Here is a 41,804-nt window from a genome sequence, read left to right as displayed (position 1 = left end):
ATTCCCTACCCCCTCCAAAGCGCGAATCAGCGCCGAGCCGATAATGGCGCCCTCGGCGTGCTGGCAGGCATTTTGGAAAGAGGCTTTGTCGGCGATGCCGAAGCCGATGAGGCGCGGGTTGCGCAGCTGCATGGCCTCAATGCGCTGAAAATAGGCTTCTTGCTCGCCGGCCGCCTGGGTATTGGCGCCGCCCGTGGTGCCGGGACCCGAGACGAGGTAAAGGAACGAATCCGTCAGCTCGTCGATGCGGCGGATGCGCTCGGGAGCGGTCTGGGGCGTGATGAGGAAGACGGGGCGCAGATTGTAGCGCTGAAAAATTTCCTGGTACTGCTCCAGGTAGTCGTCCAGGGGCAGGTCAGGCAGGATGAGCCCATCGACGCCCACGGCCGCGGCTTCGCGGCAGAAGTTCTCCATGCCGAACTGCATCACCGGGTTGAGGTAGCCCATGAGCAGGATGGGCGTGTCGGGCACAGTTTGGCGGATGTCTTTAAGCTGGCCGAACAGCACGGGCAGGCTCATGCCGTTTTTGAGGGCGGCGGTGCTGCTGAGCTGAATCACGGGTCCGTCGGCGAGCGGGTCGGAGAAGGGCATTCCGACTTCGATAAGGTCGGCACCGGCCTCTGCTAAGGCGGTTATGAGCGGTACGGTGTCGTGCAGGGTGGGGTAGCCGGCGGTGAAGTAAATGTTGAGCAGGTTTTTCTTGCTCTGAAAGGCGTGTTGGATTCGATTATTCATAGTTCTGACGTTTTTAGCCCGCAGAGGATGCAGAAGATTGCGCAGAAGGCGCTGAACGTTCAGCGCCTTCTGCGTAAACTTCTGCATCCTCTGCGGGCTAAAATGCTATTGGAGCTTGTCCGCGTATTTCAGGTACGTGTCCAAATCCTTGTCGCCGCGCCCCGATAAGTTCAGCACTACGACCTCCGATTCTGTAGCGCCGAGCTGCGGCAGCGCGGCCAGCGCGTGGGCCGTTTCCAGCGCCGGAATGATGCCTTCGAGCCGGCTCAGCTCGGCCACCGCGCGCAGGGCTGGCTCATCTTCGATGGATACAAACCGCGCCCGGCCCGACACGCCCAAATGCGCGTGCAACGGCCCGATGCCCGGATAGTCCAGCCCCGCCGAGAGCGAGTACGGCTCGGTAATCTGCCCGTGCTCGTCCTGCATGAGCAGCGTGCGCGAACCGTGAATGATGCCCGGCCGCCCCAGCACCGACGTAGCCGCCGAGTGGCCCGAATCCAGCCCGTGCCCGGCCGCCTCCACCGCAATCAATTGCACGCTGGGCTCATCCAAAAAGTGGTAGAACGCGCCGGCCGCATTGGAGCCGCCGCCCACGCAGGCCACCACGTAGTCGGGCAGCTCGGTGCCGGTCTTTTCCAGTAATTGACTTCTAATCTCTTCGCTGATAATGCTTTGCAGTCGGGCCACGAGGTCGGGGTAGGGATGCGGGCCGACGACGGAGCCGATGATGTAGTGCGTATCAACGGGGTTGGAAATCCAGTCGCGGATGGCCTCGTTGGTGGCGTCCTTGAGCGTGCGGCTGCCGCTGCTGGCGGCGCGCACCTCGGCGCCGAGCAGGCGCATCCGCTCCACGTTGGGGCGCTGGCGGGCCATGTCCACCTCGCCCATGTACACCACGCAGGGCAGGCCCATCAGGGCGCAGACCGTGGCCGTGGCCACGCCGTGCTGCCCGGCGCCGGTTTCGGCGATAATGCGCGTCTTGCCCAGGCGCTGGGCCAGCAGAATCTGGCCCACCGTGTTATTCACCTTGTGGGCGCCGGTGTGGCAAAGGTCTTCGCGCTTGAGAAAGATGCGGGTGCCGTGCTTTTCCGACAGGCGTTTGGCCTCGAACAGGGGGGTAGGGCGGCCCACGTAGTCGCGCAGCAGACGCCGGAATTCCTGCTGGAACTCGGCGCCGTCGAGGATTTCGCGGTAGCGGGTGCGCAGCTCTTCCACATTGGGGTAGAGCATTTCGGGCACGAAGGCGCCGCCAAATTCGCCGTAGTAGCCGCGCTCCGTGGGGGATTGGTAGGTAGGGGTCATGGTTTTAACTTATTTAACGCGAAGTTTTAAAGAAGTAAAAATCAAGTCGCGCGAAGTCAGCCGCTAGACTTTGCGCGACTTGATTTTTACTTCTTTAAAACTTCGCGTGAAACTCTATCTAGTTTTCAATTCCTCAAACATCACTCGCAGCAGCCCGGCGTCTTTCACGCCGGGCGCGGTCTCAAAGCGGCTGTTCAAATCGAAGCCCGCCAGGCCGGGCAAACGCAACGCCGCCAGCTCGGCCGCGTGTTCCGGGCCGAGACCGCCGGCGAGCAAATAAGGCACGGGCAGGTTGTAATCAGCTAACAGCTGCCAGTCGAAAATGGCCCCGTTGCCGCCCGGCGCGGCGCCTTTGGTGTCGAAGAGAAAGAAGTCGCAGTGCGGCACGTAGGGCAGCAAGACTTGCAAATCCAGCGTTAAACCAACCGCAAATGCTTTTATCACCAGTAAGCCCGCCTCGCTCAGTTCCTGGCACTGCGCGGGCGTTTCGCGGCCGTGCAGCTGCACCGCGCCCAGCCCGAAGCGCCGGGCCGCGTCGATAATGGCGGCCGAATTCTCATCCACGAAAATCCCGACCCGCCAGATTTCTGGTGGCAGGCCCTGCACTAGTTCCGGCGCCAGCGCCTCGCCCACGAAGCGCGGCGAGGCGGGCGCGAAGATGAAGCCCAGGAAATCCGGCTTCAGGGCCGCTACTTCGGTCAGGGCCGCGGTGTCGCGCATTCCGCACACTTTCAGCAGCGGCCGGGCCGGGCTTGCCGGCGCGGGGGGGGGTAGGGACTGGGCGCCGCCGGGCAGGCCGGCGGCCAGAGCCAAGTTGGGCAGATACGGACGGGGCGTTTTCATAGTGAGCAGCAGGTAACAAGTAGCAAGATTAGCAGTGTGCTATTAATTTAACTTTCAACGCTTTGCCTTGGTCTAACTACTTACTTCTTGGTACTGGTTACTCGAAGCCAGCAGCTCCTGCACCAGAGTGGCGCAGGCTTTTTCGGGGCGGCTGTGGCGCATGAACGCTTCGCCGAGCAGAAAGCCGCGGTAGCCGGCCGCCCGCAGCTTCTGGATGGCCGCCGCCGAGCTGATGCCGCTCTCCGAGACTTTTACGAACTCGGCGGGAATATCGGCGGCCAGGCTCAGGGAAGTATCGAGGCTGAGGCTGAAGTCGTGCAGGTTGCGGTTGTTGACGCCCACCAAATCCACGGCGTCATGGTGGGCGGCGCGGGCCAGCTCCTCGGCGTCGTGCACTTCGAGCAGCACTTCCAGGCCCAGGCTGCGGGCCAGACTGCCCAGGCCGCGGACTTCCTGAGGCTCCAGCACGGCCGCAATCAGCAGCACGGCATCGGCGCCAAGGCTTTTGGCTTCGACAATCTGGTACTCATCCACCACGAAATCCTTGCGCAGGATGGGGCAGAAATTGTAGCGCCGGGCCACGGTCAGGTCCTCATTCTTGCCGCCGAAAAATTCGGCATCCGTGAGCACCGACAGGGCCGCCGCGCCGGCTTGCATATAGCCCAGCGTAGTGCGCTCGACGGGGGCGTAGGCATTGAGCCAGCCCTTGGAGGGCGACTTGCGCTTGAACTCGGCGATGATGCCGCTCAGGTCGTCGCGCAGCAGGTAGCGGCGCAGCGAGAGAGGCGCGCTTTCAAAGTAGAGGCTGCGCTCGAGCAGCTTGCGCGGCACCAGGCTCTGGCGCTCGGCCACTTCGCGGCGCTTGTGCAGGATGATGTTGTCGAGGATGGTGGGCATGGAGGGGGTAAAGAATGTAGCGCGGACTTTGTAGTCCGCGAGTCCAACAAGATTACGGGGCCTGCTACTTGTATTTATAAATCCTTATATTATAGAGAACAGTTGAGCACTCAATGCGGACGCGGACTACAAAGTCCGCGCTACGTTACATTTCCAGCAGCCGCTCGAACGCCTGCCGCGCCCGGCCGGCGTCCAGGGATTCTTCGGCCGCGGCCAGGCAGGTAGCGAAGTCGTCGGCCGGCCGGGCGCAGCGCAAGGCCAGTGCCGCGTTGGCCGTGACGGCGGCGCGCTGGGCGGGCGTGGCGCGGCCTTCGAGCACGTCGCGAAACTTGCCCGCCGCCTCGGCAATGGTGCGGCCCCCGGCCAGCTCGGCGGCGGCCACGACGGGCAAGCCCAGGCTGGCGGCGGTCACGACCTGCTCACCGGCGCGGCTCACGACCTTGGCCGCGCCGGTCAGAGACAGCTCATCGTAGCCGTCGAGGGCGTGCACCACGGCGTATTGGGCGTTGGTTTGCTGCAATAAATAATGGTAGAGGCGCTGCAATTCCAGACTGAACACGCCCGCCAGCTGAAAGCGTGGGCGGGCCGGATTGACCAGCGGCCCCAGGATGTTGAAAAACGTGCGCACCCCCAGCTCGCGGCGCACCGGCGCGGCGTGGCGCATGGCCGGATGAAACGCCGCCGCGTGCAGAAAGCAGATGCCGGCCCGCTTCAGCTGGGCTCGCAGTTGGGCCGGCGGACTCTGAAAATCATAGCCGAAATGGGCCAGCACATCCGACGAGCCGCAGACCGACGAGACGCCGAAGTTGCCGTGCTTGGCCACCTGCACGCCCGCGCCGGCCGCCACAAAGCAGGCCAGCGTCGAGATGTTGAGCGTGTCCTTGCCGTCGCCGCCGGTGCCCACAATGTCGAGCAGCTCGTCAGTTTCCAGCTCTGGGTCGCGGCACAAGTCCAGCAGTGCCGCCCGGAAGCCGCCCAGCTCGGCCACCGTGATGGGCCGCATCCGGTACACGGTCAGGAAGGCGGCGGTTTCGGCCGGGTTGGCCGCGCCCTGGCCCAGGGCCAGCATGGCTTCGCGGGCCTCGGCCTGGGTCAGAGGCTGCTGGTCGAAGAGCTGGTTGAGAATGTGCTTCAAGGGTGAATGATGGCTGATTTTGCGGGTGGCGGCGGGTGGCGCGGGGCTCTGGCCCCGTGCCGACTGCTAGTGGACCTCTGGCCCACAGAACGATTACGAGCGAACGACAACCGAACAACCCGGCCGGCGCGACCCGGCCGGAGGCCAGGCAACAGTTGGCACGGGGCCGGAGCCCCGCGCCAGGCAGGCGGAGCAGCTCCTACCCCAGCCAGTTTTCCAGCATCCGGGCGCCGTGCTCGGTGAGCACCGATTCCGGGTGAAACTGCACGCCGCGCACGTCATACTGGCGGTGGCGCAGGGCCAGGATTTCGCCGTCCGCGTCGCGGGCGGTTGCTTCCAGCGAGGGGGGTAGGGAATCGGGGCGAATGGCCCAGGAGTGGTAGCGGCCCACGCGCAGGCGCGGCGGCACCCCCTGAAACAGGCGCTCGTCGGGCGCCGTGATTTCGGCCTCGGTGGCCACGCCGTGCAGCACGGCGGGCAGGTTATACAGCTCGGCGCCAAAGCTTTCGGCCAGGCCCTGATGGCCCAGACACACGCCCAGAATCCGCTTGGTGGGCGCATATTGCTTGATGATGGCGGGCATCAGGCCCGCGTCGGCCGGCACGCCGGGGCCGGGCGAGAGCAGCAGCGCATCATATTCCTGCACTGCTTCCAGGGACAGCTTGTCGTTGCGAATGACGGTGGTGCTGGCGCCGTGACCCAGCTCGCGCAGCAGCTGCACGAGGTTGTAGGTGAAGGAGTCGTAGTTGTCGAGGACGAGGATTTTCATTTGGGAGGAGCTTATTACAAGAACGTTATGCTGAACATTCTGCGCTTAAAGCAGAGATGAAGAATCTCGCTCGGGGAAGTAATCAGCGGTAAACAACGATTGAATTAGTCAGCGGTAGAGATGCTTCGCTCTGCTCAGCATGACGTTCTTTAGTCATGATGTTCTTTCATCATACCTGCTGAGCTTCTTTTAGCGCTTGCCGCAGCGCGGCCAGCTTGTGGTGCACCTCATTCAGCTCCGACTCGATGGACGAGACGGCCACCACGCCCGCGCCGGCCTGATAGTAGAGCTGATTGCCGGCGCTCAGAAACGAGCGAATCATAATCGCCAGGTTCACGTCGCCGCCAAAGCCCAGGTGGCCCAGCGCGCCGCCGTAGTAGCCGCGGGCGGTGGGCTCCAGCCCATCGATGAGCTGCATGGCGCGGTGCTTGGGCGCGCCGGAGAGTGTGCCGGCCGGAAACGTGTCGGCCACGACTTGCAGCGGATTGGCCTCGGGGGCCAGCGTGGCGTTGACTTCGCTCACGAGGTGAATGACGTGGGAGTAGTACTGAATTTCGCGGAACACTTTCACCTGCACGGCGTCGCCGTGGCGGGCCAGGTCGTTGCGGGCCAGGTCCACCAGCATCACGTGCTCGGCGTTTTCCTTGGGGTCGGCGGCCAGCTGCTGGGCCAGGGCGGCGTCCTGGGCGTCGTGGCCGGTGCGGCGGAACGTGCCCGCAATCGGAAACAAGCTCGCTTGGCGCCCCTTGATGAGCACCTGCGTTTCGGGCGAGGAGCCGAAAAGCTTAAAGTCGCCGTAATCGAAATAGAACAGATACGGTGAGGGGTTGATGGAGCGCAAGGCGCGGTACACGTTAAACTCATCGCCCTGAAAACCTTGCTCAAACCGCCGCGAGAGCACCATCTGAAACACGTCGCCGCGGCGGCAGTGCTCCTGGGCCTGGGCCAGCGCCGCCAGAAACTCCGGGTCGGTCTGGTTAGTGGCCTCCTCCCCCACCAGGCTGAACTCGAACGCCGGCAGGCTGGGGCTGCGCACTAAGTTGACCAGCTGCGCGATGCCGTCGGCCTGGGGCTCGGTACCGGCGGGCGTGTGCTCAAACACGTGCAGCTCGTTGCGGAAGTGGTTGATGGCGATGACGTAGCGGTAAACGCAAAATACCGCGTCGGGAATGGCGCCGGCCGCGACCTTGGCCGGGTTCAGTGTCAGGTCCTCGAAGTACTGCACCGCCTCGTAGCTCAGATAGCCAAACAGCCCGTCGCTGATAAAGTCGAAGCCGCTTTTTTCGGCTTCAAAGCGGGCGGCAAAGGCTTGCAGCCGGGCGAGCACGGCGCCGGCGGCGGGCAGCGCGGCCGTGGTGGTGGTGCCGTCGGGCCAGGTTTCCATCACCTGCCCACTGCGCACCTCAAAGCGGGCCAGCGGGTCGCAGGCCAGGTAGGAAAAGGCGTTTTGCTGGCCGTGGTAGTCGGAGCTTTCCAGCAGCAGGCAGTTGGCGTAGCGGTCGCGCAGGCGCAGGTAAAGGCCCACCGGCGTCACGGTGTCGGCCAGCAGGCGCTGGTGGCGGGTTTGAAGGGAAAATGTCATTTGGCGAAAAAGGCACAAAAAAAGCCCGGCTGCGGGGCCGGGCTGTCCTGAATCAAAGGCGAAAAGAGGCTGGAGCTTAGCTGACTTTTCCGCACGCACAGGTCGTCCGTCCGAGAGTTCGGAAGGGCCACCACCAGCCATGCAAGGTCAGTTTTGAGTTCATCAGGCAAAACCAGTTAGGGTCTCGACGCCGCAAAAATAGGATGCGTTGAGGAAAAAATAAGTCAAATCACCCAAAATCTTATGCGCCATAAAACTTAACCTACTGAAATTTAGTCGGATAATCTGTTTAGGAAGCCGAGCGAAACACGCCAGACCGTCCTGCTGAGCCCCGCGAAGCATCTCGCTCGGGAAAAAATCCACGGAACCGGACGATTGAGTTACTTCCCCACGCCAGATGCTTCGCGAGGCGCAGCAGGACATTCTGGGGGTTTCGGCCGACTTCCTAAACAGCTTCAGAATATAAGCTTATTCTGCCGGCTACGCCACTACCCTACCCCCCTCTTTTCGCGCAAAGCCGACCTGCTTTCCTACCCCCCTTGCATTGGTCCAGCCCGCACCAATGCTACTTCTTTGCCGCGGGCCCTGCGGGGCGTGCGGCCTGGGCAGGGGGGTAGGGATTGCGCCGCCCTGGTTTGCCGCGGTACCGGCTGGCAGCCGCCGGCGTCGCAGCGGGCTCGTAGAGCCAGCGGTAGCCGGCCGCGAACTCGCGCCGCCAAAACCATTCGGCGTGCTGGCCATCGGGGCGGGTGCTGAAGCTTAGGTTGGCCGCCGGTACCCCGCCGGCTTGCAGCCGGTCGCGCAGGGCCCGCATCAGTGATACCATCGTCTCGCTTTCGGTGGTGCCGCTCACGAAGTAGAAGCGCGCGGCGGGGCTGGCCGGGTGCTGGCGCAGGTAGTCGAACAAGGACTTTTCGGCAAACCAGTAAGCCGGCGAGAAAGCCGCCACCTTACCAAACACGGCCGGGTATTTCAGGGCCGCGTAGGTGGCGATGAGGGCGCCCATGCTGGAGCCACCGATGCCGGTGCTGGCCGGGCCCGGCGCCGTGCGGTAATGGGCATCGACGTAGGGCTTGAGCGTCAGGACCAGGAAATCGAGGTACTGGTCGCCCTCGCCGCCGCCATACTTCGCGTTGCGCCAGGGCGAGTACTCATCCAGGCGGGCGGCCCCACCATTGTCGATGGCCACCACGATGCAGCCGGTGGCCGGCCGGCTGGCCGCCAGCTGATTAAGCGTCTCATCGACGCCCCACTCGCCGGCAAAGGCAGTGGTGGCATCGAACACGTTCTGGCCGTCTTGCAGGTACAGTACGGGGTAGCGCCGGGTGGTCTGGGCATAATCGGGGGGCAGATACAGCCACACGCGCCGGGTGCGCCCGCCGAGCTGCGGCAGGACCATTGCTGCGGCCATAAGCTGCACGTTGGCGGCGGCCGTGGAGTGGGGTGCGGGCGTCACCGGGCCCGAGTCCTGCCAGCCCCGCACCTGCTGGCTTACGGTAGCCGGCGCCGCGCCGGCCCCGAACGTGTGGCGGCGGTTGGGCGCGTCGGTGTGGCTGGCAGTGGTTTCGACAGTGGCCCAGCTACCGCGGGTAAACTTATATTCGATGGTGCCAGTCAGGCCGGCGGGCAGGGTAATTTCGTAGGTGCCGGCGGCCGTGCGGGTCAGGGCATGGGTGGCGCTGGCCGGGTTCCAGTTATTGAAAGAGCCAGCTACGTAGATGGTAGCGTCAGCCGGAGTAGCGGCCGGCACTGCCGTCAGGCGCAGCGTCACCTGAGCCGGGGACGTGAAGCCTAGCAGCCCTAGCAGCGCAGTCAGTAAGCGTTTCCGCATGAAGAAATGAAGAGGCAGCCAGGGAGACAAGGCAGCACGCAGCAAAGGTAGGGATGCCTGAGGGGGCCAATAAGTTGCTGTTCTCTGAGCAGCCAGCGGCAAGATTACCTGACTAGAAATATTCTATTTTGGCTAGGGAACAAATTACGGGCAGTAACAGGTTGGCCCGATTCCTGAGGCTAGACGCGCAGCACTACTTGCGCTTGCACAACTGATTATATGTGTGGTAATAGTGTAAGCAGTAATAAAAAACCGTCGTTTTCCGGTAGAAATCGTTAATCTTTGCAGCGAATTTTGTGCTTTAAGTGCGCAAATTCGCAGTACTGAAGTTGGTTAAGAAGCGTAGAGCAGCCCGAAAATAGTATTTGTGCTCTCCAATTCCTTTAAAGTACCAGTACTGCCAGCTGCTGTACCCAAGCATCTTTATTTTCTCAACATTACCCATTCCTATTTCCCACCTTTTCCTTTCTCTATATGAGACATCCTTACCTGGCGAAACTTTTGTTTCTGCTGCTATTTCTAGGCTGTGGCTTTCTAACTACTGAAGTTTATGCTCAGGCAACCGGCTCCGTTGGCGGGCGCGTCACTGATGACAGGTCGGAGGGCGTACCCGGGGCGACGGTCCTGATTGAAGGCACCAGCCTAGGCTCTTCGACTAATGTCGATGGCACTTTTAACATTCAGAACGTGTCGGCCGGTGCGCGCATCCTGGTCGTATCCTTTGTCGGCTACAACACGGTGCGCCTCCCCGTCACGGTAGTGGCCGGCCAGAGTGCCACCGTCAACGCCGGCCTGACCGAAAACACCACCCAGCTTTCCGAGGCCGTAGTCGTGGGCTACGGCACCCAGCGCCGCCAGGATGTGACGGGCGCCATCGCTACGGTTGATTCCCGGCAGTTTGTGCAGGGCCAGGTGACTAACCCGGAGCAGCTCATTCAAGGCAAGGTGGCGGGCGTGAACATCACCTCAGCTGGTGGCGCCCCCGGCTCGTCCACTACCATCCGCATCCGCGGCTCCTCGTCGCTAACGGCCAATAGTGACCCGCTGTACGTGATTGACGGAGTGCCGGTGGACAAAAATGGTATCAATGGCGCTTCCAACCCGCTCTCGCTGATTAATCCCAGCGACATCGAAACCTTCACGGTGCTCAAGGATGCCTCGGCGACAGCCATCTACGGCAACCGCGCCTCGGGTGGGGTTATCCTCATCACTACTAAGAGAGGCTTGCAAGGCGAGAAGTTACGGGTGGAGTTGAACTCGCAGACGGGCGTTTCGACGGTGGCGCGCCGCTACGAGACGCTCTCGACTAGCGATTTTCGGGATTTGGTAACGGCCAATGCGGCCCCCTCGCAGGTTGCTACCCTGGGTTCGGCTAACACGGATTGGCAGGACGAGATTTTCCGCACCGCCGCCACTTACGATAACACGGTAAGTCTGCTCGGTAGCGTAGCCAAGGTGCCATTTCGCGTGTCCTACGGCAACCTCTATCAGGAAGGTATTGTCATCACCAACAAACTGACCCGCAACTCCGGCTCGGTGAGTTTAAGCCCAGTGCTGTTCGACAATCGTTTGCGCATCGACGTCAACGCTAAAGGCAGCATCGTAGATAACCGTTTTGTAGACTATGGCCAAGTGGCTGGGGCGGCTCTTTACGACCCTACTCAACCGGTGACGTCAGATGAATCACGCTTCTCGCGTTACGGTGGCTACTTCCAATTTCTAAACTCTGATAACGGCAATCCACTGGGCAATGCTCCCGCCAACCCGGTAGCTGCCATTAATAACAGACGCGACGTCAGCACCGTCAAGCGCTTAATTGGCAATGTGCAATTTGATTATAAGGTTCACGGCGTTGAGGGCCTGCGGGCCAACCTTAACCTAGGCTTGGATGTGGCGCGGAGTAACGGCAGCAGAAGCTTTGCCCCCACCGATTTTGGCAACTTCAATACCGAGTCGGCGGAGCCGGGGTTGAACGGCCGGTACGAGCGATATGCTCAGGACAAGGACATGCGCCTGCTGGAGGCTTACTTAGCCTATGGCAAGCAGTTCGGCGGTACCAAATTTGACGTGCAGATCGGCCACGCCTACCAAAATTTTACGGACCAAGGGCCAAACTTCTTGAACTATCGTTCGGACCGTACCACGCTCATCAACCCTGACGACAGGCTAACGGTGCTAGGCTTCTATAGTAGGAACGTACTGATATCGTATTTCGGACGAACTACGCTGAACATAAAAGACAAGTACCTGCTAACGGGTACTGTGCGTAACGATAATACTTCACGCTTCCGTGATGGCTCCCGGAGCGGCTGGTTCCCGGCTTTGGGCTTGGCTTGGCGCGTCAAGAACGAGGATTTTCTGAAAGACAACGCTATGCTTTCGGAATTTAAGCTCCGGGCCGGCTACGGCCGCACTGGCCAACAGGATGTTGGCGGTGCGTATGACACGCAGCCGCGCTACGGGTTGGGCACCTCCGGCTCGCAGTACCTCTTCGGCAACGCGGCCACGGGCTTCATCGCCGGTCCGCAGGGCTACAACAGCGTTCTGCAATGGGAAACCACTAACACCTACAATGCTGGTCTAGATTTGGGCTTCTTCGACAACCGCCTCACGGCAACTATCGATGTGTATCAGCGCAGCGCTAGCGACTTGCTGTCTACTATAAACTTGCCGGCCGGCTCCAACCTCACCGACCGGCTCACTGCCAACATCGGCTCGCTACGCAACCGCGGCATTGAGTTAGGCCTGAACTACGGTGTGCTGCGCTCGGAAGACCTGACCTGGGACGTGAACGTGAACGGCGCCTATAACGTGAACAAAATCACTGATCTGGGTCGGCAACTGCCCGGCTTTCCCGGCTATCAGGTCGGTGAAATTTCCGGCGGCACCGGCCTCAATATTCAGTCAAACGCCGTGGGGCAGCCCATTAACGCTTTCTACGTGCAGCAGCAAGTGTACGGTCCCGATGGCCGGCCGGTGCAGGGCTTGTACGTGGACCGCAATGGCGATGGCAACACCACCAGCGACTTCTACTACTACAAGCAGCCGGCTCCGCTCGTGACGCTGGGCTTCAGCTCGAACGTAGTGTATAAAAAAATTGTTTTTGCCTTCACATTACGCGGGAACCTAGGTAACTACGTATATAATGGCAACGCCGCTACCCTGGCTAACTACGCCAATGCTACCGGCTCGACTAACTTCCTCAGTAATATTAATCCTGACGTTCGCAACACAGGCTTCACGCAACAGCAGGTGTTCTCGGACTACTACATGGAGAACGCCTCCTTCCTACGCTGCCAGAACATCTCTCTGGGCTACAATGTGGGCAAGGTGCTCGGCGCTTCGTCGCTACGCATCACTGGCAACGTGCAGAATGCTTTCCTCATTACCGACTACACGGGCGTTGAACCCGAAATTCCTAACGGCATTGATAGAAACTTCTATCCTACTGCCCGTACTTACACGCTCGGCCTGGCCCTTGGCTTTTAATTCTTAATTATTCATGAAAAACCTATTAGTTCGTGGGGTATTAACCCTCACTTTGGGAGCGGCACTTGCCGGCCTCAGCACTTCGTGTACCAAGGACCTCGACCAAACCCCGAAGTATGAGCTGACGCCTGAAAACGTGTACGTTGATTTGGCCAGCTACAAACGGGTGCTGGGCAAGCTGTACGGAGGCTTTGCGCTCACCAGCCTGGGCGGCGCCAGCGGTGCCAGCGACCTCACCAGCATCGACGGTGGCACTGGCGACTATTTGCGGCAACTGTGGAGCGCCCAGGAGTTGACCACCGATGAAGCGGTAGTGGCTTGGACCACTGACCCCGGCATTCAGGACTGGCACAACATGAACTGGGATGCCAACAATCCTTTGATTCGCGGTATTTATAATCGTTGCTATTACGAAATCTCCCTCTGTAACGAGTTTATTCGCGAGTCAACGGACGACAAGCTCAGCAGCCGAATCTCGGGCGACGAAGTAACTCAGGGCAGGTTGTTTCGGGCCGAGGCGCGGTTTCTACGGGCCGTGGCTTATTACCATGTCATTGATTTGTTCGGCAACGGCCCATTCGTGACGGATACCGACGTAGTGGGCGTCACTGCACCGCCATACTACACCCGTCGGCAGCTCTATGATTTTGTGGAAAGCGAATTGCTGGCGCTGACCACCGAACTGGCCCCCGCCCGCTCCAACGAGTACGGTCGCGTGGACCAGGCTGCTGCCCGCGGCTACTTGGCCCGGCTGTACCTGAATGCAGAAGTATACACTGGTACTGCCCAGTACGAGAAGGCGGCGGAACAAGCTAAGAGCGTAATTGGCGCCGGCTACACCTTGGTAAATGAAACCAGTTCGGCTTCGTCAGCGTATGGCCGTAACTTCTTGGCTGACAACAATATGGGGCCAGCCACCACTGAAATTGTATGGCCCGTGCTGTTTGACGTGACGCGCACCCAGACCTTTGGCGGCACCACGTTTTTGGTCAATGCCTCGACCAATGGCACCAACGCTGCCTGGCAGCGCTACGTGGGTGAAAGTACTGGCTGGGGCGGGATACGCACCACCCGCGCCTTGTTCGATAAGTTCTTCCTGCTGGGCGCGGACACTGCCCAGGACCGCCGCGGCCGGTTCTGGACCCAGGGACAAACCTTGGAAATCAACGATATCACCCAGTTCACTCAGGGCCTGGGGCTACCCAAATACCGGAATGTCAACTCGGATGGCGCCGCGCAGGGCGGGACACTGAACTTTTCCAGTGTCGATTTTCCGATGCTGCGCTTGCCTGACATGATGCTCATCTACGCCGAAGCGGCGGTCCGTGGCAAAGCCGACCGTGGCACTGCTCTGGGCTATGTCAATCAGATTCGCCGCCGTGCTTTTGGCCTGCCCATTGCCACTGCCAGCACGGCAGCCGATATCACCGATGCGCAGATGACCACGGACTTTATCCTTGACGAGCGGGCCCGCGAACTGCACTGGGAAGGAGTACGCCGCACTGATCTTATCCGCTATAAGCAGTTCGTGGAGAACACCTACCTCTGGCCTTGGAAAGGTGGCGTAAGAAACGGCCGGGGCGTGGAAGCCCATCGGGTACTCTTCCCCATTCCGTCCTCCGACATAACGGCCAATCCGAATCTGAAGCAGAATCCTGGCTATTAAGCTTGTTACGGCTGGCCCAGCCTTTCTGGGTCAGCCATACTGTTTTTCAATTTCTCATCTTCCCACCCTCCTCCTTCATTTTATGCGTAACTGGTTCTTTAAATCAGCAGCCGTGCTAGGCTCGCTGGCCATCGGCCTTACCGCCTGTGAAAAAGACGAAACAAAAGTCACCACTGAGTTCGGTGCGGCGCCGGTGTTGTCTGTTTCGAGCAGCGCCCCCCTGGTTTTGCTGCAAGACAATGCCGACCAGCCAGCCCTGACTTATACTTGGACGCCTTACACAATGGCGCTCTCCGACGGCTCAACTCCCGTCTCACCGGTCACCTACACGCTGCAATTTGCCAAGGCGGGCACCAAATTTGAATCGCTACAGGAACTAAGCGCCGGTAGTGGTTCCACCTCCACCTTAGCGATTAAAACGGTAGATTTGAATACGGCGCTGCTGGGCTTAAATTTGCCTTTCACTGCCCCTTCGCAGGTGGATGTACGGCTGAAAACCGTCGTAGCGGGCAATATTGCGCCGCTCTATTCGGCCTCCTCTACCCTAACAGTTACCCCCTACGACTTCTGCGAACAGCCGGCCGCTTCCAAGGCCTGGACCCTCATTGGTGCAGCGGCTCAAGGGTGGGGCACAGACATCGCGATGAAGTACGATTGCACCAGTAAAACTTTCTCCTATACTGGCCCTCTTAAGGCTGACGAGTTCAAGTTCCGCTACGGCGGTACCGACCCGGTAACCGGAAATTGGAAGGCTGACCTTGGTGGTACCTCCAGCACTGGCGGCGCCCTTATTCAGGGTGGCCCGAACCTGAAAATTGCCACAGCTGGCACCTACACCATCATACTGACGCCGGGTCCGTTGGCGGCTGATGGTAAGGCTACTAACGGCACTTTCACTATCAAGTAAGATGTCTGAAAGACAAGCTCTTTGTTTATAAAAAGCCGCTGCTAGTCAGCGGCTTTTTTTATTGTGTTTGTTAGTTTTCGCTGGAAGTAAGGAAGATAAGTAGACTAGTAGAGGCGGATCCTCGCGGGTTTTAACAATTACCGCAAGTGATAAACGCGACAGTAAGTCTGTACAGCACTCTTCTTATTTGTAATAGAGAATAGATAAGATTTATTAAGTAACGGTCACGAGGCTAGAAATACCGTCTCTGCTTTTTTTAAGAACGCACGTAGAGAACGCATGACAGGATTCAATCCAGATGTTGACTTTCTCCCTTTCCTCGTGAATATAAGCCTCACAAAAAAGCCCCGCAGCCAGTGGCTGCGGGGCTTTTTTACAATCAGAAACCTAGCCTACTCAATCACAACTTTACCGCTGGTCTGCTGGCCGCCCACATTGAGCTTCACCACGTAGAGACCGGCGCTCAGGTTACGCAGCTTATAAGACTGGCTGCCGGCCTGCACTGCGCTCACGCTGCGCACCTGTTTGCCAGTAGCATCAATCACGCTCAGAGTTACGTTCTGCTTGCCCTGGGGCACCACATAGTCCACGCTCACGGCCGAGCCGGGATTGGGATACACGCCGAAGCGCAAGGCCTTGGCCACTTGGCCGCGGTTAGCTAGCGTTACGCCCGTAGCCGTTAAGTTCAGCGTGGCAGCTTGGCGACCGGCAATAGTGCCGAAATCGACGCCAGTGGCCTCCGCTAGGTTGCCGTTGTTAGTAGTTAGCGGGGTAGAAGTTTGCGGGATAAAATCGCTGGAGAGAAAACCACCATCGCCCCCGTTTTGCAGCGCGAAAACGGTGAGGGCAGGAGTACCTGTTAGGGCGCCAATGGCAGTGCGGTCTAACTCTATTTCCCAGCCGAAGCTGCCAGCAGCACCATAGGTGGCACCGGTATTAGGGGTGGTGTTGCCGGGGTTCGTCAAGACCTTGCCGTCACTGGAGTTCCGGTAAGCCACGCGCGCACCAGCCAGCATCGGGAACGCTGCGTCAACCGGCAGCGTCAGCGCCGTGCCGTCGCCCAGGAGCGGAGCCGCATCGGCCGTGACCTTCTTGCTTGCGGCGGTAGTGGCATTTGTGTACGAGGCAGCTTCAATTTTAAAGTCCGTGGCATTTTCGGCCGTCGCGCGCAGAGCTAAGGCCATGTCTACGGGCAAGTCCATCTTGGCGACCATTTTCTCGAACGAGGTCCCAGCGCTTGCTCCGGGCAGGACGGTACCGGCTGGAACGCCACCGGCAGCGGGCAGGTCCATATACAGTTGAAAAGCGTTGCCGTTATTCTGGACAGTGCCTCCCAAGAAGAAGTACACCTTGGTAGCGGTGCTAGCGGCGTACAGGCTGAGCAGGCCATAGTCGCCGAAGCCGCGGGGGTTGGTGTACTTGCCAATCAGCACATAGTTGCCGGCAGTTATTTCGTTGGCGTTCAGAACACCATCGACGGCGACCTGCGCCTCAGCGCTGAGGGATGCTGCCGCCAAGACACTGGCGGTAGCAAGCGTGAAAACTTTTTTCATGAGAAATGAAAGGTAAAAAGTGAGTGAATAAAAAAGGATTTAAAGAGTCCACCAGGCAAAATGCCGGCTGTGACGGGGGTAAAAGTAGTACAGACCTTTGTAATAATTTGTTTGAGCCACAACTTTCCGGCGCTTTCGTCAGGCGAGCAGGGTCCGGAGGGCCGACGACGGTATTTCCACCGTAGCTTCCTACTTTCGCCCTCTACTCACTCAACTTCCCCGCTTCATGATTCTTATTGCCGATGGCGGCTCCACGAAAAGCAACTGGTGCCAGCTCGACGACGCGCACAACCGCGTTTATTTCAACACCGAAGGCTACAACCCCGACTTTATGAGCACGGAGGGCATCGCGGCCTCGCTGGGCCAGAGCCTACCCGACACGCTGCCCCGCGAGCAGGTGCGCGAGGTGCACTACTACGGGGCGGGCGTGTCGTCGGCCGCCAAAGCCGAAGTGGTGGCCGGGGCCATGCGGCAGCTGTTTCCGCAGGCCCAGGTGACGGTGACCGAGGATTTGCTGGCCGCCGCCCGCGCCCTGCTCGGCCGCGGACCAGGCTTTGCGGCCATTTTGGGCACGGGCACCAACTCCTGCCTTTACGACGGCGAGCAGATTACTTACAACGTCGATTCACTGGGCTACTTTTTGGGCGATGAGGGCAGCGGCTCCTTTATCGGCAAGCGCCTGCTGCGCGACTACATGCGCCAGCAGCTGCCCGCCGAGCTGCAGGGCGTGTTCCGGGAGACCTACGGGCTGGGCTCGCGCAATGAGATTCTCGACCGCCTCTACAACCAAGCGCTGCCCAACCGCTTTCTGGCCTCGTTTGCCAAGTTTGCCTACGACCACAACAACGTAAGCTACTGCCGCGAAATCGTACTGCAAGGCTTTGAGGCCTTCTTCCAGAACCTGGTGCTGCACTACCCCAACTACCAGCAGTACAGTTTCAACTGCGTGGGCTCGGTGGGGTACAACTTTCGCGACGCCCTGACGCAGGTGGCGCGCAGCCACAACATGGAAGTAGGCAAGATTATTCGCTCGCCCATTGATGACCTTGTGAGCTATCACGAGGGGTAGGGAATTGCGGCCCCGTCTCACCTGGAGTCCCGCCGGGCAGAAGCACAGCTCGGACCGGCTGATTTTGAAGCTGTTTAGAAAATCGATTTTCGCTCATGCTGAGCTTGCTGAAGCATCCCTATTGCTTCATTTGAGCCGTTCAACGAAGCAATAGAGATGCTTCGGCAAGCTCAGCATGACAATCTAGAGTGTTTTTTGGGACTTCCTAAAAAGCTTCTTTGTAAATTATGCGACGACAAAAAAGGCTCCCGACAATTGTCAGGAGCCTTTTTGCTTTCAATCTGGATGAGATAAACAAATCCCTACCCCCCCTCCTGGCGGGCTAGTGCTGCACCACGAGGCGCGTGGTCTGCTGCTGGCCACCAGCTTGCAGGCGGATGAGGTAGATGCCGTTGGCCAGCCCGGTCACGGGTAGGGTCAGCTCGTGGGCGCCGGCGCGCTGGTGGGCGCTGCTCGTGACGGTGCGCACGGTAGCACCGAGCAGGTTGCTGACCGTCACGCTCACGGCGCTGGCGGCCGTGGGCAGTTCGTAGCGGAGCGTAGCAGCGGTGGCCGTGGGGTTGGGGGCGGCGCTGAGGCGCAGGGCAGCGCTCTTCTGAGCGTTGCGGGCCGCGAGCACCGTGCCGCGGGGCTTAGTGATGGGCTTCGAGGTATAGACCGCGTACTCGCCGGGGCCGAGCTGCAACGGCGCCGTGGTGCTGGTGACCGTGACGGGCGCGCCGGTCAGGTAGTTATACCAGGTGCCAGTGCTCTGGAACTCGGGGTTCACGGCGGCGGCTCTCACATCAAAATTTCCCACCACGGTCACGCTCAGGTTGGCGTCACTCAGGTGGATGGTTTTCTGCGCGCCGGCCACGTTCTGGGTGTAGGTCGTGGGGGCGGCAAAGACAGGCTGCGTGGTCTTGAGCGCAATCAGGCTGCGGTACACGTCGTAGAGGCGGCGGCGGCTGGGGTTCTGGTAGTAGTCCCGGCGGATGGGCTTGGCAGCAGTGCGGCACTCGTCCACGGCCCTGGGCGGCGCCGGCACCACGCCGTCGGAGCAGGCGTTAATGCTGTAGTCGTAGCCGACTTCGCCAAACTGCCAAATCATTTTCGGGCCGGGCACGGTGAAGAAGAAGGCGGCGGCCATCTCGTTGCGCGCCATCGACGTGGCCAGCTCCTTAATGTTGTAGGTGCCGGAGCTGTTGCCGAACTGCGCATTCTTATAAGCCAGCCGCTCTTCATCGTGGCTCTCCATGTACGTCAGCAGGTTGGGCTCGGTGAAGCCCCGACCACCCTGACCCTGGCCGTAGTAGGCCGCGCTCAAGTCAGATTTGCCGTTGTCGTTGTAGCCCATCGTGGCCTCGTTGTATTTGGGGTTCATGTTGTGCCACAGCATAAATCCGATTTTAGACAGCTCCTGCTCTTCGCGGTTGTCGGCGAAGTGCTCCAGGATGGGGTAGGCCGTGGCGTCGGTGGCCGCGAGGGTGTTGTGGTAGTCCTGCCAGATGTTGATGCGCGACTGGTCGTATTGCCCCCACAACTGCACCCGCTCGCCGTCGTTGAGGCCCGGCAGGTTGGAATTCGTCTGGGTGAAGCCCTTACTCAAATCGAAGCGGTAGCCGTCAATGTGATACTCCCTGAGCCAGTATTCCATCACGCGCTTCGAGAAATAACGGGTGTAGGGGCTCTCGTGGTTGAAGTCGGTGAAGACGTTAAAGGGGTGCCGGGCCTCCACGTTATACCACGGATTGTCGGCGCGCGGGGTGAAGCCGCTGGCGTCGGCGTAGAGTTGAATCATGGGGCTCTGGCCGGTCGACTGGTTGAGCACCATGTCCATCACCACGGCGATGCCGCGGCGGTGGCACTCGTCGATGAACTGCTTGAAGGCCAGCCGGGTACCGTAGTACTTGTCGGGCGTAAAGTAGAAGTCGGGGTTGTAGCCCCAGGAGTCGTTGCCGTCGAACTCGTTGATGGGCATCAGCTCGATGGTGTTGATGCCCAGGCGCTGGAGGTAGTTGAGCGTGTCGCCCATCAGGGTCTGGAAGTCGTGGCGGGCGATGAAGTCGCGCAGGTGCAGCTCATAGACCACCAGGTTGGTGCGGGCCGGGCGCTGGAAGTTGGTCACCTGGAAGGCGTAGGGCGTCTGGTTGGTTTGCAACACCGAGACGATGCCGGTGGTCTTGCCGGTCGGGTACTGCCGCTCGGCGACGGGGTAGGTTGCCTCCGGAATAAACTGGTCCTGGTTAGGGTCGAGGATTTTCTCGGCGTAGGGGTCGGCCACGCGCAGGCTGCCATCGACCAGAAACTGGTAGCTGTACTCGCGGCCGGCCGTCAGGCCGTCAATTTGCACCCACCAGCGGCCGGTGGCCGCGTCGGTGGCCGAGGCGGTGTTAGTTTCCAGAGTGCGCTTCATAAAGCCAGCGGCCGTGGGCTGCCAGTCGTTGAAGTCGCCCAGCAGATACACAAACTGCTTACTGGGCGCCGTGAGGCTGATAACGACCGACGTGCCGCCGTTGAGGTAGGTCACCCCGTCGGCTTTAGCGCCGGCCGGCAGCGGCGCGGTCGTCACGAGGGGCCGCGACTGCACCGTGATTTCCGTAGCAGCCGTCTCGGTGCCGTTGGTAGCCGTGGCCCGCAGCACGTTCGCGCCGGCCTGGGTGATGGTGACGGGCGCCGTGAGCGTCGTCGCGTTCGTCTGCTGGGCAATCTGGGTGCCGTTCAGAAACAGTGTAATCGTCGCCGGCACAGCCGTCGTCACCGTGACATTGGTGGCCGTGTTCTCGGCAAAGAAGAAGGGCGACGCGCCGGCGGGATTGGTAAAGCGCAGGTTGAACGCGTCCTGGGCCACGTCGATGAAGATGTCGGCGCCGCCAGCGCCCCGGCCCGAGCGGGTGCCCTCGGCATTCTTAAATACCATTGCCAGCCGGTAAATGCGCTCGTTCGCGGCAATGTTGGGATAGAAGGTGCGGGGGGTGAGGGTAATAGTGTACAGGTTCGGATTGGAAGTCGAGCGGGTCATCTTCGAGGCCGGGTCGCCGGTGTTGAAGGGCGCGCTCTTGATGTGGTTCCAGGTGGTGCCGGTGGGGCTGGCCGTCACCACACCGGTGTAGATGAATACGTCGCCGGTGAAGCCGCGCAGGCCCGCGTCGCCCTGCGTGGCATCAAAAACAATGGTCACCGCGTCGGTGTCGCGGAACGGGCTGGGCTGGGTCGTGACTACCTGGGCCTGGGCGGCCGGCAGCAGCAGCCAGCTCAGGAGCAGGCCAAACAGGGGTCGAAGTAATTTCATGAATGGGGGAAAATTGGAATAGAAATAAAAATTGTGGCAAAAAAACAAACGCCAGAAACGCACCCAATAAGTCCGGCCTTAATGGACTCGCAAGATACGACGCCGGGCGGGTGGCGGCCGTAGATTTGCGGCTTTCCGACCCGGCCCCGATGATGCTCCCGCTCCGCTTTATGCTGCTGCTGCTGGCCGGGCTGAGCGTCGGAACAGGGCCGCGGGCGGCCGGGGCGCAATCCCTACCCCCCGACTCGGCAGCCAGCCGCCCGATGCGGCTGGCGCGGCCAGCTGGCGTCAATTCCCTACCCCCCGACTCAGCCGCCACGCGGCGACGACGCTTGCGGCTGCTGGCCGGCGGCTCGGCCCTGGGCTACGGCGTGATTTACGCGGGGCTCACTACGAGCTGGTACACCGGCGAGAGGGTGCCGCTGCACTGGTTTAATGACCTGCCCCAGTGGCAGCAGCTCGACAAGGCCGGCCACTTCTGGGGGGCGTTTCACGAGAGCCGCGGCGCCGTCGACATGCTGCGCTGGGCCGGCCTGAGCGAGCAAAAAGCCATCTGGTACGGCTCGCTGGTGGGCTTCGCTATCCAGAGTCCGCTGGAGCTGCTCGATGGCCGCGACCCGGACTACGGCGCCTCGGCCTCGGATTTGGCGGCCAATTTCCTGGGCTCAGCGGGCGTGCTCAGCCAGCAGCTGCTCTGGCACGATATCCGGCTGATGCCCAAGTGGTCGTTTCACCTCACGCCCTACGCCGCCCGCCGCCCCAACGTGCTGGGCCGCAGCGTGCCCGAACGCTGGCTCAAGGACTACAACGGCCAGACCTACTGGCTCTGCGCCGACGTGGGCGCGTTTCTGCACTTGCCACCCGGCAGCCGCTATCCGCGCTGGCTGCAACCGGCTATCGGCTACGGCGGCCAGCAATTGGTTTATAACGACCCCACCACTAATGCCGCCGCCGGCCTGCGCGCTTACCGGCAGTTTTATCTGTCGCTGGATGTGGATTTGCGGCGCATCCCGACCCGGCATGTGTGGCTGCGGCGCGTGTTCTACACACTCAGCATCTTCCATCTGCCGGCCCCGGCGCTGGAGGTGAATGGGCGCGGCGGGGTCGTTTTTCGACTGGTTTATTTTTAAGTAGGGTGCGGGGCTTGCCCCCGCCCGGCACCAGGGCCGGTTGGCTGATAATCTGGTGACTATTGTCCGCCCGCCGGGCGGGAGCAAGCCCCGCACCCTACGCTGTACTTTTGTCACACCAAAAACACCGTGCATTATGAACGTAGGAGATAGAGTCCGGCTGCTGACCGGCACCGAGCAAGGCATTGTCACGCGCCTGCTTGATAGCGAACTGGTCGAAGTGGCCATTGATAATGACTTCACCATTCCCGTGCTCCGGCGCGAGGTCGTCGTCATTGCCGCCGATGAGGGCGCCGCCTTCACCCGCCCCAATGCCGACTACCGCCCCGGCAAGGCCAACCAAAACCCCGGCCGCAACGCTAGCAAGAAGGACAATACCAAACCCCGCGAGGCCACCCCGGCCAGCCAGGCCAGGCAACCCACGCTGGCCGAGGCCTTGGCTGCCGTTGCCTCCAGTGGCCCGGCCGCTGCCAAAGCCGCCGGCGCTCAAGGCGGCAAAATCCCTACCCCCCAGCCCGCCGCCAAAGGCCTTTACCTGGCCCTGGTGAACCAGGCGCCGGAGCTGCTTTCGGTGCATTTAGTTAATAACACGGAGGCCGAGGTGCTCTTCACCTACGGCGAGGAAACCGCCGCCCGCCCCCACCGGGCCCTGGCTGCCGGGCAGGTGGGCCCGCGCGCGGCCAGCCAGCCGCTGGCCCACTTTCACCTCAAGGATTTTGAGCAGTGGCCCGCCATCGTGGTGCAGCTGCTGCCCCACCGCAACGGCGGCGACACCGCCTACGAGCTGCTCACCAAGCGCCAGGCGTTCAAGGCCACCACGTTCTACAACAGCCGCCGCCCCGCGCCCGTTATCCAGAAAGAAGCCTACTTATTTCAGCTCGATGAGCGCCCCGCCGCGGCCCTCACGCCCGAAAAGCTGGCCGAGCTGGCTGCTCCTACCCCCCCTCCCGCCGCCAATTCCTCTGAAGCCAGCCGCCAGGAAGGCCAAATCGACGTGGCCGCCCTGCGCGCCCAGCTCACCGGCGACGCGCCCGTGCCCGCCAAGCCCGCCGCCGTGGTAGCCGCCGCGCCCCAGCCGGCGCCCATCGTCACGGCGCCGCCCCACGAAGTCGATTTGCACCTCGAAGCCCTGCGCCCCGACGGCAACAAGGACGAGGAGCTGAGCAACGCCGCCATCCTGCGCCTCCAGCTCGACGCCTTCGAGGACGCCCTCATTCGCGCGCTGGCCACCAACATGCACGAAATCATCTTCATCCACGGCACCGGCAACGGCGTGCTGCGCAAGGAAATCCACCGCCAGCTCAGCCGCAACAAGGACATCAAGTTCTTCGAGGACGCCCAGAAGGAGAAGTTCGGCTTTGGCGCTACGCTGGTGAGGTTGAAGTAAGTTGTGGCGCTGCAAATTGCTTAACCACAGCCCCAGCGGGGCGGCATATTGGTAGAAACAGGGGGTAAGAAAACCACCGAGCCCCAGCGGGGCGACACCTAGCTGCCCCGCTATTATCTACACCATGGCCAACACCTACACTCAAATTCATCTCCACGTGGTGTTTGCGGTGCAGGGCCGGCGCTCTCTTATTCCACCTGCTCACGCCCAGAACCTATATCGCTACATCACGGGCATCATCGTGCAGCAAGGCCAAAAGCTTTTAATAATTAATGGGATGCCCGACCATCTGCATCTGCTCATTGGTTTGCGGCCGGATAAGGCGCTATCCGATTTGATGCGCGAGGTAAAAGCCAGCTCCGCGAAATTCATCAACGAGCAAGCATGGCTGCCGGGCAAATTCAGCTGGCAGGAAGGATTTGGGGCCTTTTCCTACGGCGCTTCGCAGCTTCCGCAGGTGATTGAGTATATCAAGCGGCAGCAGGAACACCACGCCACGCGCAGCTTTCAGCAAGAATATGAGCTTTTGCTGGAGCGTTTTGGGGTGGAGTATAATCCCGCGTATTTGTTCGTGCCGCCTGAGAAAGAAGGATAGTACAGCAATTTGGTGTCGCCCCGCTGGGGCTTTGATAAGTTTTTACTACCAATATGCCGCCCCGCTGGGGCTGAGTGGTGGACCTGACGCCGTACCTTTGCCCCACGTGATGGGTCGCCCCACCGCGGCGCCACTCGCAAGAGCGGCGACGAGGAAAGTCCGGGCAACGCAGAGCACCCTGCTTCCTAACGGGAAGGACTGGCGCGCCTAACGCAAACCAGGACAGCCAGTGCCACAGAAAACTACCGCCTACGTGCTGGCTTCGGCCGGCGCCGGTAAGGGTGAAAAGGTGCGGTAAGAGCGCACCAGCGGCCAGGTGACTGCGCCGGCTGGGTAAACCTCAGGGGTTGAAAGACCAAATAAGCTGGCACGCGCGAGGAGCTTCGGCCACTTACGCACCGGGCGGCTCGTCCGGCGCCAGCGGGTAGGTTGATGGAGCCTTTCGGTGACGACTGGCCTAGATAAATGGTGGGGCCGCGCGGGCAACCGGGCGGACAAAACCCGGCTTACAGACCCATCACCCGTTCACAAAAAAGGCCGCTCCCAGTTGGGAGCGGCCTTTTTACGTTATCACCAGCTGGCGCGAGAAGCTACTTTTTCCGGGCGGCGCGGACGGTTTTCACTTCCGGAGCCTTGACGGCGCTGGCTTTGTTGCCGAAGCTGTTGCGCACGAAGGTCAGCACGTCGGCAATTTGCTGGTCGGTGAGGTTGTCGTAGGAGGGCATGACGTTATTGTACGGTTCGCCGTCGATGTCCTCACCCTGCAAGCCGTTGAGCAGCACGTTGATAATCCGGGTTTTGTCGCCCAGTACCCAGCTCGTTTTGCTCAGCGGTGGGTTGAGGCCATCCACGCCGCCGCCGTCGGCCTGGTGGCAGGTCAGGCAATTCTGGGTGTAGATAGTTTTGCCCTGAATGAGCGCCGTGGGCGCGATGCCGGCGCTTTTAGGGGGGGTAGGCTTTTTGGGAGCGGGCTTTTTCTGGGCCCGCGCCGGCCCGCTAAACAGGGCCAATAGCGTTATAATCGCAAGAATATTCTTCACTTGGAGGCGCTTATTTTTTGGCGTACATGATGCGGTAGAGGCGGCCCTTGGCATCGTCCGTGACGTAGATGGAGCCATCGGGACCCTGGGCGAGGCCGCAGGGCTTGTGGTCGGGGCGGCCAGCGGCAGCCTTTTCGGGCGTGCCGGCGAAGTTGTCGGCAAACACCTCATATGGGCCAGCGGGGCGGCCGTTTTTGAAGGGCTGAAACACGACGTAGTAGCCTTTTTGCGGCTCCGGCGCCCGGTTCCAGGAGCCGTGGAAGGCGATGAAGGCGCCGTTGCGGTACTTTTCCGGAAACATGGTGCCGGTGTAGAAGAGCAGGCCGTTGGGCGCCGTGTGGGCGGGGTAGGCAGCGGCCGGCTCCAGGTACTTGGCGTCGGCTTCCTTCTTGCCGTCGCCGCCATACTCGGGGTTCAGCATTTTTTTGCTCTTGCTGGGGTCGTAGTACAGGTAGGGCCAGCCGGCGTTATCGCCGGGCTTGAGGGCGTAGAGGCACTCGGCGGGCAGCTCGGCCGACTGCTTGGTAGTAAAAAACTGGGGCCAGTTGTCGGAGAGCTGGTCGCGGCCGTGCTGCATCACGAAAAGCTGGTTGGCCGGCTGGTTCCAGTCCAAGCCCACCACGTTGCGCAGGCCGGTGGCGTAGCGGGTGCCGTCGCCGTAAGTTTGGTTGAGCTTGCTGGCCTTAAACTGCCAGATGCCACCGGCTGAGTCGAGGATAGGGCAGTTGGGCTGGCCCGGCGAGCCCTTCTGGCGGTCCTTCACCTGGCAGGTGTTGGCGTAGGCCCCGACGTTGACGTAGATGTTGCCCGCATTATCGAGCACCACCGACTTGCTCTCATGCTGGCGGCGATTAATCAGGCCAGTGATAATTTTCTCGGGCTGCGCCGGATTGACGACCTCACCCTTCTCATTGAGCTTGTAGCGGTACACATCTTCGTCGGACGAGGCGTAGAGGTAGCCGTCTTTGGCGTACATGCCGGTGCCGCCGTAGGAGCCGAAGCCGGTGGTGGCGGCAGCTTTGCCGGTGCCGTCGGGGCGCAGCAGCAGGATGCCTTTGCCTTCCTTGTTGGGCCGGTTGAGCTTAATGTAGATGAGGCCCTGGGGCGTGACGGTGAGGTGGCGGGGCCGGGCGCCGGTTTCGGCCACCACCAGGGCGCCGAAGCCGGCCGGCAGCTTCAGGCCCGCGTTGTCGGGGTCAGCTTTGACTGATTCCCGGCTCGTGAGCGCCAGCAGGGACAAGCTGCCCGCCACGGCCGCCGAGAGCAACAAAGGACGAGTTGGAATCCGCTTCATAAATTACTTTTTTCGAAAATGGAGTTGAAATAGCTGGCTCCCCTTACGCGGATGCCGGGCAAATAGATAGCCTCCGCAGCCGCCAAGCCCATTTGGCCTGGGCCATATCTGTTTAGCTATTAATGAAAGGCTTATAAATCCGGCGCACGGCTTTTTGTTACCTTCGCCTCTTCCCAGGCCCGCTCCCAATTCCCTACCCCCCTTATGCCGCGCATCCTTATTATTGACGACGAAAAAGCCATCCGCAACACGCTGAAGGAGATTCTGGAGTTTGAAAGCTACACCGTCGACCAGGCGGAGGATGGCCCCGCCGGCCTGGATTTGCTTATTCAGCAGAAGTACGACGTGGTGCTCTGCGACATCAAGATGCCCAAGATGGACGGCCTCGAAGTGCTCAGCCGCGCCCAAACCATCGCGCCTGATTCCGCCTTTATCATGGTCTCGGCCCACGGCAACATCGAAACGGCCGTCGAGGCGACTAAGAAAGGCGCCTACGATTTCCTGACCAAGCCGCCCGACCTCAACCGCCTGCTCGTGACGGTGCGCAACGCCCTGGACCGCACCAAGCTGGTGAGCGAAACCAAGACGCTGAAAAAGAAAATCGGCAAAACCAGCGAGATGGTCGGCGACTCGGCCGCGCTGAACGCGGTGCGCAAAGCCATCGAGAAAGTGGCTCCGACCGATGCGCGGGTGCTCATCACCGGTCCCAACGGCGCGGGCAAGGAGATGGTGGCCCGGCAGCTGCACGAGCTAAGCGCGCGCGCCAACGGCCCGCTGGTGGAAGTCAACTGCGCCGCCATCCCCTCGGAGCTGATTGAGAGCGAGCTGTTTGGACACGAAAAGGGCTCATTCACCTCGGCCGTGAAGCAGCGCATCGGCAAGTTCGAGCAGGCCGACGGCGGCACCCTTTTCCTCGATGAAATCGGCGACATGAGCCTCTCGGCCCAGGCCAAGGTGCTGCGGGCCTTGCAGGAAAACAAAATCACCCGCGTGGGCGGCGAAAAGGAGATTTCAGTCAACGTACGCGTACTGGCCGCCACCAATAAAAATCTGCTTCAGGAAATCGCCGAGCGCAACTTCCGCGAAGACTTATACCACCGCCTTTCCGTGATTCTGATTCAGGTGCCGGCCCTCAATGAGCGCCGCGAAGACATTCCGGCCCTGATTGACAAGTTCCTCAAAGACATTGCCGCCGACTATGGCAACAAGCCCAAGAAAGTCGCGCCCGACGCCCTCAAGTACCTCCAAGCCCTGGACTGGCGCGGCAACATCCGCGAGCTGCGCAACGTGGTCGAGCGGCTCGTGATTATGAGCGACGACACGATTTCGGCGGCGGATGCGAAGGCGTTTGCCGGTAAGTAACCCAACAGCCCGTCATGCTGAGCCCCGCGCAGCATCTTAATCCCCGCTGAACGAGCACTAACTATTAATTACTGCTCGTTTCGCGGCGATAGGATGCTTCGCAAGCTCAGCATGGCAAATAGTTTTAAACTGCCAGTTGGCTGCACCCGCGCACGTCGGAGTTATCCAACCGGCCCAGCACCTCAAAGCTGCCATCCTCGGCGTAGAAGCGGGCCAAATCCTGGGTGGCGAGGAACGCGCAGGAGTCCACGTTGGCCAGGTCGATGACGTTAATGGCGCCGTCAGGTCGGGTTTCGGACAGCTCGAACGGGTCGGCGGGGTCACGCAGCAGCAGGCGCAGCGGCGGCGGGCAGTGGAAGCGGCCTTCGCCCTTCGAGTAGGCCTGGGAAAGCAATTCGGTCATGCCGTATTCGGAGTGGATGCCGGCCGGGCCGAAGGCTCGTTGCAGCTCGGCGTGCAGCTCCTCCCGAATCATTTCGCGGCGGCGGCCCTTCATGCCGCCGGTTTCGAGCACCGTCAGGCCCAGCAGCTCCGGGCGGCCGGCGTAGGCAGCGGCGAAGTCGAGCAGGGCGTAGCTCACGCCGAAAAGCATTACCTTACGCGGTTGCGTTTGGCCGGGGGCGGGCTGCCGCGCCCGCCGCAGGGCGTCGAACAGGGCGGCGTGGTCGTGCAGGAAAAATGCCGGCTCGGTCTGGCCCGACGCCCGCACGAAGTCAGCCACCATCGCCACGAGCGAAGATTCGCCCTGCTCCAGATACGAGGGTAGCAGGGCCAGAAACGTATACCCGGCCAGCGGGCCATAGCTCAGCTCGAAGATGCGGCGGGCGTTGTGGCGGTAGAGCGCTGGCTCGCGCAAGCTGTGGCGGCTGCGCGCCTGGGCCTGGGTGGTGCCGGAGCTGCGGAAGGTTTCGGCCGGCGCCCACTCGTGCGGGTCGGTGCGCACGTCGTGGGTTTTGAAAAACTCGATGGGCAGGAACGAGATGTCCGTCAGGCTTTTGACGTGCTCAACACCGAAGCCGGGCCCGCGCAGCGCGGCCAGGTAAGCGGCGTAGGGCGGGCAGTGCGCGGCCTGGTAGCGGAACAAAGCCAGGGCCATATTCTGGAACGAAGCGGCGCTCAGGGCGGGCAACTGGCGCAGGTGCTGGGCGCGGAAACTCATTCGGGCGGCAAAGGGTTGGGGGAAGGCAACAAACTGCGGGCGGCTTCGTTGCAAAAAGCCTACTCTCGGGGCTACTGCCGGCCGCTGAAGGACAGGGCCGTAGGGCTGATTTCTGGTGTGTTCACTTAAAAAAAAACATGAATCTACTTCGTCCGTTTGCAGGCTTGCTGCTGGTGCTGGCCGGCCTGAGTGGTGCGCTGAGCGGCTGCTTGTCGGCGCCGACGTACCCGATTGAGCCGAGCATCGACTTCAAGGATTTAAGCGTGGTGCGCAGCTCGCCGGGCAGGGGAGTACCCACCGACACGTTTAAGATTACTATTGATTTCAAGGACGGCGACGGCGACTTGGGCCTGACGGCGGCCGAAATTGCCGCGCCACCTTACGACACCAAGAATCCGGATGGGTCATTTAACCCAAACCAGGAGTTCAACTACTACCTGCGGGTTTATCAGCGAGTGCCGCCCAGCACGCAGTTTGAGGAAATTATTGCGCTCCGAGAGTACAGCCACTTCCCCTTGCTCAACGGCTCGGTCGACGGCAAAACGTCGCCCCTGAAAGGCGACCTGACGTTCCGCCGCTTCTTTGCTTTCGGCTCGCCCTTCAATGCCGGCGACGAGGTGCGGTTCACGGTCAGCATCAAGGACCGGGCGCTGAACGAGAGCAACACCGTAACGTCGAGCACCCATGTAATGCTGCCGCGCTAACGAACTAAGCGGCCGATTCCCTACCCTCTCCTCCCAGCTTAAAGCCCCGGCCGCCCTGCCGGGGCTTTGGCGTTTTCCTACCCCCTGCGTTTTCTCCAAGGCCCCGCCAGCCCGGCGCTTTTCAATAGATGTCCTGGAAGCGCGCCGGCTCAGCTTCGCTCATTATTTCATACACTGTGTCGAACACATCCTCGGCGTTGGGCTTGCTGAAGTAGTCGCCATCGGAGCCGTAGGGCGGGCGGTGGGCCTGGGCAGCGAGGCAGCGCGGCGCTGAGTCGAGCAGGTGGTAGGCGCCCTGCTCGTCGAGCACCTGCTGCATCATAAAGGCGGTGGCGCCCCCTGGCACGTCCTCATCGGCGAAGAGCACGCGGCCGGTTTTGCGGAGGCTGTCGGCGATGACGTGCTGGGTGTCGAAGGGCAGCAGCGTCTGCACGTCGATGACCTCGGCGCTGATGCCGACTTCGGCGAGCTGCTGGGCCGCGTCGAGCACGATGCGGCACATCGAGCCGTAAGTGACGATGGTCAGGTCCTGGCCTTCGCGCAGGGTTTCGGGCTGGCCGAGGGGAAGGGTGAACTCGCCCACGTTGCGCGGAATGCGCTCCTTGAGGCGGTAGGCGTTCAGGCACTCGATGACCAAGGCGGGCTCGTCGCTTCGCAGCAGCGTGTTGTAGAAGCCCGCCGCCTGGGTCATGTCGCGCGGCACGCACACGTGCATCCCGCGGATGCTGCCCAGAATCATGCCCATCGGCGAGCCGGAGTGCCAGACGCCTTCGAGGCGGTGGCCGCGGGTGCGCACGATGAGCGGCGCCTTCTGCCCGCCCTTGGTGCGGTACTGCAAGCTGGCCACATCATCGCTCAGAATCTGAATCGCATACAGCAGATAATCCAGGTACTGAATCTCGGTGATGGGCCGCAGCCCGCGCAGCGCAGCGCCAATACCCTGCCCCACGATGGTGCACTCGCGGATGCCGGTGTCGGTCACGCGCAGCTCGCCAAACTTATCCTGCAAACCCGCAAACGCCTGGTTGACGTCGCCGATGCGGCCCACGTCCTCGCCGATGGCGAAGATGGTGGGGTCGCGCCGGAAGTTGGCCTCGAAGCAGGCTTGCAGCACCTCGCGGGCATCGACCAGCGGCGCGTCGGGCGCGAACTCGGCCTTGATTTCCGCGATGTTGCCCACCGCCTGCTCGCTCTGGCTGAAGAGAAAGGAGTTGTAGCGGTCAGCGTTTTCGGCCAAAACCTGCTCCAGGTGGCGCTGGGCAGCGCGGCGGGCGGGGGTCGGCGCGGTGTCGCGCACGTGGCGCAGGGCCCGCCGCAAAGTCCGCACGATGTCGGCCCGGATGGGGGTAGGGTTGACTTGCAGCTGGCTGACCAGCTCGTGCAGGGTGTTTTCGGTGCCGGTGGCGGCCACCAGCTCATTGAGCACCTTCACCGCCGCGGCGCGCTCCTGCTTGATGGGGTCGAAAAAGGCGGCCCAGGCGGCCGTGCGAGCCACTTTAATAGTTAGCGCGGCGTCTTTCTCAATCTGGTCTAGCTCGGCTTCAGTGGCGTGGCCGTCGCTGAGCAGCCACTCGCGCAGCTTGCGCAGGCAGTCGTGCGCTTCCTCCCAGCTCAGCCGGTCCTTGGACTTATAGCGCTCGTGCGAGCCGCTGGTGCTGTGGCCCTGGGGCTGCGTGACTTCCGTCACGTGAATGAGCACCGGCACGTGCTGGGCGCGGCAGAGTGCGGCGGCTTTCTGGTAGGTGTCAAACAATGCGGCGTAGTCCCAGCCTCTTACCACGAAAATCTCGAAGCCTTCCTCACCTTCGCCCTCGCGCTGCAAACCCATCAAAATCGCCGAGATGCTTTGCTTGGTGGTCTGATATTCGGCCGGCACCGAGATGCCGTAGTGGTCGTCCCAAACCGACATCAGCAGCGGAATCTGGAGCACGCCGGCCGCGTTCAGGGCCTCGAAAAACATGCCCTCTGAGGTGCTGGCGTTGCCGATGGTGCCAAACGCGACCTCATTGCCGTGGTTGGAAAACTGCGTGAACTGGTGCAGCTCTGGGTTCTGGCGGTAGAGCTTCGAGGCGTAGGCCAAGCCCACGAGGCGCGGCATCTGGCCGGCGGTGGGCGAGATGTCGGCGCTGGAGTTTTTGCTGGCAGCCAGGTTTTTAAACTGGCCGTCCTCATCCAGCAGTCGCGTGGCGAAGTGGCCGTTCATGGCGCGGCCGGCGGTGGCGGGCTCCGCCTCCGCATCAGCGTGGGCGTAGAGCTGGGCGAAGTACTGCTGCCAGGTCAGCTCGCCGCTGGCGACCATAAACGTCTGGTCGCGGTAGTAGCCGCTGCGAAAGTCGCCGGCCCGAAACGCCCGCGCCATCGCCAGTTGCGGCACCTCCTTGCCATCGCCGAATATCCCAAACTTGGCCTTGCCCATGAACACCTCCTTGCGGCCGGCCAGCGAGGCGTGGCGCGACTCCCAGCCGAGCCGGTAGTCGTGCAGCAGGTCGGTTTTGGTCAGGGGCAGGGGTAGGGCGGGTGGGGCGGCAGTTTCGGTGGGCAGCATGGGGCGTTGGGAATGAAGAATGAGGAATAAAGAATGAGGAATCGCTGCCTGAGTAGCTCTTCATTCCTTATTAAAGCAAAGCGTTCGGGCAAACAAAAATACGAATTCCGGTTCGGGTCGGGGGTAGGACGGCCGAAGCGTTATATTTGTCCTATCCAGTCTCTGCATTCTGCCAGTCCGGGCGCGGCGGCGGGCCGGGCGCCTACCCCCTCTCAACATCCCCAACCCTCCTTAACTTGCTTCGCCATGAAAAAACTCGCCTCTCTTCTCCTGCTGCTACTCAGCGGCGGCCTGGCCGCCCAGGCCCAGGGCGTGCTCACCTTTGAGCGCGACGCCCACGACTTCGGCAAGGTGCCGGAAGGCACGATGGCCACCCACGAGTTCAAGTTCAGGAATACCGGCAATCAGCCCATCGTTATTGCCACGGTGCAAGCCTCCTGCGGCTGCACCACGCCCGACTGGACCAAGACGCCGGTCCTGCCGGGTAAGTCGGGCATGGTGCGCGCCGTGTACAGCAGCGCCGGCCGGCCCGGCGTATTCAACAAAACCGTCACCATCACCAGCAATGCCACCGAGCCCAGCAAGGTACTCACCATCAAAGGCGCGGTGCTGACCAAGGACGAGCTGCGGCCGACGCTTACGCCGGCCCAGCTGGCCGCCTCGCCGCGCCTCGTGCTCGACCGCCCGGCGCATGATTTCGGTAAAATCGAGGCCGGGCAGCAAACCACTACCCGCCTCACCGTGCGCAACGCCGGCCGGAGTTCGCTTGTGCTCGGCGCCCTGTCCTCACCCTGCTACTGCGTGGGCTACAAGGCCGTGCCCGCCGCCATCGCCCCCGGTCAGAGCCAGACCATCGAGCTGATTTATAATCAGCGTCAGCTCGGCGCGGCCACCGACGTGGTGACCATCGCCTCGAATGACCTCAATGGCGACGCTAAATTGACGCTAAAGGCCATGATTGTCAAGGACCTGGTGAGCGGTAGCATGGTCAAGGAAAGCGGCACGTCGGTGCCATTTAAGTAGATTCAGTTCTTCCTACCAGTTACTTTCTGCCGTTTCATTATCCTGTCACCAACCACGATGAAGAAACGTTTCGCGTACTTGGTGGGGGTAGGGTTGGGAGTCGCAGTGCCGCTCAGCAGCTGTCAGCAGGATGACGACTCCGCGGGCGCGCTGCTGAACCGGCGCTGGAGGCTGACCGAAGTAGACGGCACAGACCTGCGCGTTTCGAGCTATTCATTGGATTATGACTCCTATCTTCAGTTCGCCGGGGCGGGCAGCGAGCTACAAGGTCAGGCGTCGTGCCACCGTCTCAGCGGCTCGTTTATTGTATCTGATAAGCAACAGCTGACCATCACCCGGCTGAGCCCGACGCGGAGCAGCTGCGCGGTTCAGATTTTCTCCGGCCGCTATTTGACCGCCCTGCCGCAGATTACGCGCTACGAAATAGCAGGCCGCACGCTCCGGCTCTACGATGCCTCGGCGCCGAAGCCGCGGCTGGTTTTCGAGGCGGCGCCGTAGCCCACGCGCGGCGCGACGGGCCGAAAAACCGGCCTTTTTCGTTACAGCCCAGAAATACGTCACGGAAAGCCCTTGCCGCTTTGGCAGGGCTTTTTCGTTCGCTGCACGTCTCGCCGCAAGCCGCAAGCCACCCTTTGCCGATTCGTTATTCGCATGAATACCCCTACCCCCCCTCCCGCAGCCGAAGGCGCCGCCTACCTGGCCCCCGTCGGCGCCCGCATCGGCCACGTCCATTTGCAAGTCACCGACCTCGACCGGGCGCTGGCCTTTTACCAGGGCGTGCTGGGCTTCGAGGTGATGCTGCGCTACGGCGACCAAGCCGTGTTCTTGTCGGCCGGCGGCTACCACCACCACATCGGGTTGAACACCTGGCACAGCCGCGGCGGGCACCCCGCCCGCCGCGAAGGCGCGGCCGGCCTCTACCACGCGGCCATTCTCTACCCCACCCGCGCCGATTTGGGCCGGGTGCTCGGCCGCCTGCAAGCGGCCGGTTATCCCCTGGCCGGCGCCGCCGACCACGGCGTGAGCGAGGCCCTCTACCTGGATGACCCCGACGGCAACGGCCTCGAGCTGTACTGGGACCGGCCCCAGGCCGAGTGGCCGCGCGCGGCCGACGGCGGCGTGGCGATGTATACGCGGGCGCTGGACGTGGCCGGGCTGCTGGCGGCCGGCACCTGATTTCCTACCCCCCTCCGTCAGCTGGGGGGGTAGGGATGACCGGGGGCGCGTCGTATCTTTGCGGCCCCATTATCAACCCTCATTCCCATCCCCTTCAGCCATGCTAATCGGCGTTCCCAGCGAAATTAAAAATAATGAAAACCGCGTGGGCCTCACGCCCGCCGGCGTGGCCGAGCTGCGCAAGCACGGCCACACGCTGCTCGTGCAGCGCGGCGCCGGCGAGGGCAGCGGCTTTGCCGACACGGAGTATGAGGCAGCCGGCGCCACGCTCCTGGCGACTATCGCCGAGGTGTACGGGCAGGCCGAGATGATTATCAAAGTCAAGGAGCCGATTCAGGAAGAGTTCAGCCTGATTAAGGAAGGCCAGCTGCTGTTCACGTATTTCCACTTTGCCTCCGGCGAGGAGCTGACCCACGCGATGGTGGAGCGCAAGGCCATCTGCCTGGCCTATGAGACTGTGGAGCTGCCTTCGCGGGCCCTACCCCTGCTCATTCCGATGAGCGAAGTAGCCGGCCGCATGGCCCCGCAGGAGGGCGCCAAGTACCTGGAAAAACCCCTCAAGGGCCGCGGCATCCTGCTCGGCGGCGTGCCCGGCGTCAAGCCGGCCCACGTGCTGGTGCTCGGCGGCGGCGTGGTGGGCACGCAGGCGGCCAAGGTGGCGGCGGGCTTGGGCGCGCAGGTCACGATTATGGATATCAGCCTGACCCGCCTGCGCGAGCTGGACGACATCATGCCCAAGAACGTGATGACCGTTTATTCCAACGAGTACAACATCCGCGAGGCCATTAAAACCGCCGACCTCATTGTGGGCGCGGTGCTCATTCCGGGGGCCAAAGCCCCGCACCTCATCACCCGCGATATGCTCCGGACCATGCGCCCCGGCACGGTGCTCGTGGACGTGGCCGTGGACCAGGGTGGCTGCATCGAAACCTGCCGCCCCACGACCCACGAAGACCCAACCTTCATCATCGACGACGTGGTGCACTATTGCGTGGCCAACATGCCCGGCGCCGTGCCCTATACCAGCACCCTGGCCCTGACTAACGCCACGCTGCCCTACGCCGTGAAGCTGGCCAACCTGGGCTGGCAGGAAGCCTGCCGCCGCGATGCCGCCCTGCGCCTGGGCCTGAACGTAGTGCACGGCGAGGTCGTCTACAAGGGCGTCGCTGACGCCTGGGGCCTGCCCCTGGTAGACGTCGAAACGGTGCTCGATGGCGTGGCTGCTTAAGTTAGAAGAAGTTAAGAGTTAAAAGTCAAAAGTCCTTCTGGCGTAGTGCTGGAAGGACTTTTTGCTTAGCCTCCTTAACAGCAAATTTTTAACTCTCAACTTTTAACTTGATTCCCTCGCTTCTGCTCTTATTGCGCCGGCTGCTGCTGCTGATGGGCTTCTACACCCTGCTGCGGCTGGGCTTCTACCTTTCCAACTACGCTACTTTCCGCGGCATCGACCTGGGGCCGGTACTGCTGGCGTTCGGGCACGGGTTTCGGTTCGACATCTCGGCGATTCTGATGCTGAACCTGCCCTTCATGCTGCTCTCGGTGCTGCTGCCACTGCAGTGGCGGGCCGGACAGCAGGGCTTGCGGGCGCTGTGCGTACTGCTGCAAACGCCTGGTTTCGCGGGCAACATCCTGGACTGGGAGTATTTCAAGTTTATCGGCCGCCGCACCAGCAACGAGCTGACGACGGTGGGCACGGAGGTCGGTAATCAATTCGGCAATTTTTTAATCAACTACTGGGCCTTGCTGCTCCTGTGTCTGGGGCTGCTGGCCCTGCTGTGGCGGCTATTTCCAATGCCGGTCCCGCGGAAGTTAAAAGTTAAAAGCTATGAGTTGAAAGGTGAGGCGTCAGGGTCAGAAGTCAGCCAGGAAGGCCTGTTGGCCCGCGCTGGGCTTCTAACTTTTAACTCTCTTTTAACTTTTTCCCTGAAGCTACTGCTCGTCGCCGGCCTCACCATTCTCGGCATTCGGGGGGGCTGGCAACTCAAGCCGCTGCGGCCGGGCACCGCGTTTCAGCAGACGCCGACGGTGCTGGGACATTTGGCGCTGAACTCAACGTTCACTTTAATCAAGGGTTTTGATGCAGAAGTAGTTGAGCGAAAGCAGTACTTCCCTAACCAAGCGGCGCTGCGCGCCGCCCTGCGAATCCCTACCCCCCCCGCCCGCCCCAAAGCCCCGCTGCCGGCGGCCACCAACGTGGTGCTGCTGCTGCTGGAAAGCTTCGCCTCCGAATACACGGGCGTTGAGAACGGTGGCCAGGGCGGCTATACGCCGTTTTTCGACTCGCTGGCCACGGCGCCGGGCAGCGTACTGCTGCGCGAGAACTACGCCAACGGCCGCCGCTCCATTGAGGCGCTGCCGGCCGTGCTCGCGGGCCTGCCCTCGCTGCTGGACACGCCCTTCATCACCTCGCCTTTCCAAACCAACGAGCTGCACGGGCTGGCCGAAACCCTGGGCCGGCGCGGCTACGCCACGGCCATCTACCACGGCGGCGCCAACGGCACGATGGGCTTCGATATGTTCAGCGGCCTGGCCGGCGTGCAACGCTACTATGGCCTGAACGAATATCCCGGTGGGGCCGGCTCGCCGGACTACGATGGCCACTGGGGCATCTTCGATGAGCCTTATCTGCAATACTTTAACCAGCAACTAAGCCGGACCAAAGAGCCGTTTTTCGCCACGGTCTTCACGCTCAGCTCCCACGAGCCGTTTGCCCTGCCCCGGCAGTACGCCGGGCGTTTCCCCAAGGGCACGCTGCCCATTCACCCCACCATCGCCTACGCCGATTTGGCTTTGCGGCGCTTTTTCCAGGCCGCCCGCCGGCAGCCGTGGTTCGGCCACACGCTGTTCGTGCTCACCGCCGACCACACGTCGCAATCCGACCATCCCGACTACCAAAATCCGCTCGGCGCCCAGAAAACGCCCCTGCTGCTGCTGGCCCCCGGCCGAACCTTGCCGCCCCTGACCGACCCGCGCCGCATCAGCCAGCAGGCCGACGTGCCGGCCACGGTGCTGGACCTGCTGCTGGGCCCGCCAGCCGGCCGCGCGGCCGGGCTGCCCTTCGGTGCGTCGGTGTTCGGGCCGGGGCCGGGCCGGGCACTGTTTCGCAGCGGCGAATCTTACTTTCTGGTGCACCCCGACTTCGTGACCGAGCTGACGGCCGATAACGTGGTGCGCCTCTATCCCTACCGCACCCATTTCATGCCCCACGAGCCGCTGGCCAACCCCGACCCCGCCAAGCTGCGGCAGTACGGCGACGAGCTGCGGGCCTGCGTGCAGCTGTATGTAAATGGACTGGTTGATAATAAGTTATACAAATAATGTAGCGTGAACTCTGCGAGTCCGCGTGGAGGCGGCGTTATTCCGGTGTCGTTCGGGTGTCGTTCCCGCGCGGACTCGCAGCGTCCACGCTACGCCCCAAACGGCGGGATTTCCGCCAGCCGCTCGTTCGTCCCGGCCTCGAAATCAACCCGCCAGCAATAGTGCGTCAGCCCATTGGTAAGTAGCAGCAGCGGCGCGCCCACGGTCTGGTTATACGTGGCGGCCTGCCGCACCACGGCGGCGTCAATCTTCACCGCCGGAGCCTTGCACTCGACCAGCAGCAGCGGCTGTCCTGCCGCGTTCATAGCCAGCAAATCGGTACGCTTGAGGCGCTGATTGTAGCGCAGGCCGCGCTCTAGCACCAGCAGGCCGCGCGGGTAGCCGCGGTGCGAAATCAAGTAGTGCACCACGTGCTGGCGCACCCACTCTTCAGGCGTGAGCACGACGTGCTTGCGGCGCAGCGCGTCCCAAATCAGGGGCTGGTTCGTGGCCGATTGGCTAAGTTTGGCCTCGAAAGGCGGCAGGTCGAGCAGGGGAAAGTCGGACATGGGACGGGAAAACGCAAAGTAAGCCCCGCAAATTTCGGCTGGTTTCAATTCCCTACCCCCCCTTCCCCGCGCCAACCCCCGCTGGCCCGCCCTCCCATTTCCGGCTAACGTCCACCTCAGCCCGCCTTCCCAACCGCGGCCACCCATTGCTCATTCACTCATTCCCTACCCCATTGAAAACTAAGGCTGATATCGTCGAAAACTGGCTGCCGCGCTACACCGGCGTACCGCTTAAAGAGTTCGGGCAATATATCCTGCTCACCAACTTCATCAACTACGTCACCATGTTTGCCGAGCAGTTCGGCTGCGAGATTCGCGGCCTCGACAAGCCCATGCAAACGGCCACGGCCAACAACATCACCATCGTCAACTTCGGCATGGGCTCGGCGATGGCGGCCACGGTAATGGATTTATTATCAGCTATTAAGCCCAAGGCGGCGCTCTTCCTGGGTAAGTGCGGCGGCCTTAAATCCAAGACTAAGCTCGGCGACCTGATTCTGCCCATCGCCGCCATCCGGGGCGAAGGCACGTCGGATGACTACCTGCCGGCCGAGATTCCGGCCCTACCCTCGTTCCGGTTGCAACGGGCGGTGAGCAGCATGATCAAAAAGCACGAGAAAGACTACTGGACCGGCACGGTGTACACCACCAACCGCCGCGTCTGGGAGCACGACGAGAAATTCAAGGAGTACCTGCGCCAGATTCGGGCGATGGCCGTGGACATGGAGACGGCCACGATTTTTGTGGTCGGCTTCATCAACGAAATTCCCCACGGCGCGCTGCTGCTGGTTTCGGACAACCCGATGACGCCCGAGGGCGTGAAAACCGCCGAGTCGGACTCGAAGATTACCGCCGGCTACGTGCGCACGCATCTGCAAATCGGGATTGATTCGCTCATCGAACTGCAAAACTCCGGTGAGTCGGTCAAGCACATGCGGTTTGAGTAGGGGTAAGCGGCATTTTTGCTTGCCGCTTACTGGAAGAACGTCATGCTGAGCTTGCGAAGCATCTTGCGCGGTTAACTAACTTAATCGTTGCAGAAGCTGATTACTTCCCTTGGCAAGATGCTTCGCTGCGCTCTGCATGACGGTCTTTTTTACCTCACCCACTTTGATGAAACCGCTTTGCCTGCTGCTCAGCACCTTGACTGCCTGCGAGCGGGTGAAAGACGCGGCCAAAGCCACGGTGCACAAAACCGGTGAGGTTGTGGGCAGCTCGGCTACGGTGCTGGCCGATGGCGTGGCCACCGGCGCCGCGCGCGCGGCGGCCCGCGGCGAGTTGAGTGCGGCTTTACGTGGGCGCGGCTTGCAGCTAGGCAAAATCAGCACCGGCCCGGCTGCTGTCCCTACCCCCTCCGCGCCCACCGACCCCGGCCTGTCGGCGCGCCCAACTACCAACCGGCTGACGCTGTACGTCATCTTTAACCAAGTCTTTGCCGATACTATCACGGTCCGGCTCTTCACCTCGGAAAACCTTGAATATGGCCGGCGGCGCGTGTTTTTGCGCGGCCACCGCGACGAGGCCCGGCCCGTAGACGTGGTATTCGACCCGCGCACCGACTTTGAGCTGGGCACGAAGGTCGTGGTTGAGTAATTTTTCGTCATCATCATGACCACCCGAATGCTCTTGAAAACGCTGCTGGCGGCGCTGCTGATATTTGCCCTGCCGGGCGCCGGCCTGCGTGCCCAAACCACGCTGCTCCAAAACGCCGCCAGCCGGCGCGTGCTCAGCCTCAACGGCCGCTGGAACTACATCATCGACCCCTACGAAACCGGCTTTTACAACTACCGGCGCGAGGCCTTCGACCAGTCGCCCTCGGGCAAGGGCGGCTACTACGACAATCAAAAACCCAGCTCCAGGCAGGAACCCGAACTGATTGAGTACGACTTCGACCAGTCGGCGACCCTCACCGTGCCCGGCGACTGGAACTCGCAGGACCCCAAGCTCTTGTACTACGAAGGCAGCATCTGGTACAAGAAAAGTTTTGCCCTGACACCCAAGGCCGGCCGGCGCTATTTTCTGTATTTCGGGGCCATCAACTACGAGGCGCACATTTACCTCAACGGCAAAAAGCTGGGGATGCACCGCGGCGGCTTCACCCCAATTCAGTACGACATCACCGAGCAGCTCAGCCCGAGCGGCGACAACTTCGTCATCGTCAAGGCCGACAACACCCGCCACGCCGAGGCGGTCCCGACCGTCAACACCGACTGGTGGAACTACGGCGGCCTCACCCGCGACGTGTACATTGCCGAAACGCCGGCCACCTACATTGCTGATTATCAGCTGCAACTAGCCAAGAATGACCCTGGCACGCTGGCTGGCTACGTGCAGCTTAGCGGCCCGGCCAAAGCCGGGCAGACCGTGACGCTCAGCATCGCCGAGGCCGGCATTAAGCAGCAGGTGAAGACGGATGGCGAGGGCCGCGCCACGCTGCGCCTGCCGGCGCGTAAGCTCCAGCTGTGGTCGCCCCAGAATCCCAAACGCTACGCTGTGCGCCTGAGCACCAGCGCCGATGCGGCGCAGGACCAAATCGGCTTTCGCACCATTCAGACGCGGGGCCAGGACATTCTGCTCAACGGCAAGTCGGTTTTTCTGCGTGGCATTTCCATGCACGACGAAAATCCGCTCATTCCCGGCCGGGCGCGCGGCGAGGGCGACTTGCGGATGCTGCTCACCTGGGCTAAGGAGCTGGGCTGCAACTACGTGCGCCTGGCCCACTACCCCCACAACGAGCTGATGCTACGGCTGGCCGACGAGATGGGCCTGCTGGTCTGGGCCGAAGTGCCGGTGTATTGGACCATTGCCTGGGAAAACCCCACCACCTACCAGAACGCTGAAAATCAGCTCACTGACCTCATCAGCACGGGAAAAAACCGGGCCAGCGTGGTGGTGTGGTCGGTCGGCAACGAGACGCCGCTTAGCGAGCCGCGGCTGAAGTTTATGACCAGCCTGATTAAAAAAGCCCGCGCCCTGGACGACACGCGCCTGATTGCGGCGGCCCTGGAGCTGCACCGCGAGGGCAACACGGCCATCGTGGACGACCCGCTGGGCGCCGAGCTGGATTTGGCCAGCTTCAACGAGTACGCCGGCTGGTACTGGAACGATAAGCCCAGCGACCTGCCTAACTACACCTTCCGCATCAAGTACGACAAGCCGGTCGTGGTCAGCGAGTTCGGCGGCGACGCGCTGGCCGGCTACCACGGCGACGCCAACACCCGCTGGAGCGAGGAGTACCAGGAAGCGCTGTATCAGCAGCAGCTGCGAATGCTGAGCAAAATCGCGGGCCTGCGCGGCCTGACGCCCTGGATTCTGACCGATTTTCGCGCCACCCGCCGCCAGCACCCCGTCTATCAGCAGGGCTTCAACCGCAAGGGCCTGATTTCGAGCAGCGGCGTGAAGAAAAAGGCGTTTTTCGTGCTTCAGGAATACTACCGCCAGCAGGCGCTGAAGTACGACGGCAAGTGAGCCAGC

Annotated in this window: 32 protein-coding genes and 1 other RNA gene; 18 read left to right on the top strand and 15 right to left on the bottom strand. The window is 61.7% G+C overall.

Annotation, left to right across the window (positions count from 1 at the left end):
- From trpA to ACFE70_RS10380, 8 genes are all read right to left on the bottom strand, one after another.
- On the bottom strand, window positions 1-735 hold a 735-nt coding region (gene trpA, locus ACFE70_RS10415), incomplete at its 3' end, for a tryptophan synthase subunit alpha (protein WP_375417677.1).
- A gap of 105 nt (window positions 736-840) precedes the next feature.
- Window positions 841-2,037: a tryptophan synthase subunit beta gene (gene trpB / locus ACFE70_RS10410; protein WP_375417676.1), complete on the bottom strand. Its 1,197-nt coding sequence runs from the start codon at window positions 2,035-2,037 to the stop codon at window positions 841-843.
- A gap of 114 nt (window positions 2,038-2,151) precedes the next feature.
- The gene (locus tag ACFE70_RS10405) at window positions 2,152-2,880 is read right to left on the bottom strand and encodes a phosphoribosylanthranilate isomerase (protein ID WP_375417675.1); all 729 of its coding nucleotides are present in this window, start codon (window positions 2,878-2,880) and stop codon (window positions 2,152-2,154) included.
- Between the two features lie 72 nt (window positions 2,881-2,952).
- The gene (trpC, locus tag ACFE70_RS10400) at window positions 2,953-3,777 is read right to left on the bottom strand and encodes an indole-3-glycerol phosphate synthase TrpC (protein WP_375417674.1); all 825 of its coding nucleotides are present in this window, start codon (window positions 3,775-3,777) and stop codon (window positions 2,953-2,955) included.
- 145 nt (window positions 3,778-3,922) lie between these two features.
- Window positions 3,923-4,912, bottom strand: coding sequence for an anthranilate phosphoribosyltransferase (gene trpD, locus ACFE70_RS10395; protein WP_375417673.1), 990 nt, complete (start codon window positions 4,910-4,912; stop codon window positions 3,923-3,925).
- Between the two features lie 199 nt (window positions 4,913-5,111).
- A complete protein-coding gene (locus tag ACFE70_RS10390; protein WP_375417672.1) occupies window positions 5,112-5,681 on the bottom strand; it encodes an anthranilate synthase component II in 570 nt (189 codons plus the stop codon).
- A 169-nt stretch (window positions 5,682-5,850) separates the two neighbouring features.
- On the bottom strand, window positions 5,851-7,263 hold the full coding sequence (locus ACFE70_RS10385) for an anthranilate synthase component I family protein (protein WP_375417671.1): 1,413 nt from the start codon (window positions 7,261-7,263) through the stop codon (window positions 5,851-5,853).
- Window positions 7,264-7,828: 565 nt separating this feature from the next.
- On the bottom strand, window positions 7,829-9,094 hold the full coding sequence (locus ACFE70_RS10380) for an alpha/beta hydrolase-fold protein (protein WP_375417670.1): 1,266 nt from the start codon (window positions 9,092-9,094) through the stop codon (window positions 7,829-7,831).
- 474 nt (window positions 9,095-9,568) lie between these two features.
- On the opposite strand from ACFE70_RS10380, the gene ACFE70_RS10375 reads away from it, so the two are divergent.
- From ACFE70_RS10375 to ACFE70_RS10365, 3 genes are all read left to right on the top strand, one after another.
- Window positions 9,569-12,583 carry a SusC/RagA family TonB-linked outer membrane protein gene (locus ACFE70_RS10375; protein ID WP_375417669.1) on the top strand — a complete coding sequence of 1,005 codons (3,015 nt, stop codon included), beginning with the start codon at window positions 9,569-9,571 and terminating at the stop codon, window positions 12,581-12,583.
- Between the two features lie 13 nt (window positions 12,584-12,596).
- Window positions 12,597-14,249: a RagB/SusD family nutrient uptake outer membrane protein gene (locus tag ACFE70_RS10370; protein WP_375417668.1), complete on the top strand. Its 1,653-nt coding sequence runs from the start codon at window positions 12,597-12,599 to the stop codon at window positions 14,247-14,249.
- A gap of 82 nt (window positions 14,250-14,331) precedes the next feature.
- A complete protein-coding gene (locus ACFE70_RS10365) occupies window positions 14,332-15,156 on the top strand; it encodes a SusE domain-containing protein (RefSeq protein ID WP_375417667.1) in 825 nt (274 codons plus the stop codon).
- A gap of 392 nt (window positions 15,157-15,548) precedes the next feature.
- Here the strand turns inward: ACFE70_RS10365 and ACFE70_RS10360 are convergent, their stop codons facing one another.
- The gene (locus ACFE70_RS10360) at window positions 15,549-16,709 is read right to left on the bottom strand and encodes a T9SS type A sorting domain-containing protein (protein WP_375417666.1); all 1,161 of its coding nucleotides are present in this window, start codon (window positions 16,707-16,709) and stop codon (window positions 15,549-15,551) included.
- 226 nt (window positions 16,710-16,935) lie between these two features.
- Here ACFE70_RS10360 and ACFE70_RS10355 point away from each other — a divergent pair, with 226 nt between their 5' ends.
- A complete protein-coding gene (locus ACFE70_RS10355) occupies window positions 16,936-17,778 on the top strand; it encodes an N-acetylglucosamine kinase (protein WP_375417665.1) in 843 nt (280 codons plus the stop codon).
- Between the two features lie 322 nt (window positions 17,779-18,100).
- Here ACFE70_RS10355 and ACFE70_RS10350 read toward each other — a convergent pair whose 3' ends face one another.
- Window positions 18,101-21,049 (bottom strand): alpha-amylase family glycosyl hydrolase, encoded by a 2,949-nt coding sequence (locus tag ACFE70_RS10350; protein ID WP_375417664.1) that lies wholly within the window; start codon window positions 21,047-21,049, stop codon window positions 18,101-18,103.
- A gap of 149 nt (window positions 21,050-21,198) precedes the next feature.
- On the opposite strand from ACFE70_RS10350, the gene ACFE70_RS10345 reads away from it, so the two are divergent.
- The 4 genes from ACFE70_RS10345 (at window position 21,199) to rnpB (ending at window position 24,686) form a co-directional block, all read left to right on the top strand.
- Window positions 21,199-22,179 (top strand): DUF2279 domain-containing protein, encoded by a 981-nt coding sequence (locus tag ACFE70_RS10345; RefSeq protein ID WP_375417663.1) that lies wholly within the window; start codon window positions 21,199-21,201, stop codon window positions 22,177-22,179.
- Window positions 22,180-22,315: 136 nt separating this feature from the next.
- Entirely contained in the window at window positions 22,316-23,566 is a 1,251-nt protein-coding gene (locus tag ACFE70_RS10340; RefSeq protein ID WP_375417662.1) for a Smr/MutS family protein, read from the top strand.
- 124 nt (window positions 23,567-23,690) lie between these two features.
- Window positions 23,691-24,161: an IS200/IS605 family transposase gene (gene tnpA, locus ACFE70_RS10335; protein WP_375417661.1), complete on the top strand. Its 471-nt coding sequence runs from the start codon at window positions 23,691-23,693 to the stop codon at window positions 24,159-24,161.
- Between the two features lie 106 nt (window positions 24,162-24,267).
- An RNA gene (gene rnpB / locus ACFE70_RS10330) (RNase P RNA component class A) lies at window positions 24,268-24,686 on the top strand.
- A gap of 65 nt (window positions 24,687-24,751) precedes the next feature.
- On the opposite strand, the gene ACFE70_RS10325 is transcribed toward rnpB, so the two are convergent.
- Together ACFE70_RS10325 and ACFE70_RS10320 are read right to left on the bottom strand one after the other, a co-directional pair.
- Entirely contained in the window at window positions 24,752-25,171 is a 420-nt protein-coding gene (locus ACFE70_RS10325) for a c-type cytochrome (RefSeq protein ID WP_375417660.1), read from the bottom strand.
- A 40-nt stretch (window positions 25,172-25,211) separates the two neighbouring features.
- Window positions 25,212-26,471, bottom strand: coding sequence for a PQQ-dependent sugar dehydrogenase (locus ACFE70_RS10320; protein WP_375417659.1), 1,260 nt, complete (start codon window positions 26,469-26,471; stop codon window positions 25,212-25,214).
- 228 nt (window positions 26,472-26,699) lie between these two features.
- Here ACFE70_RS10320 and ACFE70_RS10315 point away from each other — a divergent pair, with 228 nt between their 5' ends.
- The gene (locus ACFE70_RS10315) at window positions 26,700-27,857 is read left to right on the top strand and encodes a sigma-54-dependent transcriptional regulator (protein WP_375417658.1); all 1,158 of its coding nucleotides are present in this window, start codon (window positions 26,700-26,702) and stop codon (window positions 27,855-27,857) included.
- A 124-nt stretch (window positions 27,858-27,981) separates the two neighbouring features.
- On the opposite strand, the gene ACFE70_RS10310 is transcribed toward ACFE70_RS10315, so the two are convergent.
- Window positions 27,982-29,016, bottom strand: coding sequence for an acyl transferase (locus ACFE70_RS10310; RefSeq protein ID WP_375417657.1), 1,035 nt, complete (start codon window positions 29,014-29,016; stop codon window positions 27,982-27,984).
- Between the two features lie 137 nt (window positions 29,017-29,153).
- On the opposite strand from ACFE70_RS10310, the gene ACFE70_RS10305 reads away from it, so the two are divergent.
- Window positions 29,154-29,720 (top strand): hypothetical protein, encoded by a 567-nt coding sequence (locus tag ACFE70_RS10305; protein WP_375417656.1) that lies wholly within the window; start codon window positions 29,154-29,156, stop codon window positions 29,718-29,720.
- 121 nt (window positions 29,721-29,841) lie between these two features.
- Here the strand turns inward: ACFE70_RS10305 and ACFE70_RS10300 are convergent, their stop codons facing one another.
- On the bottom strand, window positions 29,842-32,265 hold the full coding sequence (locus ACFE70_RS10300) for a thiamine pyrophosphate-dependent enzyme (protein WP_375417655.1): 2,424 nt from the start codon (window positions 32,263-32,265) through the stop codon (window positions 29,842-29,844).
- Between the two features lie 246 nt (window positions 32,266-32,511).
- Here ACFE70_RS10300 and ACFE70_RS10295 point away from each other — a divergent pair, with 246 nt between their 5' ends.
- The 5 genes from ACFE70_RS10295 (at window position 32,512) to ACFE70_RS10275 (ending at window position 37,782) form a co-directional block, all read left to right on the top strand.
- Window positions 32,512-33,288: a DUF1573 domain-containing protein gene (locus ACFE70_RS10295; protein ID WP_375417654.1), complete on the top strand. Its 777-nt coding sequence runs from the start codon at window positions 32,512-32,514 to the stop codon at window positions 33,286-33,288.
- A 57-nt stretch (window positions 33,289-33,345) separates the two neighbouring features.
- Window positions 33,346-33,786: an META domain-containing protein gene (locus ACFE70_RS10290; protein ID WP_375417653.1), complete on the top strand. Its 441-nt coding sequence runs from the start codon at window positions 33,346-33,348 to the stop codon at window positions 33,784-33,786.
- Between the two features lie 153 nt (window positions 33,787-33,939).
- Window positions 33,940-34,464, top strand: a complete 525-nt coding sequence (locus tag ACFE70_RS10285; RefSeq protein WP_375417652.1) for a VOC family protein — start codon at window positions 33,940-33,942, stop codon at window positions 34,462-34,464.
- Window positions 34,465-34,564: 100 nt separating this feature from the next.
- Complete coding sequence (gene ald / locus ACFE70_RS10280) at window positions 34,565-35,692, top strand: alanine dehydrogenase (RefSeq protein WP_375417651.1); 1,128 nt, start codon at window positions 34,565-34,567, stop codon at window positions 35,690-35,692.
- Window positions 35,693-35,799: 107 nt separating this feature from the next.
- On the top strand, window positions 35,800-37,782 hold the full coding sequence (locus tag ACFE70_RS10275; protein ID WP_375417650.1) for an LTA synthase family protein: 1,983 nt from the start codon (window positions 35,800-35,802) through the stop codon (window positions 37,780-37,782).
- 89 nt (window positions 37,783-37,871) lie between these two features.
- Here the strand turns inward: ACFE70_RS10275 and ACFE70_RS10270 are convergent, their stop codons facing one another.
- The gene (locus ACFE70_RS10270) at window positions 37,872-38,330 is read right to left on the bottom strand and encodes a type I restriction enzyme HsdR N-terminal domain-containing protein (RefSeq protein WP_375417649.1); all 459 of its coding nucleotides are present in this window, start codon (window positions 38,328-38,330) and stop codon (window positions 37,872-37,874) included.
- 173 nt (window positions 38,331-38,503) lie between these two features.
- Here ACFE70_RS10270 and ACFE70_RS10265 point away from each other — a divergent pair, with 173 nt between their 5' ends.
- The 3 genes from ACFE70_RS10265 (at window position 38,504) to ACFE70_RS10255 (ending at window position 41,798) form a co-directional block, all read left to right on the top strand.
- The gene (locus ACFE70_RS10265; protein ID WP_375417648.1) at window positions 38,504-39,277 is read left to right on the top strand and encodes an AMP nucleosidase; all 774 of its coding nucleotides are present in this window, start codon (window positions 38,504-38,506) and stop codon (window positions 39,275-39,277) included.
- A 163-nt stretch (window positions 39,278-39,440) separates the two neighbouring features.
- Window positions 39,441-39,923 carry a hypothetical protein gene (locus ACFE70_RS10260; protein WP_375417647.1) on the top strand — a complete coding sequence of 161 codons (483 nt, stop codon included), beginning with the start codon at window positions 39,441-39,443 and terminating at the stop codon, window positions 39,921-39,923.
- A 15-nt stretch (window positions 39,924-39,938) separates the two neighbouring features.
- On the top strand, window positions 39,939-41,798 hold the full coding sequence (locus ACFE70_RS10255) for a glycoside hydrolase family 2 protein (RefSeq protein ID WP_375417646.1): 1,860 nt from the start codon (window positions 39,939-39,941) through the stop codon (window positions 41,796-41,798).
- Window positions 41,799-41,804: the final 6 nt, after the last annotated feature.

The organism is uncultured Hymenobacter sp. (genome assembly GCF_964243305.1).
Classification (GTDB): domain Bacteria; phylum Bacteroidota; class Bacteroidia; order Cytophagales; family Hymenobacteraceae; genus Hymenobacter.
Note: the sequence above shows the minus strand (reverse complement) of the source record. Positions and strands in the feature narration are given on the sequence as shown.

What these genes read in the sequence shown, in the direction of transcription:
- trpB (WP_375417676.1), bottom strand. Translation starts at nt 2,037, where the DNA reads ATGACCCCTACCTACCAATCCCCCACGGAGCGCGGCTACTACGGCGAA.
- ACFE70_RS10405 (WP_375417675.1), bottom strand. Translation starts at nt 2,880, where the DNA reads ATGAAAACGCCCCGTCCGTATCTGCCCAACTTGGCTCTGGCCGCCGGC.
- trpC (WP_375417674.1), bottom strand. Translation starts at nt 3,777, where the DNA reads ATGCCCACCATCCTCGACAACATCATCCTGCACAAGCGCCGCGAAGTG.
- ACFE70_RS10390 (WP_375417672.1), bottom strand. Translation starts at nt 5,681, where the DNA reads ATGAAAATCCTCGTCCTCGACAACTACGACTCCTTCACCTACAACCTC.
- ACFE70_RS10385 (WP_375417671.1), bottom strand. Translation starts at nt 7,263, where the DNA reads ATGACATTTTCCCTTCAAACCCGCCACCAGCGCCTGCTGGCCGACACC.
- ACFE70_RS10380 (WP_375417670.1), bottom strand. Translation starts at nt 9,094, where the DNA reads ATGCGGAAACGCTTACTGACTGCGCTGCTAGGGCTGCTAGGCTTCACG.
- ACFE70_RS10375 (WP_375417669.1), top strand. Translation starts at nt 9,569, where the DNA reads ATGAGACATCCTTACCTGGCGAAACTTTTGTTTCTGCTGCTATTTCTA.
- ACFE70_RS10370 (WP_375417668.1), top strand. Translation starts at nt 12,597, where the DNA reads ATGAAAAACCTATTAGTTCGTGGGGTATTAACCCTCACTTTGGGAGCG.
- ACFE70_RS10365 (WP_375417667.1), top strand. Translation starts at nt 14,332, where the DNA reads ATGCGTAACTGGTTCTTTAAATCAGCAGCCGTGCTAGGCTCGCTGGCC.
- ACFE70_RS10360 (WP_375417666.1), bottom strand. Translation starts at nt 16,709, where the DNA reads ATGAAAAAAGTTTTCACGCTTGCTACCGCCAGTGTCTTGGCGGCAGCA.
- ACFE70_RS10355 (WP_375417665.1), top strand. Translation starts at nt 16,936, where the DNA reads ATGATTCTTATTGCCGATGGCGGCTCCACGAAAAGCAACTGGTGCCAG.
- ACFE70_RS10350 (WP_375417664.1), bottom strand. Translation starts at nt 21,049, where the DNA reads ATGAAATTACTTCGACCCCTGTTTGGCCTGCTCCTGAGCTGGCTGCTG.
- ACFE70_RS10345 (WP_375417663.1), top strand. Translation starts at nt 21,199, where the DNA reads ATGATGCTCCCGCTCCGCTTTATGCTGCTGCTGCTGGCCGGGCTGAGC.
- ACFE70_RS10340 (WP_375417662.1), top strand. Translation starts at nt 22,316, where the DNA reads ATGAACGTAGGAGATAGAGTCCGGCTGCTGACCGGCACCGAGCAAGGC.
- tnpA (WP_375417661.1), top strand. Translation starts at nt 23,691, where the DNA reads ATGGCCAACACCTACACTCAAATTCATCTCCACGTGGTGTTTGCGGTG.
- ACFE70_RS10315 (WP_375417658.1), top strand. Translation starts at nt 26,700, where the DNA reads ATGCCGCGCATCCTTATTATTGACGACGAAAAAGCCATCCGCAACACG.
- ACFE70_RS10310 (WP_375417657.1), bottom strand. Translation starts at nt 29,016, where the DNA reads ATGAGTTTCCGCGCCCAGCACCTGCGCCAGTTGCCCGCCCTGAGCGCC.
- ACFE70_RS10305 (WP_375417656.1), top strand. Translation starts at nt 29,154, where the DNA reads ATGAATCTACTTCGTCCGTTTGCAGGCTTGCTGCTGGTGCTGGCCGGC.
- ACFE70_RS10300 (WP_375417655.1), bottom strand. Translation starts at nt 32,265, where the DNA reads ATGCTGCCCACCGAAACTGCCGCCCCACCCGCCCTACCCCTGCCCCTG.
- ACFE70_RS10295 (WP_375417654.1), top strand. Translation starts at nt 32,512, where the DNA reads ATGAAAAAACTCGCCTCTCTTCTCCTGCTGCTACTCAGCGGCGGCCTG.
- ACFE70_RS10290 (WP_375417653.1), top strand. Translation starts at nt 33,346, where the DNA reads ATGAAGAAACGTTTCGCGTACTTGGTGGGGGTAGGGTTGGGAGTCGCA.
- ACFE70_RS10285 (WP_375417652.1), top strand. Translation starts at nt 33,940, where the DNA reads ATGAATACCCCTACCCCCCCTCCCGCAGCCGAAGGCGCCGCCTACCTG.
- ald (WP_375417651.1), top strand. Translation starts at nt 34,565, where the DNA reads ATGCTAATCGGCGTTCCCAGCGAAATTAAAAATAATGAAAACCGCGTG.
- ACFE70_RS10270 (WP_375417649.1), bottom strand. Translation starts at nt 38,330, where the DNA reads ATGTCCGACTTTCCCCTGCTCGACCTGCCGCCTTTCGAGGCCAAACTT.
- ACFE70_RS10255 (WP_375417646.1), top strand. Translation starts at nt 39,939, where the DNA reads ATGACCACCCGAATGCTCTTGAAAACGCTGCTGGCGGCGCTGCTGATA.